Source organism: Aeribacillus sp. FSL K6-1121 (assembly GCF_038003725.1).
Lineage (GTDB): Bacteria > Bacillota > Bacilli > Bacillales > Aeribacillaceae > Aeribacillus > Aeribacillus composti.
This window is the reverse complement of the sequence record NZ_JBBOPS010000001.1, coordinates 2,877,672-2,935,342: the sequence shown is the minus strand read 5'-3', so window position 1 is coordinate 2,935,342 and position 57,671 is coordinate 2,877,672. Positions and strand designations below refer to the sequence as shown.

General features: G+C 39.3%; 52 protein-coding genes (2 of these 52 cut by a window edge). 33 read left to right on the top strand and 19 right to left on the bottom strand.

What is annotated here, in order from left to right; all coding sequences use genetic code 11:
• From NSQ61_RS14260 to rhaB, 4 genes are all read left to right on the top strand, one after another.
• A protein-coding gene (locus NSQ61_RS14260) for an ABC transporter permease (protein WP_063386514.1) crosses the window boundary here: on the top strand, positions 1-286 show its end. The gene continues 698 nt to the left of window position 1, outside the view; only the last 286 of its 984 coding nucleotides appear in the window; its start codon lies beyond the left edge, outside the window; the stop codon is at positions 284-286.
• Between the two features lie 11 nt (positions 287-297).
• Complete coding sequence (locus tag NSQ61_RS14255) at positions 298-1,266, top strand: ABC transporter permease (protein WP_340807399.1); 969 nt, start codon at positions 298-300, stop codon at positions 1,264-1,266.
• A gap of 59 nt (positions 1,267-1,325) precedes the next feature.
• Positions 1,326-2,375: an autoinducer 2 ABC transporter substrate-binding protein gene (locus NSQ61_RS14250; protein ID WP_094244946.1), complete on the top strand. Its 1,050-nt coding sequence runs from the start codon at positions 1,326-1,328 to the stop codon at positions 2,373-2,375.
• Positions 2,376-2,751: 376 nt separating this feature from the next.
• Positions 2,752-4,197 carry a rhamnulokinase gene (gene rhaB, locus NSQ61_RS14245; RefSeq protein ID WP_340807395.1) on the top strand — a complete coding sequence of 482 codons (1,446 nt, stop codon included), beginning with the start codon at positions 2,752-2,754 and terminating at the stop codon, positions 4,195-4,197.
• A gap of 627 nt (positions 4,198-4,824) precedes the next feature.
• Here rhaB and NSQ61_RS14240 read toward each other — a convergent pair.
• The 7 genes from NSQ61_RS14240 to skfA form a co-directional block, all read right to left on the bottom strand.
• Positions 4,825-5,094, bottom strand: a complete 270-nt coding sequence (locus NSQ61_RS14240) for a hypothetical protein (protein ID WP_340807393.1) — start codon at positions 5,092-5,094, stop codon at positions 4,825-4,827.
• 13 nt (positions 5,095-5,107) lie between these two features.
• Entirely contained in the window at positions 5,108-5,614 is a 507-nt protein-coding gene (locus tag NSQ61_RS14235; protein WP_063386519.1) for a HEAT repeat domain-containing protein, read from the bottom strand.
• A gap of 43 nt (positions 5,615-5,657) precedes the next feature.
• On the bottom strand, positions 5,658-7,106 hold the full coding sequence (skfF, locus tag NSQ61_RS14230; protein WP_340807391.1) for a sporulation killing factor system integral membrane protein: 1,449 nt from the start codon (positions 7,104-7,106) through the stop codon (positions 5,658-5,660).
• On the bottom strand, positions 7,099-7,821 hold the full coding sequence (locus NSQ61_RS14225) for an ABC transporter ATP-binding protein (RefSeq protein WP_066250460.1): 723 nt from the start codon (positions 7,819-7,821) through the stop codon (positions 7,099-7,101). The genes skfF and NSQ61_RS14225 overlap by 8 nt, the downstream gene beginning before the upstream one ends.
• Positions 7,822-7,836: 15 nt before the next feature.
• Positions 7,837-9,336, bottom strand: coding sequence for a CPBP family intramembrane glutamic endopeptidase (locus NSQ61_RS14220; protein WP_339193954.1), 1,500 nt, complete (start codon positions 9,334-9,336; stop codon positions 7,837-7,839).
• Positions 9,333-10,568 carry a sporulation killing factor system radical SAM maturase gene (skfB, locus tag NSQ61_RS14215; RefSeq protein WP_066250467.1) on the bottom strand — a complete coding sequence of 412 codons (1,236 nt, stop codon included), beginning with the start codon at positions 10,566-10,568 and terminating at the stop codon, positions 9,333-9,335. Before skfB ends, NSQ61_RS14220 begins: the two co-directional genes overlap by 4 nt.
• Before the next feature lie 207 nt (positions 10,569-10,775).
• Positions 10,776-10,943, bottom strand: coding sequence for a sporulation killing factor (gene skfA / locus NSQ61_RS14210; RefSeq protein ID WP_063386524.1), 168 nt, complete (start codon positions 10,941-10,943; stop codon positions 10,776-10,778).
• Between the two features lie 544 nt (positions 10,944-11,487).
• Here skfA and NSQ61_RS14205 point away from each other — a divergent pair.
• Positions 11,488-11,637, top strand: a complete 150-nt coding sequence (locus NSQ61_RS14205; RefSeq protein WP_186439321.1) for a hypothetical protein — start codon at positions 11,488-11,490, stop codon at positions 11,635-11,637.
• 929 nt (positions 11,638-12,566) lie between these two features.
• Positions 12,567-13,778 (top strand): MFS transporter, encoded by a 1,212-nt coding sequence (locus tag NSQ61_RS14200; RefSeq protein ID WP_066250471.1) that lies wholly within the window; start codon positions 12,567-12,569, stop codon positions 13,776-13,778.
• A 308-nt stretch (positions 13,779-14,086) separates the two neighbouring features.
• Here NSQ61_RS14200 and NSQ61_RS14195 read toward each other — a convergent pair whose 3' ends face one another.
• Positions 14,087-14,293 (bottom strand): hypothetical protein, encoded by a 207-nt coding sequence (locus NSQ61_RS14195; RefSeq protein WP_339198389.1) that lies wholly within the window; start codon positions 14,291-14,293, stop codon positions 14,087-14,089.
• A gap of 254 nt (positions 14,294-14,547) precedes the next feature.
• On the opposite strand from NSQ61_RS14195, the gene NSQ61_RS14190 reads away from it, so the two are divergent.
• Positions 14,548-15,045 carry a 2,4'-dihydroxyacetophenone dioxygenase family protein gene (locus NSQ61_RS14190; RefSeq protein WP_201108562.1) on the top strand — a complete coding sequence of 166 codons (498 nt, stop codon included), beginning with the start codon at positions 14,548-14,550 and terminating at the stop codon, positions 15,043-15,045.
• A gap of 177 nt (positions 15,046-15,222) precedes the next feature.
• Positions 15,223-15,651: an SRPBCC family protein gene (locus tag NSQ61_RS14185; protein WP_066250478.1), complete on the top strand. Its 429-nt coding sequence runs from the start codon at positions 15,223-15,225 to the stop codon at positions 15,649-15,651.
• A gap of 172 nt (positions 15,652-15,823) precedes the next feature.
• Here NSQ61_RS14185 and NSQ61_RS14180 read toward each other — a convergent pair whose 3' ends face one another.
• Genes NSQ61_RS14180 through NSQ61_RS14170 form a run of 3 tightly spaced genes read right to left on the bottom strand, consistent with a single transcriptional unit; the run spans position 15,824 to position 19,153 of the window.
• Positions 15,824-16,915 carry a glycosyl transferase gene (locus tag NSQ61_RS14180; protein ID WP_340807387.1) on the bottom strand — a complete coding sequence of 364 codons (1,092 nt, stop codon included), beginning with the start codon at positions 16,913-16,915 and terminating at the stop codon, positions 15,824-15,826.
• Positions 16,896-18,113 (bottom strand): glycosyltransferase family 4 protein, encoded by a 1,218-nt coding sequence (locus tag NSQ61_RS14175; protein WP_117017019.1) that lies wholly within the window; start codon positions 18,111-18,113, stop codon positions 16,896-16,898. The genes NSQ61_RS14180 and NSQ61_RS14175 overlap by 20 nt, the downstream gene beginning before the upstream one ends.
• Positions 18,110-19,153, bottom strand: a complete 1,044-nt coding sequence (locus tag NSQ61_RS14170; protein WP_063386531.1) for a sugar phosphate nucleotidyltransferase — start codon at positions 19,151-19,153, stop codon at positions 18,110-18,112. The genes NSQ61_RS14175 and NSQ61_RS14170 overlap by 4 nt, the downstream gene beginning before the upstream one ends.
• A gap of 371 nt (positions 19,154-19,524) precedes the next feature.
• On the opposite strand from NSQ61_RS14170, the gene NSQ61_RS14165 reads away from it, so the two are divergent.
• From NSQ61_RS14165 to NSQ61_RS14060, 22 genes are all read left to right on the top strand, one after another.
• Positions 19,525-20,925 (top strand): zinc ribbon domain-containing protein, encoded by a 1,401-nt coding sequence (locus tag NSQ61_RS14165; protein ID WP_340807384.1) that lies wholly within the window; start codon positions 19,525-19,527, stop codon positions 20,923-20,925.
• On the top strand, positions 20,922-22,235 hold the full coding sequence (gene nagZ / locus NSQ61_RS14160; protein WP_311066779.1) for a beta-N-acetylhexosaminidase: 1,314 nt from the start codon (positions 20,922-20,924) through the stop codon (positions 22,233-22,235). Before NSQ61_RS14165 ends, nagZ begins: the two co-directional genes overlap by 4 nt.
• Positions 22,236-22,338: 103 nt before the next feature.
• Complete coding sequence (locus NSQ61_RS14155) at positions 22,339-23,178, top strand: zinc ribbon domain-containing protein (RefSeq protein ID WP_311066780.1); 840 nt, start codon at positions 22,339-22,341, stop codon at positions 23,176-23,178.
• Between the two features lie 361 nt (positions 23,179-23,539).
• On the top strand, positions 23,540-24,016 hold the full coding sequence (locus tag NSQ61_RS14150) for a flavin reductase family protein (RefSeq protein ID WP_063386534.1): 477 nt from the start codon (positions 23,540-23,542) through the stop codon (positions 24,014-24,016).
• Between the two features lie 321 nt (positions 24,017-24,337).
• Positions 24,338-25,699: a branched-chain amino acid transport system II carrier protein gene (gene brnQ, locus NSQ61_RS14145; RefSeq protein WP_063386535.1), complete on the top strand. Its 1,362-nt coding sequence runs from the start codon at positions 24,338-24,340 to the stop codon at positions 25,697-25,699.
• Positions 25,700-26,171: 472 nt separating this feature from the next.
• Positions 26,172-26,645, top strand: coding sequence for a PCYCGC motif-containing (lipo)protein (locus tag NSQ61_RS14140; protein ID WP_130157505.1), 474 nt, complete (start codon positions 26,172-26,174; stop codon positions 26,643-26,645).
• A gap of 620 nt (positions 26,646-27,265) precedes the next feature.
• On the top strand, positions 27,266-28,342 hold the full coding sequence (sfnG, locus tag NSQ61_RS14135; RefSeq protein ID WP_066247181.1) for a dimethylsulfone monooxygenase SfnG: 1,077 nt from the start codon (positions 27,266-27,268) through the stop codon (positions 28,340-28,342).
• 269 nt (positions 28,343-28,611) lie between these two features.
• Positions 28,612-28,944 carry a hypothetical protein gene (locus NSQ61_RS14130; protein WP_235600401.1) on the top strand — a complete coding sequence of 111 codons (333 nt, stop codon included), beginning with the start codon at positions 28,612-28,614 and terminating at the stop codon, positions 28,942-28,944.
• 69 nt (positions 28,945-29,013) lie between these two features.
• Positions 29,014-30,195 carry an acyl-CoA dehydrogenase family protein gene (locus NSQ61_RS14125; RefSeq protein ID WP_133309089.1) on the top strand — a complete coding sequence of 394 codons (1,182 nt, stop codon included), beginning with the start codon at positions 29,014-29,016 and terminating at the stop codon, positions 30,193-30,195.
• A 42-nt stretch (positions 30,196-30,237) separates the two neighbouring features.
• The gene (gene ssuE, locus NSQ61_RS14120; protein ID WP_063386539.1) at positions 30,238-30,780 is read left to right on the top strand and encodes an NADPH-dependent FMN reductase; all 543 of its coding nucleotides are present in this window, start codon (positions 30,238-30,240) and stop codon (positions 30,778-30,780) included.
• Between the two features lie 442 nt (positions 30,781-31,222).
• A complete protein-coding gene (locus NSQ61_RS14115) occupies positions 31,223-32,611 on the top strand; it encodes an LLM class flavin-dependent oxidoreductase (protein WP_066247175.1) in 1,389 nt (462 codons plus the stop codon).
• A 217-nt stretch (positions 32,612-32,828) separates the two neighbouring features.
• Positions 32,829-34,205 carry an LLM class flavin-dependent oxidoreductase gene (locus tag NSQ61_RS14110; protein WP_066247172.1) on the top strand — a complete coding sequence of 459 codons (1,377 nt, stop codon included), beginning with the start codon at positions 32,829-32,831 and terminating at the stop codon, positions 34,203-34,205.
• A gap of 106 nt (positions 34,206-34,311) precedes the next feature.
• On the top strand, positions 34,312-35,544 hold the full coding sequence (locus NSQ61_RS14105; protein WP_066247169.1) for an acyl-CoA dehydrogenase family protein: 1,233 nt from the start codon (positions 34,312-34,314) through the stop codon (positions 35,542-35,544).
• 22 nt (positions 35,545-35,566) lie between these two features.
• On the top strand, positions 35,567-36,775 hold the full coding sequence (locus NSQ61_RS14100; protein WP_066247166.1) for an acyl-CoA dehydrogenase family protein: 1,209 nt from the start codon (positions 35,567-35,569) through the stop codon (positions 36,773-36,775).
• A gap of 982 nt (positions 36,776-37,757) precedes the next feature.
• Entirely contained in the window at positions 37,758-38,783 is a 1,026-nt protein-coding gene (locus tag NSQ61_RS14095; protein WP_130157495.1) for a methionine ABC transporter ATP-binding protein, read from the top strand.
• Positions 38,773-39,435 (top strand): methionine ABC transporter permease, encoded by a 663-nt coding sequence (locus NSQ61_RS14090; protein WP_066247161.1) that lies wholly within the window; start codon positions 38,773-38,775, stop codon positions 39,433-39,435. Before NSQ61_RS14095 ends, NSQ61_RS14090 begins: the two co-directional genes overlap by 11 nt.
• 31 nt (positions 39,436-39,466) lie before the next feature.
• On the top strand, positions 39,467-40,357 hold the full coding sequence (locus NSQ61_RS14085; RefSeq protein ID WP_063386546.1) for a MetQ/NlpA family ABC transporter substrate-binding protein: 891 nt from the start codon (positions 39,467-39,469) through the stop codon (positions 40,355-40,357).
• A 108-nt stretch (positions 40,358-40,465) separates the two neighbouring features.
• On the top strand, positions 40,466-41,836 hold the full coding sequence (locus tag NSQ61_RS14080; RefSeq protein WP_340807374.1) for an LLM class flavin-dependent oxidoreductase: 1,371 nt from the start codon (positions 40,466-40,468) through the stop codon (positions 41,834-41,836).
• Between the two features lie 48 nt (positions 41,837-41,884).
• On the top strand, positions 41,885-42,877 hold the full coding sequence (locus NSQ61_RS14075; protein ID WP_130157491.1) for an aldo/keto reductase: 993 nt from the start codon (positions 41,885-41,887) through the stop codon (positions 42,875-42,877).
• A gap of 359 nt (positions 42,878-43,236) precedes the next feature.
• Complete coding sequence (locus tag NSQ61_RS14070) at positions 43,237-44,496, top strand: acyl-CoA dehydrogenase family protein (protein WP_130157489.1); 1,260 nt, start codon at positions 43,237-43,239, stop codon at positions 44,494-44,496.
• A gap of 42 nt (positions 44,497-44,538) precedes the next feature.
• Positions 44,539-45,753 carry an acyl-CoA dehydrogenase family protein gene (locus NSQ61_RS14065; protein WP_063388388.1) on the top strand — a complete coding sequence of 405 codons (1,215 nt, stop codon included), beginning with the start codon at positions 44,539-44,541 and terminating at the stop codon, positions 45,751-45,753.
• A 601-nt stretch (positions 45,754-46,354) separates the two neighbouring features.
• Entirely contained in the window at positions 46,355-47,377 is a 1,023-nt protein-coding gene (locus NSQ61_RS14060) for an LLM class flavin-dependent oxidoreductase (RefSeq protein ID WP_063388387.1), read from the top strand.
• 718 nt (positions 47,378-48,095) lie between these two features.
• Here the strand turns inward: NSQ61_RS14060 and NSQ61_RS14055 are convergent.
• From NSQ61_RS14055 to NSQ61_RS14025, 7 genes are all read right to left on the bottom strand, one after another.
• Positions 48,096-48,929 carry a DODA-type extradiol aromatic ring-opening family dioxygenase gene (locus NSQ61_RS14055; RefSeq protein ID WP_094244966.1) on the bottom strand — a complete coding sequence of 278 codons (834 nt, stop codon included), beginning with the start codon at positions 48,927-48,929 and terminating at the stop codon, positions 48,096-48,098.
• Between the two features lie 22 nt (positions 48,930-48,951).
• Positions 48,952-49,185 (bottom strand): 4-oxalocrotonate tautomerase, encoded by a 234-nt coding sequence (locus NSQ61_RS14050; RefSeq protein ID WP_257790172.1) that lies wholly within the window; start codon positions 49,183-49,185, stop codon positions 48,952-48,954.
• Positions 49,186-49,971 carry a 2-keto-4-pentenoate hydratase gene (locus NSQ61_RS14045; protein ID WP_130157905.1) on the bottom strand — a complete coding sequence of 262 codons (786 nt, stop codon included), beginning with the start codon at positions 49,969-49,971 and terminating at the stop codon, positions 49,186-49,188.
• A 14-nt stretch (positions 49,972-49,985) separates the two neighbouring features.
• Positions 49,986-51,032 (bottom strand): 4-hydroxy-2-oxovalerate aldolase, encoded by a 1,047-nt coding sequence (gene dmpG, locus NSQ61_RS14040; RefSeq protein ID WP_445659452.1) that lies wholly within the window; start codon positions 51,030-51,032, stop codon positions 49,986-49,988.
• Complete coding sequence (locus NSQ61_RS14035) at positions 51,025-51,909, bottom strand: acetaldehyde dehydrogenase (acetylating) (protein ID WP_066247144.1); 885 nt, start codon at positions 51,907-51,909, stop codon at positions 51,025-51,027. Before NSQ61_RS14035 ends, dmpG begins: the two co-directional genes overlap by 8 nt.
• A 20-nt stretch (positions 51,910-51,929) precedes the next feature.
• Positions 51,930-52,715 carry a 2-keto-4-pentenoate hydratase gene (locus tag NSQ61_RS14030; RefSeq protein ID WP_340807368.1) on the bottom strand — a complete coding sequence of 262 codons (786 nt, stop codon included), beginning with the start codon at positions 52,713-52,715 and terminating at the stop codon, positions 51,930-51,932.
• An 85-nt stretch (positions 52,716-52,800) separates the two neighbouring features.
• Positions 52,801-54,261, bottom strand: a complete 1,461-nt coding sequence (locus NSQ61_RS14025) for an aldehyde dehydrogenase (RefSeq protein WP_063388380.1) — start codon at positions 54,259-54,261, stop codon at positions 52,801-52,803.
• 211 nt (positions 54,262-54,472) lie between these two features.
• Here NSQ61_RS14025 and NSQ61_RS14020 point away from each other — a divergent pair, with 211 nt between their 5' ends.
• Positions 54,473-55,252, top strand: coding sequence for an IclR family transcriptional regulator (locus NSQ61_RS14020; RefSeq protein WP_311066782.1), 780 nt, complete (start codon positions 54,473-54,475; stop codon positions 55,250-55,252).
• Positions 55,253-55,272: 20 nt separating this feature from the next.
• Positions 55,273-56,211: an amidohydrolase family protein gene (locus tag NSQ61_RS14015; protein ID WP_340807366.1), complete on the top strand. Its 939-nt coding sequence runs from the start codon at positions 55,273-55,275 to the stop codon at positions 56,209-56,211.
• A gap of 190 nt (positions 56,212-56,401) precedes the next feature.
• Here NSQ61_RS14015 and NSQ61_RS14010 read toward each other — a convergent pair whose 3' ends face one another.
• On the bottom strand, positions 56,402-57,169 hold the full coding sequence (locus NSQ61_RS14010) for an inositol monophosphatase family protein (protein ID WP_066247136.1): 768 nt from the start codon (positions 57,167-57,169) through the stop codon (positions 56,402-56,404).
• 318 nt (positions 57,170-57,487) lie between these two features.
• On the opposite strand from NSQ61_RS14010, the gene NSQ61_RS14005 reads away from it, so the two are divergent.
• Positions 57,488-57,671, top strand: partial view of a FadR/GntR family transcriptional regulator gene (locus tag NSQ61_RS14005; RefSeq protein WP_063388391.1) — the start only. Its footprint extends 533 nt past the window's final position; the window shows 184 of its 717 coding nt (coding positions 1-184); its start codon is at positions 57,488-57,490; the stop codon falls past the right edge of the window.

Sequence of the window (57,671 nt, the reverse complement as noted above, 5' to 3'; positions counted from 1 at the left end):
TACAAAAGCGGTAGATCCGAACGGAATGCTTGGCTTGGAATTAATGGTTATTGCTGCAGTGGTGCTGGGAGGAGCCAATATAATGGGAGGACGCGGAACAATATTTGGAACGATATTAGGTGTTCTTCTGCTAGGAATTATACAAAATGGATTAATATTAGCGAAAATTGATACTTTCTGGCAAAAGGTTTTTACAGGGGCAATTATTTTAATCGCTGTATCGTATGACCATATTCAATATAAACGCTCGCAAAAGCAGCTTTCAAAAATTGAAGTGGAAGCATAAGGGGGGAGAGGATGAAACAGGTTGCGCTTTCAAAAGAAAATATACTCGGACTCATTGCCATCGGTCTATTTGTTTTGATGAGCATAAGTGTTCCGGGATTTTTATCAAGCAATAACTTGACAAATATGATGTTTCAGCTGCCTGAGTTCGGTTTGTTTGCTTTAGCCATGATGGTGGTGATCGTAACAGGCGGAATCGATTTGTCGATCACGTATACGGCAGCGCTGGCAGGGGTAGCAATTGCGATATTATCAAGCAATGGATATCCGATGATCATTGCGATTTTAGGAGGCATTGCAGTTGGACTTCTTTGCGGTTTTATGAATGGATTGATTATAGCCAAGATCGGAGTATCACCGATTCTTGTAACCCTTGGGACAATGGTATTGTTTGAAGGGCTTATTCTCAGCATTACAAAAGGAAATTCAATATCCGGATTCAGCCCTGAGTACACGCTGATTGGAAATGGTTATTATCTGGGGCTCATTCCGCTTTCGATTATAATCTTTCTCTTTGTCGCTATTTTGACTTCCGTACTGCTGAATAAAACAGTATGGGGAAGATCAGTTTATATGGTTGGAAGCAATCCGGTTGCATCCTTGTTTTCAGGGGTTAATAACAGCAAGGTTTTAATGAAGGTGTATTTATATAGTGCTTTGTTAGCAGCAATTGCTTCTATCATCATGACATCAAGATATAACACAGTAAAAGTTGATCTTGGATCATCCTATTTATTGCAAAGCGTTGCAGCAGCCGTTCTTGGCGGTACTGAAATCCAAGGAGGCTATGGGAAAGTGATCGGCACGTTATATGCAGTTATGATTTTTCAAATGATATCCAGCGGCTTAAATCTAATGGGAGTGCCGAGACCGATTGTGACAGTGATTATGGGGGCTATTTTAATCGCGGTGTTAATTATTAACTTTATTAAAGTAAAGGCTGATGAAAACAAGCAAAAAAAGCTTGCAGAAACAGCATAATGACTTTTCTTTAATTGGTTAAAAGATTTATAAACTATAAATTTACAAGGAGGAACAGTATGAAAAAAATTGCAGGTTTATTTGTCGCTTTATTGCTTGTATTTGGTCTTCTTGCAGGATGTGTTTCTCAGCAGGGTGCAGGGGGGAATTCAAATTCATCTAAAGATGGAAAAGATGAGGCTGGCGGGGGCGATGGAAAAATCAAAATTGCCGTTGTTCCTAAACTAATTGGCATTCCATATTTCAATGCATCTGAAAAAGGAGCAATTCAAGCGGGAAAAGATCTTGGAGTCGAAGTGATTTATACAGGTCCAACAGAGGCAGATGCTGCCCAGCAGGTTAAGGTGATTGAAGATTTAATTAGTCAAGATGTGGATGTAATTGCTGTTGCACCGAATGATGCAGCTGCATTATCGCCTGTATTACAAAAAGCGAAGGATAAAGGAATTATCGTGATGGACTGGGATACACCAGCAGATCAATCTTTAGTTGAACTTTCTGTCCACCAAATTGATGACGAAGCTTATGGCCGTCATATCGCAAAATCATTAATTGAACAAATGGGGACTGAAGAAGGGGAAATCGCCATTCTCACAGGTGGTCTTGCGGCAGCAAACTTAAATTCATGGATCGATGCAGCGAAGAAGGAGCTTGAAGAAAATTATCCAGGAATAAAGCTAGTAACAGATAAAATTGCGACTGATGAAAAGCAGCAAGTGGCATACCAAAAAACGCTGGATTTAATTAAATCATATCCGAACCTTAAAGGGATTATGGCATTTTCAACTCCTGCTCCTCTTGGCGCAGCTCAAGCTATTCAAGAGAAAGGTCTTCAAGACAAAATCGCTGTTGTCGGAACAGCACTTCCGAAGGATTCAGCTCCATTTTTAGAGGATGGCTCATTAGATGTAGCAATCCTTTGGGAGCCTGACAAATTAGGATATTTGACAGTCGCTTTAGCTAAAGATCTTGTTGATGGCAAAAAGCCTGAAAACGGCCAAAATATAGATGGTGTAGGAGAAGTGGAAGTTTGGGAGGATGGTAAAACGGTCATTATGGGACCGCCTACAGACTTCACAAAGGATAATGCTAAAGACTATGACTTTTAATTTTCGTTAAAGAGATTACCCCTCTCACATTTTTGCAATTGGAGAGGGGTTTCGTTATTTTAGAAAGTATTGCTATTTTTGCAGATCCGGTAAGTTCTTTGCCTTGCAATAAAAAAGTGAAGGCTAAAATATCAATATTTTTATTGGCAGGAAACGTAAAGAGATTTTTCTTGCTTTGTGGAAAGGGAAAACTTTTTTAATGGTTACTGCCAATGAATTTTTTGAAGAATGGAAGAAAAGTTGTTTGCAAATGTTTACTCAGATTTTGACCTGCTGCATGAGCAGCAAGAAAATGTCTAGTTATGGAACGCTATCCTAATTTTTAAGCGAAACATTTAGCAGCTTCATAGATTGTGTGAATTTTAGGAGGGATAAAATGACACATATCGCAGTTGACATCGGTGCATCAAGCGGACGGCTTGTCATAGGGGATATAAAAAATGGAAAATTGACAATTGAAGAAATACACCGATTTGCCAATGGTTTTACGGAACGAAATGGAACGTATTATTGGGATATTGATCATTTGCTGACGGAAATTGTAAAGGGATTGGCATATGCCAAAACATTGGGAGTGAAAAGGTGTACACTTGGAATCGATACTTGGGCTACAGATTATGTGCTGGTCGATCAAGAAGGAAAAAGGGTGCAAGAGGTCATAGCATACAGAGATAAAAGAACAGAACGGACGATTGAGAAAATTACGAAGCATATTTCCAAAAAAGATATATATGAAAAAACAGGCATTCAGTTTTTATCCTTCAACACCTTATACCAGTTATATGAAGAAAAAAAAGAAAATCTTGAAAAAACGAAAATGATTATGACAGTTCCTGATTACTTAGGATACAAACTGACTGGATGTGCAGTGACGGAAGTGACAAGCGCATCTTGTACTCAGCTTTTAAACGTGAAAGAAAAAGATTTTGATCAAGATTTGCTTCAGCTGCTGTCAATTGAGCGTGAGCAGTTTCCGCCGTTTTCTTACCCCGGGGACATGCTCGGATATGTTAGAAACGAATATTTTCCTGATTACGATCTTCCCGAAACAAAAGTGATTATAGTTGGTTCTCATGATACTGCTTCCGCAGTTGCAGGAGTACCTGCTGCTGAAAAAAATTGGGCGTATTTAAGCAGCGGAACTTGGTCTTTGATTGGGATTGAATCGGATGCGCCAATCATTACGGAAAAATCATTATTTTACAATTATACAAATGAGTGGGGAGTGTTTGGGACATACCGTTTTTTAAAAAATATTATGGGCATGTGGATTATTCAAGAAGTGAGAAGACATTTAACGAAAGATTACAATTTTGCCCAAATGGTTGATGAGGCAAGAAAGGCGCCTCCGTGCATACAATTTATCAATTTTAACGATCAGCGATTTTTTAATCCGGACAATATGGTAGAAGAAATTCAGAAATATTGCAGGGAAACGCTTCAGCCTGTGCCGCAATCAACAGGAGAAATTGCGAGATGTGTATTTACAAATCTGGCTATACTATATTCCTTGTCAATGGATGAAATTGAAAGTATATCGGGCAGAACAATCGATTCATTATATATTGTCGGAGGCGGCTCGCAAAATGATTTCATAAACGAAATGACCGCTGCTGTAAGCGGAAAAACGGTTTTTGCCGGTCCCTCTGAAGCAACGGCTGTAGGAAATATTTTAATTCAGCTAATAGCGGAGAAAAAGCTTGCAAATTTACAGGAAGGACGGAATCTAGTCTTGAACTCTTTTTCTATTAAGCGTTTTGATCCAAGAGAAAGCGGAAACGATGCATTAAAAGAACAATTTAAACAAGCTGTTTTCTCCTAGATATGTACAGAGTACCGGCTCCATAAGAAAAATTGATCATAACACAATAACTCATAGTGCCTATGTTACATCAGGAATGAGCGGCGCTCCAATTTGTGTTCACCAGCAATTGGAATGCATTATCATTAAAAAGTACATCGAGTTGGGGAATAGCATTTCCAACAGCCTCAAAAAATTTCATTTAAACTTGGGAGCGCAAAATGAAACAGAATATGGAAAGGTTCCTTTTGATGGTCTTAATAGATTAGCTGCTGTTTTATCGGATCATGTACAATAAAAGAGATTTTAGAATAAAGACACTATTCCAAAAGGCAAATAAATGAACTTCAAAAGGAACCAAAAAAATTTTTCTCTCAATTTATTGCTCCAAGAAAAATGTTAACGGAATGTTGAACATAAATTTTAATAGAGAAATATTTAAAAAGGTAAACCGATTCTTTTTACAGTGAAAAAGTCAAGAAAAAGCGGTAAGACTTTACTTTAGCTGTTTAATTTTTTTCATCATTTTGTGAAAACCTTCCTCTCCCATTGTTAATAATTCTTTCTTCATTTGTTGATTGACTAGGCAAAAAGCAGGGATTCCTTGAATACCAAAAGATTGTGCGATTGCATAGTTTTGATCTAAAACTACAGGAATTGTAATCTTTTTTCCTCTACTCGTGTTTTCACAAGCTCCAACGCTTTCTCTTCAGCTGTATAAGGTACATGAACGGCAATGACATGAAAGGTTTCAAGATTAACTGTTTCTTCTAATAACTGATCCGTTAATTCACTGCAATACGGGCAGCTAATTGACCAAAAATAAAACAAAAGCCGATTGGATGATGGGAAATCATGGCCGTTTTTTGGAACGTTCAGCCACGGCAAGTCTTTTGTCATTGTTTGTATTAAATCCATGTGCTGTTCCTCCTCATTGATCCTTTAGTTGCATAGCGATAATTTTACCAATTGCTTCCTCCGCGGCAAAAGGACTGACCATTCCGGACGGCTTATCCAGTTCTTCTTTTAGACACTTCAACATAAGAGGTTCAATTTTAGACGGATCGATCAAGGAGATTGCCCATGATGCCCAAAAACGCGGTTTTCCTTCTGTATTTCGTGCAACTTCAACGAGGGCGTTCAGACTGTGATGTCCGATTCTCATTAAGGATAAAGCAGCTGACATTCTTATATCTTCGTCGTCATCTTTTAAAAGCGAAGCGAGTTCGGGAACTGCTTCCTTTGCATCTGCACCAAATTCCCCCAGCACAACGGATGAAATCATTCGGAGGGATTTCTCATCTTTTAAGGCTTTTATGAGTATTGGGACAGCGGCTTTTCCCGTTTTTTTTAGCTCTTTCACTCCTTGAAATACCGTTGCTTCATCGCTGCTTTTTAGTTTCGTTAAGGCTTGAGAGATTATTTCATTTGAACTCATGAAAATTCATCTCCTTAAGAAAAAGTATTAAATCCCTTCTGATTCAACGTTCATATTGATAGAAAGATAAGAATAAAATCGTGCTTAACACGATCATGAAAAGAGGCAGCCAATAGAAAAGAAGGTTTTTGAAAAGAAAAAACAAAACGATGTAACAAAGGGTGCTCCCCATACAAATGAAAGCAAAATTTTTATAGTATGAAATCAGGCTGAGAGAGGGGTCTTTTTTATATGTTCTAACAAATGCCGCCCAGCGGATGGAAAGCATGAGCATGTATCCTCCAAGCCCGTACAAACTAAATGAAAGGAAATCTGTAAAAGCAGTGTTGAAATGGAAATGCCACATACCCACGCAATAAAGATAAAATAGAAAGATCCAAGCGGTATTCGATCCTTCCAGCAGCAATGCTTTTTTCCATAGTTTTCCCGGCAGCAAAAAAAGATCTCCAGACTTTGCATGTCTAATTAATCCTGAATAGTAGGAACTGCTGAAAAAAGCTCCGATTGTAAAAACGACCAAAATATAAAACCAATAAATGTTTTTTGCAATGAAAACGGGAACTAAGATGAGAAGAACAAACAAATGAGTAGCATGAAAAAAAATGTATTTCTTGGCAAGCAATATTTCGAGCCAAAGGAAAGAAAAAATACCGTTTAATCCTTTCAGCCCCCACCATGTGTGCATCTCTTTCAGGCTGTTTTTAAAAAAATCGGTTTGATGATCTTGAAACTCCGCCCAAAAATCAGCTTCTTTTACCAATTTTTCTTTGCATTCCGATTTTTTCGTTGTTATTCGAATAATCATGAACGAAAGGGCGATCATGATTAGAAAGGCAAGAAACCCTTGCAGCAAAAAGCTGTTTGTAAATAAATAGCCGATAAAGCCGATATGGTAGCTAATATACTTCTGCCAAATCAATTCATTGGCTTGAAAAAAAGAACCATAGAGAGCAATTCCATATATAACGGTGAGAATGAAGGCAACAAAGGAGAAAGCAATTTTTGTTCCTTTTACAGTTCTGGCACAGGACATAGCCATTATCCATGATTCTAATAAAACAATGAGACAAAGTAATCGGATTGATTGTGCTGTTAACCGGCCAAATGGATTTCCTGCCAAAAAATAAACGGCATCAGCTGTGATTCCTGAGAGAAGACAGAGCAGCCCTTTCCAAGACAATCGCCATAATAATATGGAATAAGCGATTTTAGTGAAAGAATAAGGGGCGGTATAAAGCCATATGACGTCTTGCATGAGCCCAGGTATGCGGTTGGAAAGCAGCCCAAAAATGGTCATGACAATAAAAATTCCTGAGCAAATCCATCCTGTATAGGCAATGTCCCAACTTCTGGAATTAGCCCCCCATTCAAGTTGAAACAGAAAAAACCATATAAATAAAACAAAAATGAACAGAAAGAATTTTATCCCGTGTTTTTGGCTATCGATTTCTCTTTTCGCTTGAAGGAACAAAAATGACCAAATATTAATCATTTGACCAATCCCCTAAACTGCGTATGACTTCTTGCTTCCAGGCTGGATATTCTTCGTTGTTTTTTGGTACGGCCATTTCTTTTACAATACGGCCTTCTCGAATTAATAAAACTCTGTTAGCCGTTTCCAATACAAATTCGAGGCTGTGGGTGGATATGAGAATGGCGCTATGATGTTTTGATTTACGGACAAGCCAGTTGGCAAGCCATTGTTTGGAAGAAATATCCAAACCGATTGTTGGTTCATCCAATATATATATAGAAGCGTTTTGTATAATGGCGCCAGCCAAAATAACCCTTTGCTTTTGTCCCCTTGACAATTGCCCGCTTAATCGATCCGCCAACGATTCAATATTTACCTCTTTTAAAGCTTCATAAACTTTTTTTTGAAGGTCTTTTTTTTCAACTTTGAAGGCTCTGGCGCGAAATTGCAAATGTTCCGCTACGGTTAAGGTAGGGTACAAATATGGGTGATCCGGAATTAGCGAAGCGGATTGCTGCGCTTCAACCGTACCAGGGGTATGCCCCGCAATTTTGATCGTCCCATCATCAGGGGTGTATAATCCAGCGAGACACCTAATGGTTGTTGTTTTACCTGCCCCGTTTGGCCCTAATAAGGCTACGATTTCTCCTGAATGAACGGAAAAAGTTATATCTTCTACACCATCGCCGTTACGATATTTTTTCTTCAAATTGGTTACTTGGATGATCTTCATGCCTCTCCTCCATTGTTATACTGAGGGTTGTTTGAAGGTTTCACTGGCCTTCAATTTTTTCTGGAAAGTGTAATCCCAAAGCGGCTTCATGACAAGAATAAAATTATAAATAAAATGAATGGTTAAGGAGGACAGAAAACCGAACTGGATGAAAAAGAATCCCAGTATAATGCCAAAGATTACTAATTGGATCCATCTGATCCATCTGGGATGAAATCCTGTTCCTTGGTGCATAATGGCCCATAGAATGGAGGAAATGATGATCGCCAAAGCCCAATTGCCGCTCAACCACCATATCGTCGGAATGATCAACAAACGGTAGACTGTTTCCTCTGCAATGGAGCTTTGCAGGCCGATGCTTAATCCTTGTTTAAATGTAAAGCCTGACAAGTAAATGGTACGATTGGACAACTCGGGAGAAATTCGCAGCCAATTTTTCTCTTCCAGCCATGAAAAAATTGCTGAAAAAAAACCTAAGCAGCCGATGCCGACACTTAAGCCGACGAAAAACTGCCATACAGCATTATCAAAAAAAGCTATTTGGAGAACATTACTCAAAGAGTGCCCTGCCAATGAACATATATATACGACGAAACCTGTGGCCAATCCTGCTAAAATTGCCGATAAGATTCCAAGAGCATAAACCGTTTTTATGCTGAGGCGGGAATCATAAGTATTGACGATGCTCAGTTGAATGTCTTCTTTTATTGTTATGATGTTACAAAAGAATAGAACCGCCCCCAGCAAGATGCTTGCAGTGATGCCGGCATTTTGGCGAAGGTTGATAAGGATGATGATCGCTGCAATAACGGCCAGGCATGACGCTAATACTCCCGTCATATTTAAGGTAGATTCCATTTGCTCTTTCTTAACCGCTGTTTCGATGTCTTCTGTCAATATCTCTTGTTCTGAACCGATATAGAATATTTGCCCGTTATGGATTTCAACCGTTATTTTCATTCTTACTGGTTGAGATTCGGCAATATACCAGTACGTTTCAATATTTTCCAAGTCTTCTTCTTTTCTGCCTGCACCTGTGAATTGAGATGCAGCCCATAATCCATTATCTGAGACGGCAAGCTCTTTTTTTAATTGTTCCGGAGAGGAAAAAGCGCCTTTATGTTTCGCCATTTCTTTCTTTGACAGGTTCGCGGTGTAAAACGTAATTTCTCCATTTGAATTGATGCCAATGATGACTGATCGGTTTTCTCGAACGAATCTAATTCTCCATGATTCGACTAAACCCCAATGATATAAAATATGGCGAACTTTGTTTAACAATCCTAGGTGATGCAGCATATTGACGGTATTTCGGTCGTACCAATACATCGCATAAAAATCCCAATCTGATACATCAATGCCGGAATACCGTTTAATGAATTGCACTGCCAATTCCCGAGCTTCTTTTTTATGTAATAATAGCGATTCGTACGTTTTTGGTTTGAATTTGTAAAACAGAAAGGTTCCTGCAATAGGAAGGATGATCCATAATAAATGGATGATGGTCGTCATCATGGTTTAACCTCAGCTTCTTTTTGAATGGTAAAAGGCAAATCGGCTTCAGGTAATTCTATCTTTCCTATACATCTACATTGTTTAGCAAGTCGCTTCGCTTGCATTAGCCTTTCCGGTGAACCGATCTCCTGCATGCTGTTTTTTAAGACGTTTCCAAGGGATGTATCTTCAATTTGACAAGGTGTAACTTGTCCATCCGCACGAATATACCATGACAAAAATCCCGGCGTGCAGAAATCTGTAAGACTATCATTTTGATGGTGGTCTTCCCAATCAATAATAATGATTTGATCACTCCATCTTTTTTTTGCGTCTGCCAACTGCTGCTTTACTTTCTCCTTCATTTCGCTTGTCATGTCTTGATATTCAGATGCTCTGCCTACGGGAATAGTTTGACCCGCACGAAATACAACTGCGCCAACTTCCACCGATTTTTCGATTACTTCATAAACTTCTTTGTAGTTGAGTTGGTTAACAGTCATAGCAATGAGGACGGGAACCGATGATTGAGCAAAACGTTCGGCATTTTTCAAGCTTTCGGAAAATCCTCCTTCTCTCCCTCTTAACTTGTCATGGGTGCTGCTGTTTCCATCTATACTTATTTGGACACTGACATTTCCCAAGTGGCTGATCAGTTCAATCTCATCGTCGCGCCAATTTAGGCCATTGCTAAAAAGGTTGACGTTCGTAAATAAAGAACTGGCTGTGGCAATGATTTTCAAGAAATTTTTTGTTAGCTTTGCTTCTCCGCCTGTAATGGTGATGTCAGCTACACCGTGAGATGCGAGTTTTTGCAACACTTTTATCCATTGGGAAGATGATAGTTCATCTGGATACGGTTTTCCTGAGCTTGCATAACAGAAAGGACACTTCAAATTGCACATATTTGTTAATTGAAGGGTGCAGCTGATTGGCAAATAGTACTCTGTAGATCCGGTGATCATCAAAGGGTGATTTAGCAGGCCTTTTTTCCACGCTGATGTAAATGGATGTGAATCTAGCTCGTTATTTAATTCTTCCTCACTTACCTTTTCTTTTGAAAGAATCTCCCAAATTCTTGCCGTTTTTTGAACACTGTTATTTTTGGCAAGCATTAAGGCTAATTCTGTTCCCCTGCCGCTAAGTCTAAAATAGAACATGCTTTTTCTGTCAAGCAAAATGGCCCCATGAGGTTGGAAGTGGATCGCAAATTCTGGTGAAGTGTTAGTTGCCGTTTCTAACAATTTTGACATAAAATCCTCCCTCTATAAATGTTGATATATCAATGGTTGTAGCCGTTTTAAGGGGTGTCAAAAAATTTTTTTTCGACACGTTTTCTAACTTTGTTTCTCAAATCTGTATATATATGACATTGGATGGGTGCGCTTCACTGCCACTACTCCTTTATTTTAGGGAGCAGTTAAAAAACTGCTCCATTGCAATCCTTTTGAATATAATGGTTATAGCAGGCGCATTGCCGGATGTGGGAGCCAGCAGACTCTAGTCATCGAGATACTTTTTGAGGCCCAGCAGCTCATACATCCAGCCGCTTTCACAATCGAGGTGCCTGCTGGCTTTTTCAGTTCCTTGATAGCTGTTGGCTCCCACTGTTTTTTTTGCTTCTCCATAATCCCATCTCCTTCCAATTAAAAATGGTCATTATTGGAATAAAATATAACTGTTTAAAATTTAGCATAGCGATAATGTCGAAGTAAGAAATAAATTGTCATTTTGTTATAATTTTTTGAAAATTTAATATAAAGATTTCATAACAGCTTGTATTGGTGCAAGAGCTGTTTATTATTGATACAAGTTTCATGCTTATTAGCCTTTTGATACAGGATGTCCGTTTCAGCAACCGGTAAGCCTTATCATCCAACCAGCGATTAGCGATTTACGCTACGGTTTTTGTATAAACTCAAATCCATATGAAGACCTTGCCACTTCCTTCACCTCAGCCCTTTCAGTTACAAAGCGTTTCATTGATGAAAGGCATTTAGAGCGCCGCATCAGGAAAATGAAAAAAATATATAAAGCGCGGCGTGACTATGTAAAAAAATGTTTGACTGAACAATTTGGCGACACAGTTAAAATTTTTGGCGATTCCACCGGTTTGCATTTAGTCGCAGAATTTCAAAACATCGTGTTTTTAATCAAGTAGTAAATGAAATAATGAAGAAGCATAAAGTGAAAATTTATCCTGAAGAAGTTCATGCTATTCAAAAAGGAATCCATCAAAACAAAATTATTTTAGGATATGGAAATTTAACAAAAGAAGAAATTGCGGAAGGCATTTTTAGATTAAGGCAGGCTCTAAATTAGGAGGTGTTCATCGTGGGGCATCTAAACGTTTGATGAAGATGAAAACATGTAGGATATTCATTTTAAGTGTCGATAATAAAATTGTCCAAACATGCCCATGAAACGATAATATTGACCAAATACAAAATTTGATGAGAGCGCTGTTTATGGAGGTAAGTTTGCTGGGACTTTAAGTCATGCAGGGTTTTAATCAAACGTTTGTTTAAGGGGTTAAACTCTCTCACAACTTTGAGGGGGTTTTTTTATGTGCTAAAAATTCGTTTCAAATGAATCAATTTCAGAGGATTTTATTTCATCAAATGAATTATCATAGACAGCCCCCGAACAAAACGGGGAAAAAGTTGGTATCATGCAAAACCACATGTATTTTGCCCTTTTGAGTTTTCGCTGGATCTTCAAATTCTAAGCGAATACATTTTACTTCAAGTAGAATGAAAGACAGCGGATCTTAAAGCATGCCGGATAGTGCGTCTGCTAAGTTTAAATGCCTGTATTGATTATAATATACGTTAGTTTTTATGTCGATGGCACATCATTTTGCTTTCATTCGTACCGCCTATGCCGAGTTTCTTTTTCAACGCTCGGATTTTTTCCTCAGGCTCTCGGTCGGGATTTCTGTTTTTTCCCTTTTCAGCATTATGTTGCCTGCATTGAATTTAAATTTTTGTTTGATTTGTTTGATGTTATAAGATATTATAAATCTGTAAAAAAGCGGAAGGATGATGGTTTGGATATGACTAACTAATTCTATCTTTAAGTTGCATTTTTAAGGAAGCGAATATATTTTCTGGATAGGATTAGTATGTGTTTGAAAATGCTAAATACAAATCACCGCAGTATGCCTGTAGAATAAACCTGCTGTCCAGAAAACAGAATAGCAGGTTTTCTATGTGCTTGAAATAGACCGGAAGAAAGCGTAGGTACTCACTATGTCAATGTCTCAGTGGAGAAAAATGATTATTTTAATGATTAACATGTTTATAACTATTGGAAGCTTCGGCATTATTATCCCCATATTGCCTGCTTATTTGGAGTCCATTGGTCAAGGCGGTACGGCAGCTGGTTTAATGGTCGCAATATTTGCAGGAGCCCAGCTTGTGTTTTCTCCAATTGCAGGGAAATGGACAGATCAGTATGGCCGGAAAAAAATGATTGTTTTAGGATTAATCGGTTTAACTGTTTCTATGTTTATCTTTTACGCATTTGATTCCATTTGGTGGCTGTACGCTTCGCGTGTAGTCGGAGGGATAGGCTCCGCGCTTCTGGTACCCGCTATTTTTGCTTATATTGCCGATATTACGACAATTGAGCAGCGGGCTAAAGGCAACAGTTTCATATCAGCAGCCATGTCGCTTGGGATTGTAATAGGACCAGGGGTTGGCGGTTTCTTTGCTGATTTTGGGTTGAAAATGCCTTTTCTTGTTGCAACGATCGTCTCTTTAGCTGCTGTTATTTTTTCATTAACAGTTTTAAAAGAAAGTGTTGAACAACAACATACCCCGGAACAAAAAACGCAAATCAATGATGAGCCGATGTTAAAAAAATTGGTTTCGTCCGCTCATAAGCCGTATTTTATGCTGTTGATTATTACTCTTGTTATGAGCTTTGGTTTAATGGCTTATGAATCTGTCATCGGGTTATATATGGATGATCAGTTTGGGGCAACACCGCAAGAAATTGCTTGGATGGTTACATTAACTGGACTGATAAGTGTGATTGTGCAGTTGTTTGTGGTCGATAAGCTTGTCGGCCGCTTTGGGGAAGGAGCCGTTTTAAATTTCTTTTTAGGCGTAGTTGCAATTGGATTTTTCCTTTCATTGTTTGCCGACAGCTATTCTCTGTTTTTTGTCATCACCCTCTTGATTTTTCTTGCAACATCCATCTTGCGTCCTGTTTTGAACACTCTTATTTCAAAGATGGCTGGAAATGAACAAGGCTTTGCCATGGGGTTAAACAACGCCTATATGAGTATAGGAAATATATTGGGGCCGATGTTGGCGGGAATATTATATGATATTCAAATTTTGTATCCTTTCATTTTAGGATGTATTTTATTAGTGTTTACACTTTTTATTACTGTCTTTTGGCAAAACAAGTCATTGAAAAATACGAAACTGGCCAAATCCAAGTCGTCTAGTTAACGCTAAGAACTGTTGTTATTTATCACCTTTTTTAGACCGAAGTGACAAGATGAATAGGCTTGTAAAAATCTATTCTCGTTGGGAAAATTGATCCCAACCCGTAACTTTTTTAAACAGTGCGGGAATGGATCATTTGCTGGCGCCGAAGTTCAATTGAAGCCGTCGTACAAGGAAAATAAAGCGCGATCGCTTGGGCGTTTACGTATTTTTGGACAGCCTCTTTAATCAAAGGCTGTCCTTTTTTTGTATTTTGGCATGCCATTCGCATGAAACGTATTCGACCAGCTTGAAATAATTGGTATTAGAAATTAGTTAGATAGCTTAAACTGTTGAACGAACCCGTTGAGCTCTTCTGACAGATTTGCCAACTTCATGGAATTTACTGAAATATCCTCCATCGAGCTGTTCGTCTGTTCGGATGCGGCAGATGTTTGTTCAATTCCTGCTGCAGACTGTTCAGCTAAAGAAATCCGCACAACATTTTTGCTTTTAAGCTTATTCTCATTTGCTTTCACCTCTGTTTTGATCTTTATTTTTGCATATGCCCATAAAGCAGGGGAGAAAATGAACTAAATGAAATGATAAAGATGAATAATTTTTATTCATATTAGATTATAACCAAATATGTTAATTATTGTAAATTTTAACAGTACCTTTCCTTCTTCTAGACTAAAAAGAATTTGTCATATTTGGATGAAGAAATCATATACATTTAGTGAATTTTTTCACCTTGTTTTAAAAGAAAAATAAAAAGGTGCGGGGGGATATTGTGGATCATTATGTACAGGTGGAAAAAAGAATAGATGTGAGGCGAGACCAATTTGCGCTTTCTGAAGGTTATATCCATTCTTCTTTAGAAACTTCGCCATGGGTCCCGTTTGTAGAAAACGTCTGGATACGCCATTTGTCTTTTGATATTCGCAGCAATACTTCCGTCAATGTTCTTCGGGTTGGATCTGGCGGCACGCTTGGCAGGCATCGCCACCGCGGTCCTGTCACTGGTTATGTGATTAAAGGAAGCTGGTATTACAAAGAATACGACTGGATCGCAAAACCGGGAGATTTTATTCGCGAAAGTCCGGGCAGGACACATACACTCGTTTCCGACGAAGGGATGGAAACTGTGTTTCATTTAAACGGACCGCTTGAATTTCTCGATGATCAAGACCGTATCATTGAAACGGTAGATGTATTTTGGTTTATCGATCATTACTTAACTTATTGCGAGAAAAATAATTTGCCCATTAATAAAGATTTGTTTTTATGATCCTTTGAAACTGATGTAAAAAATGACAGCGTTTACAAAGGTACAGAACCGTTCTAGTTCGGAACGGTTTTTTTCATTTATATCTAAGAATTTCTATTTCATGAGTCAGTGCATTTGACATAATACCTTGTGGTTTCATATAATTTGAAACTAAATGATGTAAAAAGGAGCAAGACTATGGAAAAAAATCATCAAAATCCATTACAAGACATTCATCAATCAATTGTATTAGAAGCCTTAATTGAAAAAGTTTGGGAGGCGGCGGCTACGTCAGAGGGGATTGCGTCATGGTTCATGCCAAATGATTTTCAGCCAAAGCTGGGACATGAATTCCATCTGCAATCTCCTTTCGGGCCGTCTCCATGTAAAGTGGTAGAACTTGAACCGCCTTACCGCCTCTCTTTCACATGGGATACAGAAGGCTGGGTTGTTTCATTTATTTTGAAGGATTTAGGGGATAAAACTGAATTTACTCTTATTCACAGCGGATGGAAGCATCCTGACGATGTGCTGCCTAAAGTAAATGAAAAAAGCTCTGTTGTTCGTGAACGGATGAATCATGGCTGGATGAACATTTTAAAAAAATTGCAAAAGGTTGTGGAATAACAAAAAATTCATTTACGTTTTCAGATCCAGCTCGAGGAAATAACTTGGAGGAAAAGAAAACAGCAAAAAAATTAGGGAGATGATGATCTCCCCAATGCAATCGCCATATCGTCCGAAGAATAGAGGAAAAGGCGGCTGCACTTTTTTGAACAACTGAAAAAAAGATTTTTTATTAAATCTTTTCGAATACTTCCAATTTTAGCGGATGTGCTAAAGCTTCAGTCATTAAATAGGAAAGAGTTGATTCCGCGCCCCGATTTTGATTAGGGCCATCGGAGTTCAGACCGTCACAGCAGCTGCCATCGCTAGGATCGACTAAAGGAATGTGATGGTCATTCCCGCCATAAAACCAGTCTCGGCAGCGCAGTACAACTTGTAAGTAAGCAGAATCATCCAAAATATGATAAGCTTCGTTTGCAGCTAAAGCTAGTTTCATAACATCGATGGGCTGCTGATCCCAGTCGGCGCGATTGTGGCGACTGCACCAACCCCGGTTGCCGATTGGACGAATGGAGGAGCTGTTGAATCCGCCCATCTTTTCGATGAGAAAATCAAGACTCTCTTTGGCAATTCGCAATGTTTCATTGCGACGGTTGTATCGATAGGATAAAAATAATCCCCAAGGCAAAATTCCATTGGCATATGTCATTTGTTTTTCGAACCAATGCCAATCTTCCGTTCGGTGCTCTTTGTATGCTGTTAATAAACTATGTTCGCATGTTTCTGCCAATTGTTTAAGTTCATCTTCTGCTATTTCAAGAGAGGAAATGCTGTTTTTCTTTTCCATGAGCAGTTTGCTGCAACTGGCCAGCAACCATGCTTGGCTGCGGGCAAAACGAAGCTTGCGGCATGCAGAAAGGGCATTGCGCAAAATTTCTGCTGCCACATAGCGGCGGGCATTGTCATTAAGTTTTAAATAGGCCATTGTCACTGCCCAAACTGATCGACCAAGACAATCTTCAGAACGAGTTTCCGATTCAGGTGTTCGGTCATAATAAAAGTTATTATGAAACCATCCATCATCCCTTTGAGCCCAAAGCAAAAAGGCTAAATACCGATCAAGCATTCCGTAGAGTCTCTTCAATTCAGACGGTTCATCTTGAAGAAGCTCTATCCATTCAATACATAGCCAAAGGGCGCGCGCATTGTCGTCTGTTGAATATCCTTCTTTACGGCGCGGAATCCGGCCGAGGCAATGCTCGATCAACCCTGTATCGTCAGTTAAACGTTCCAAATGATCAAAATTAATATTTGGTTGGGGCAACGTGTTTCACCACGCTTTCGTTCGGCTCTTTCACACCCTTCTCATCCAAGTCCATTTCGCCGATTTTGGCAAACAGCTTCAAATATTGCATCCCGACAGTTGGCCAATGGGTTGCCTTTCCAATCTGCCGAATTCGATTTTCCCATTGGTGTAATGCATTGTCATCCATTAATAGCTCTTTTAATCGCTGTTCCCATGCTTTGATGTCGCCATACGGAAGAAGCAGTTCTTCACAGCCTTTTAATAAATCTTGCGCATGCTCGTATGGCGTGGAGAGGATCGGACGGCCTATTCCAACGGCATAAGCCAGCGTTCCGCTTGTGATTTGCTGCAAGCCCGGATAAGGAGTTACATATAGGTCACACGCTGTTAAGTAGGAGACGAGCTCCTCTTCATTAAAGTAACGGTCAATCATTCGGACATTCTCTTCTAATCCGAGCTGACGAATCATGTTTTGCAGCTCTTCACGGTATGATTCTCCTTCCCGCTTTTTCACTTCAGGATGCGTTTGTCCCGCGATAATATATAACGTTTCCGGTACTTCACGGACAACTTCTGGGAGGGCTGAAATTAGAGACTCGATTCCTTTGCCGCGATTCAGTAATCCAAATGTAAGCAATACTTTTCTGCCTTCAAATCCCAGCTGGCGGCGAAGCTGATCCCGCTCGTTATCTCGAGGTTTAGGCGATCCATGTGGAATGTAGACAATTTTATTTTCGGGCAAATTATACGCTCGGACTAAATAAGAGACAGCCTTGCGGTTCATGACGACTATAGCGTCGCTTAAATCGGCAATTTCCTGCTGGACTTGCCGATATGGCGGCTTAGGATCAGAGAAAATCGTGTGAAACGTCGTAACGAGCGGTTTATTTAATGCGCGTACAAAGTCGACTATGTACTCTCCCGCTTCACCGCCGAAAATGCCGAATTCATGCTGCAAAACTACAACAGAAATATCGCTTCGATTGACCCTTTTGGCCATCTTCACATAAGCTGAACGATCTTGCATTGGCAAAGGCCAAAATCTCGGATTATTTTCATATACATTTCTGTCATCATTTTCATTATAAAGTACAATGATTGGATCACGATTACCGCGTTTGCCAGCAGCGCTTACGTTTGTAAATACATGTTCAGTGAAGGTAGCAATACCGCAGCGGCGCGGAGGATATGTGCTGACATATGCAATTCGACTCATGCTTGCATCACCCTCTCATATTGGTTCAAGATCAAGTTGTCGTACACTTTACCTTCATTTAAGAATGTCTTGTAAGCCATAATACTGTTGTTGACACGAATATTATCGCTTATGCTTGATTGATCCCAAAGAATAGAGTTTGAAAAATGCACTTTGGAGCCAATGCGGCAATGATCACCAATCACTGCAAACGGGCCAATTACTGACTGATCGCCTACCTCGACATTATCCCCGATTAAAACAGGAGGGATAAAGCGGACGCCAGATCCGATTTTGGTGTCTTTTCCTAACCAAACGCCCGGTTGAACTTGATTTCCGCGAGTAGGCAACGGGTTCCGATTTTCAAGAACGTCCCAATGAATTTTCCGGTAACGTTCTGGTGTTCCCATATCAAACCAGTAACCGCTGCTTATTTTTCCGTATACACTTTTGCTTTTTTGAATAAGGGTGGGAAATGTTTCACGTTCGATAGAAACTTCGCGTCCTGCTGGAATGTAGCGCATTACTTCTGGTTCAAGAATGTACAAACCAGCATTGATCAAATTTGATGGTGCTTCTTCACGACGAGGCTTTTCAACAAAACGCAAAATCCGGCTGGAATCGTCCAGTTGAACGACACCGTAAGAAGAAGGGTCATCTACTTCCGTCAGTGCAATTGTGGCGATCCCGCCGCTTTGTTCATGAAATTCAAGAAGAGGAATCAAGTTTGGCAAGTGAACAATGTCGGCATTTACAACAAGAAATCTTTCCTTCAAAAATCTTTCAGCATTTTTGATAGCTCCTGCTGTTCCCATTTGATGTGTTTCATCAGAGTACTCAATGTCTACACCGAAACGTTTGCCGTCTCCGAAGTAATTTTTTATGACATCTGAACAGTGATGTGAGGCTATTACGAATTGGTTGATTCCTTGATCGCGAAGATAAGTGATGAGGTGTTCGAGCCATGGCCGGTTAGCAATGGGTGCCATCGGTTTCGGCAAATTTTCAGTTAATGGGCGTAAACGTGTTCCTAAACCACCAGCTAACAGTAATGTTTTCATTTGTCATCCCTCCATTAGTCTATGATTATGAAGTTCATAACAGATGGATGAATGAAAAATGAAAGTGGTGTATATTGTTAGCACTCAAACCTACTGGTTGCTAATAAATATTATAACAAAATTTCTTATATAAGTAAAATGTATGAATTTCAACTCAGTCGGGGGTTTTCCTATACTTAATGAAAAAAGGGGCAAATATAACACCTTTTGTTTAAAGTCTCTACTCCGATTGATAGAAGCTTAAAAAATGTTTGAAAAACCTCTAAGAAGAGTGCTGTTTGTTTTAATGTCTAATTATTCAGAAAATCTATCAAAAGCCTTATGAAATGATATAATCTCCTTGAATTTTATGAAGAAAGCAGGTGATATCGTTGAACTATTGTCAACAATGCGGACACCGATTAGAAGAAAATCAAACATTTTGTACGAATTGCGGCGCGAAAGTCGTAGAATCACAAAACGCCGTACAATCGCAAAATGTAATGAAGGCAGGGGAGGGATCAGGATCAAGAAGACCGGTGCTGGCAACGAAAAAATCTAAGATTTTTGCAAGTATTGGAGTTCTATTAATTTTAGTAATTGCAAGTTCATTTTTTATTGTAAAATCGGTCTATAAACCGACAAAACTGGCGGAAAATTTTATTCTAGCGATCAACAATCATGATGCAAAAAAAGTGGCTCATTTACTAAACTCGAAGCAATCGGATATAAAAATAGATGAAAAAGTGGCCAAACAATTAATTGACCATTATCAAATGAACCCATCGGAATTTTCTGAACTGAAAAATAGCTTGCATAAAGAAGCCGTTATTTATGAAAAAGGGGCATTTCCTGAGCATACAGATGCAGATATTTCGATCAATAAATTAGGAAAAAAATGGTTATTTTTTGACTATTATGCACTCATACCTAAAAATTTATATATTGTCGTAACGGCAAATCATGATAGCCATATTTACATAGATGGAAAAAAATATGAACCTATAAAAAAAGACGAAGAACGGACTTACGGGCCGTTTTTGCCAATCAATCATAAAGTGCAAGCAGTATACAAAGGAGAATACGCAGACGTAAAGCAAGTGGAAGAAGTTTCGCCAAGTGATGCAGAAGAAAATAAAGTGTACATAAATTTTGATTTAACTGGAGATTATGTATATTTATATTCAAATATTGAAGATGCCATTTTATTCGTCAATGGAAAGAGCACAGGTTTAAAAATTTCTGATGTAGAAGAGTTTGGACCAGTTGTAACAGACGGTTCGATGACGCTTCATGCCGAAATAAAAACTGCTGATGGTACGTTGAAAAGCAATAAAAAGACAATTAAAGAAGCCGGGGAAACGATTGATCTATTATTTGAACAAGAAATTCCAATGGAAGATTTCGAAGATGTTGGAGATTCATTAAAAGACTATCATGATGAACAATCGGAGATCGAAAATGTGATTATGAGCCATTATACTAGTATCTCAAGCGGTGACTACGAAACTGCATATGCAATGTTTTCCTCAAGCCGTCGCAGTAAAATTAGCTATGAAAAATGGTCTAAAGGGCTAAAAAACAATTTTAAAAATGAAGTTACGAATGTAAGTGTGGAAAGTATAGAAAATGATCAAGCGACAGTGAGTTTTCAATTAACTTCTTATGACAAACAGGACGACGGCTCCACATTAGTACAAGAATGGGGAGGGAAATGGTATTTAGTGAAGGAATCAGACGGCTGGAAATTAGCAACGCCTGAAATTAAAAAGCTAAATACTAGAACGGAATGAAATGGAAATCTTTGCTTCTCATTTTCGCCATATTTATTTTGAGTATTTTTGCCATTATATCAATCCCGAAATTGCCGCTCTTTCAGGAAAATCAAAAAACAAAGATTCAAGACCAGCATGAAGAACCGGAAGTAAAAGAAGCGGGTAATGTTGCAGCTTTGCAAGAAGAAAAAAACGATAAGAAAGAAGAAACGGTCGAAGAAAAAGCAGCTAGAATAGTGGATGATATGTCTTTGGGCGAGAAGGTCGGCCAGCTTTTGATGGTGGGCTTTAAAAGCACGGAAAAAGACGAGGAAATAACCGATTTAATCGTAAACAAACATATCGGTTCTGTCATTTTGTTTGACCGCAACATGGAGACTCCGGAACAAGTTGCGCAATTAAATAATTCTTTGCAAAGGCTTGCGCTGAAAAAGCGGTTTGGAGTGCCGCTTATGATCGGAGTGGACCAAGAAGGGGGAGACATTTTGCGGATGAGAGAAAAAGTGTCTCCTATCCCATCCCAACAGAAGCTAGGGCAAGCTGCAAATGAAAAAGCGGTGTACGATATTGCTCTTCTGAACGGAAGGGAATTGGCTGCCATGGGATTTCATCTAAATTTTGCACCCGTTTTGGATTTGTCAGAGACTGACAGCCGATCTTTTGGTACAAATCCGGAAGCGGTCTATACGTATGGTGCAAAAGTGGTTCAAGGATTGCATGAAGCGAAGATTACAGCAACGCTCAAGCATTTTCCCGGCAACGGAAGAAGCAGTGTTGATCCGCATATTGACACTTCTTCTGTAAAAGCGGACAAATTGGATTTGGAGAATTCCGATATTTATCCATTTAAAAAGCTCATTGAAAATACAGATCACAATCAATTCTTCATTATGATGACTCACATTAAATATCCAAGTTATGATCCTAGCAAACCAGCAAGTTTATCTTCTGTTATGATTCAAAAGCTGCTTCGGGAAAAGCTGGGGTATAAAGGAATTGTTGTCACGGATGATCTTGAAATGGGCGCAGTAAATAAATATTATTCATATGAAGATATGGCAATCGAAGCGATTAATGCCGGAGCGGATTTGCTGCTTGTTTGCCATGAATATGAGCATCAAGTGGAGGTTTATAATGGCTTAGTGAAAGCAGTGAAAGACGGAAAAATTCAAGAAAAGCGCATCAACGAAGCGGTGACAAGAGTGCTAATCCATAAATTATCCACTATTCAAAATCCGATCGTTGATCCGCAATATGCGAAAGAAACAGTTGGAAGCAAGGAGCATAAAACACTGATCGAAAATTGGATGAATACAAAGGAACAGTGATTCAATTAAATTCGTAGAAGATCTTCATTCAATGTTTGGGCAAGCCGATTGTAGGCGGCTGCCCATGATATACCAATCAATAGAGGAGGACCAATAGAGGAAAATGATTTGTCATCAATGTGGAAATGAACAAGAAAAAGGAAATTTTTGTGGGAAATGCGGGGCAAAATTGAATAATGATCCAAATCTACAAGAAACAGCAGGAGGCGGCGGGGATCAGGCTTCAATTAACAGAAATCCCCAACCGTCTTATGGCCAAGCAGCTTCCACGCAAATGAATGAACATGTAGAAAAGGTTAAAAAGCAGTCGAAAGTGTATGGAAGCTATTTCGTTCATTTTTTGAAACATCCGTCATCCATTTTCGGCAAAGAAAAAAATGAATGGGTGAATGGCTTTATCAGCATTATTTTATTTGTGTTCATTGTCACACTAACGGTTAGCGTTTTTGTCCGCAATCTATTTAAATCGGCAATTCATGGTACTCAAGGACTGATAAATGAGTTTTATGATGGACCTTCGTATATTTCGGTATTTTTTCATGTTTTTATATTTGTTTTTCTTATTGTTGCGCTCGTGTTATTGTGTATGTTCATTGTTAATAAATTGTTTGGATCAAGTGCATCTTTTCAAGAGGTAACAGCTATATATGGAGCACATCTTACCACTGCGATCATTGTTTCGCTTATCGCGTTATTGCTAGTTTTGTTAAAATCCCATGTTTATGGAAACATTGTGCTGATCATTTCACTTTTGCTTGCGATCGTTTTAATTCCATATTATTTGATAAGTGTACTGCTAACGAAATATTCAAAAGGAATAGATCCTTTATACTCATTTTTTATCTATGTTGCTATATTTTCCATCGTGTTTGCGATTTTTATCGGTATATTGGCTGATTCGGCAATGGGGAGAATTGTTGATCAATGGAGATATTTTTGGTGATGGAGTGACATTAAACATTTTGAACGAATCTAAATATTAGCTGCTTTAATTTTCATACAATATAGACTTACACAATGAGTACCGTTAAGCCTTAAAAGCATCAGATCACCTTCTGCGCTGGTATGCCCGCCGCATACCAGCGTTTCATATGTTAATAGGCTGATTTTCATTCTATTGTATAATATGACACTTTAAGTTAAGCCGTTATGAGAAAATTGGAAGCAGTATGGAACAATTGGCCGATATTCTAGGCAAACTATAAGCTGAAACTGGACATATTTTAATCGTTTGCCTAAAATGAAGCTAAAGGAAATACCAAAACAATCCAAAAAATTGTTTTCAAAGGAAGGTGATGCTCAACATGGATGCAAAGGCGAAAAAAACGGCTTTACGTGGAATTACATATGGCTTGTACATTGTCGGAACGAAAGATGAAAACGGTGCCAATGGATTTGCTGGAAATTGGTTGACGCAAACCTCTTTTGAACCGCCTTTAGTTGCAGTTGCCGCAAAAGCGGGTACACGTTCACAACAACAAATTGCCAAAAGCGGAGTATTTAGCGTCAATATTTTGGAGACGGGTCAGAAGGACATGGTTACTGCCTTTTTCCGATCCATTGAACCGGAAGGAAACAAGCTGGCTGGATACGAATTTTATACGGAAGAAACAGGATGCCCGATTTTTAAAGATGCGTTGAGCTTTTTTGAGTGTAAAGTGGTGGAAAAAATAGAAAAAGGTGACCACTATATTTACGTCGGTGAAGTGATCAATGCCGGCGTGCATCGGGAAGGCGATCCGCTAACATTGAAAGAAACCGGTTTCTATTATGGAGGCTAAACTTTTTATAAGAATAATGTTCCGGTTAAAAAGACCTGCAAATTTTATTATTTGAGACGAAAAATAAGAATATAGTTTTGTTCGGCTAAAGATTGAAGCAAGATTTTAAAGAATAAGCGATGATGACTTACGATTATTTGAAGCGGGCGTTCATTTTCGCCTGCTTCAAGCGTTTTTTTCAAGTGAATGTACGTAGTTATAAGTATATGAATTCATTGAAATTTTCATAAAAAAATAGTATAATACGACTTATTGTACGAATCATGTAAATTATTTTAATAAATTAATTTTAAAAAATTTCTCATGGTGGGATCAATAATTATGGATAAGGATAACAAGCTATCATTTTCATCACTTACTGTTATTGGTGTTATGTTGTTTGCCCTATTTTTTGGGGCGGGGAATTTAATATTTCCAGCTCAGCTTGGACAAAATGCCGGGGAGAATCTGTGGTTTGCTGTGACTGGATTTATTATTACTGGAGTCGGATTGCCGTTCCTCGGGATTATTGCGATGAGTTTTTCTGGAAGCAGTGATTTACAAGAGCTTTCTAGTAGAGTTCATCCGACTTATGCCGTCTTTCTCACATCATTGCTCTATTTAACAATTGGTCCTTTTTTTGCAGCACCGCGGACTGGAACTGTTGCGTATGAAGTCGGTATTGCGCCGTTTGTTGCAGAGGAATTTCATCAGGTTGGATTGCTTATTTATACACTGCTATTTTTTGCTGTGACTTTTTGGTTTTCTTTATATCCGGCTAAAATTGTTGATAATGTTGGAAAACTTCTAGCGCCTGGAATTGTGATTCTTCTTGCCATACTTTTATTTATGGTAGTTGTGAATCCTATTGGGGATATTGGTTCAGCGCAAGGAGTGTATAAAACTCATGCGTTCGCTCAAGGCTTTATAGATGGCTATAATACAATGGACGCCCTTGCATCACTTGTATTTGGCATTATTGTGATCAATGCCATTCGCAAATTAGGTGTAACATCAAAAAAAGATATTATGAAAGCTACAGCAAAATCAGGAACTGTTGCCATTTCACTGCTTGCACTGATTTATATAGGAATTGCTTATTTAGGAGCAACAAGTACAGAAGCTTTCGGAATTTTTGAAACAGGCGGACCAGTTCTCAGCAAAGCGGCTTCACACTATTTTGGCACATTCGGCTTAATTATGCTGGCTATTATTATCATTCTTGCATGTTTAACGACTGCCATTGGTTTAATAACGGCGAATGCTGAATATTTTCATAAGTTGGTTCCGAAAATCGGCTATAAAACGTGGGTTGTCTTCTTTAGCTTACTTACTTTTGTAATAGCAAACTTTGGATTAACGAACATTATTTCATTTTCTATCCCTGTCTTAATGTTCATCTATCCGCTTGCGATTGTTTTGATGTTATTAACGTTCTTGTCGCCGTTTTTCAATCATGCTCGTATTGTATATGCTTCAACGACTGGAGTTACATTTTTAATTAGTATTTTTGATGGTTTGAAATCATTATGTAATTCACTTGGAATTGATTATTTCGGATGGATGGTACCGATTGTTTCGTTCTATGAACAAGTATTGCCATTTTATAATCAAGGACTCGGCTGGTTTATTCCAGCGATCATTGTCATTATTATTACAGGTATTGTCGGAAGGGTTCAGGCCAAATCAACTGTTAGAGCGTAAAATGTTCTATTATAATAATAGAAAGAATAGTTTGAATTTTTGCAAGCTATAAAAAAGGAACTTTCTTAAGGAAGGTTCCTTTTTTTGATCAAACTTGACCATTGACAATTTTTTATAAAGTAAAGGAAGATTCTTTTTATTATTTAGTGATTATGGTATTTTTCTTGTAGAGGTTAAAGTCTATCCACCCTTCGCAAGTTCGGATTTAAAAATAAAGGATATTTTAGCAGCTGCTAGAAGTATCCCCTTTACAATATAATGGAATGATATCAGAAGCTTTGAAGATGTATGCCGTTCATTAGACTTTATTAATTGAGAGAAAAACTTTAAGGAAGGGAAATAGGAATATATATTGTAAGGGTAACATCGGCCGCTAGATGGTTCTATGTTCGGCAGCTGAATGCAATTTGTGATTAGTTGATGAACAGAAAAGAAGGATTTCATTACACTTTATAAAAGGAAGTGTGACGTTGTGAAAGCCAAACAATTATTGGTATTACTATTTATTACAATAATCATTTCTGCTTGCAGTTCAAATAAAGAACAATCAACCATGGAGCACGCGCCGAATGGCGACTTGTGGGAAACAACTGCTTCAAGGGATGAACTGCCGACCTTTTTAAATGAATATAGCGAAAACATTCAAATCATCTATCAAGCAGCCGGAAAATCAATGGAACTGCTGCAATGGATTCCTTGTTATTGTGGCTGCGGCGACCATGCCGGACATCGGAGCAGTCTAAATTGTTTTGTTAAGCAAGTAAATCAAAATAGTTCTGTTGTATGGGATGACCATGGAACACGCTGCAACGTCTGCTTAGAAATTGCAGCAGAAGCAATCAAAATGAAGCAAGATGGAAAAACGGTAAAAGAAATTCGCCAATATATAGATGAAAAATACAAAGAAGGCTATGCGAACCCGACAGACACACCAATGCCGTTATAAAGAAAAGGGGGGTGTCTAATAAGTCGTTTTTACGGCTTATTGACGCCCCCATTAATGTTTTAGAAACGTTGATATATCGGTGTTTATGATTTTTTGTTTTCAATAGGGATTTGACTTTCTGGACAGCTCCTTTTCTATGTTTTATGCTTTGTCGAAACTGTTTTTGTCCTCAGGACTTGATCATGATGGAAAAAGGCTTGTGATTAGACATTTAATCTTGAATATCCATCAATACTGTTTTTTTGTTATTTTTACATAATAAAATTGTCGGAGAAAGCTCCTTCGGCTTTTTTTTTTGACCGATCCTCCACGCTTTCCAAGAAAGAATTATTTATTTCCCTGCTCCATTATATATAATCATATTCCCTTTCGCTCCATGACCCATTTTCCATTCTGCCTTTCCCTCATGTCTAATTCTAAGGACTGATCTAATAAAACTAGCAAGAAAAGTCGAAATTTTTAAAAACATACTTGACAAATAGGAATAATGGAATTAATATCATACTTAAATCTTTTACTTTTATCCGGTTGCCCACTGGACCGCCAGAGGCTCATATCAGTTCCTAATATTAGGGATCTGATATGAGCCTTTTTTATTAAAATTTAAGGAGGGAAAATCAATGGGTTTACAATTTGCTTATTGGGCGCCAAACGTTAGTGGAGGGCTTGTGATCTCTAATCTGCCACAGAAAACAGGCTGGTCATTTGAGGATAACAAACGTTATGCACAAATAGCTGAAGAAAATGGTTTTGATTACGTCCTGCTGCAAACAAGATTTTTCGCCAGCTACGGAGCTGAAAAACAATTAGAAGCCGCTGCGCTTGCTTCTGCACTTGCCGCTAGTACCAAAAAATTAAACATTATTACAGCTGTGCTGCCCGGTCTATGGCATCCAGGTGTCATAGCAAAAATTATTTCAACGATTGATCATATCAGTAATGGTCGTGCTTCAATTAATATTGTCAGCGGATGGTTTAAAAATGAATTTATCGGTTATGGGGAACCGTGGTTAGACCATGATGAACGTTATCGACGGTCTGAAGAATTTATACAGGTTCTACGAGATTTGTGGACAAAGGAAACCACTACTTTTAAAGGAGATTTTTATCGTATAAATGAAGCGCCATTAAAGCCTAAACCTATTAATATCCCGAAAATTTTCCAAGGCGGAAACTCGAAAGCAGCAAGAGAAATGGCTGGACGAGTTTCAGATGTTTATTTCATGAATGGAAACTCGCTGGAAAATCTGAAAAAGCAAATTAATCATGTGAAATCATTGGCTGAATCGAACGGAAGAAACATCCAATTCGGTGTTAATGGCTTCGTGATTGTTCGTGATACAGAAGAAGAAGCAAAACAAGTTTTAAAAGATATTGTTTTACATGCAGATAAAGAAGCTGTGGAAGGCTTTGAAAGTCAAGTGAAATTCGCAGGGAAAGCCTCTCCTGAAGGTGAAGGAATGTGGGCGGAATCCACCTTCGAAGATCTTGTGCAATATAATGACGGTTTCAAAACAGGTTTGATTGGGACGGCAGAACAAGTGGCAGATCGCATCATTGAGCTGAAAAAAATAGGAGTCGATATTGTTTTGACAGGATTTTTACATTACGATGAAGACTTAAAAGCCTTTGGTGAAAAAGTCATTCCGCTCGTAAGAGAAAAAGAAGCAAAATTGGAGGGAATCCTAGCCAACTAATATAAAGAAGCATAAGACTCGAAATGAGTAAGCTTTCGGAACAACTAACAAATGAATACGAATGATGTTGGGCATTCAACATCAAGAAATGAGGAGTCTCTTTCTTTAAATAATACTTGACATATAGGAATAATATGTATTAATTTAGTTATAAACAAAATAGTTTGATGAATGCTGACTGGACAACTAGAGGCTCTCAATTCAAGATCATATTTCTTGAAATGAGAGTCTCTTTCCTTTTTTTACAAACATGGAAAGGTGGATTAGCGGTGGCAAATAGTTATGTGAACATATTGGATTATAAAGCGGAAAAACAAAAATCTTTGCGAGAAAATGAATATTTGAATTTGCCGGATTTACAATTTTTCCTTTGGTGCCAAAAGAATTATCGGATAAATAAAGGTGTTTTCAATACGATTGACAATTGGTTTTATACAAATGGAGTCGTTTCTATTATTCATCGTCGAATTTATATTTTAGCTTTTCTGGAATTTGTCAAAAGAGAAGATGCGGATTTTAAAAAACGCAAATATATCCGTTTTGGAAACGGAGGTCTTTCAAAGAAGCTTCATCAATTTATGAATGAAATAATGGAACAATAGAACGATTATGTCAGTAAACTATTAATCACAAACATTATTTAGATAAAGAAGACAAAGGGGTAACTAATGATGAGTGTTGCAGAAGGAACAGATCATTACCTTGACACAGCTTTGCAGTTAGCAAAGGAGTTTGCTAAAACTGCAATTGAAAGGGATGAACGAGGAGGAACAGCAAAAGCAGAACGTGATCTGCTTAGAAAAAGCGGATTACTTTCACTTATCATCCCGAAGTCTTTAGGCGGACTGGGGAAGGATTGGAAAGCTGTGCTGCAAATTACACGTGAGCTGGCAAAAGTAGACGGGTCATTGGCTCACTTATTCGGCTATCATTTCTTATGCTTGACATCCGTACATCTATTCGGTTCCCCTCAGCAGAAAGAGAAGTATTATAAGGAAACGGCTGAAAATAATTTGTTTTGGGGAAATACCTATAATCCTCTTGATGAAAGCTTGCTCGTAAAGCGAGAAGGGGATCAGTTAAAGCTAATTGGGAAAAAAAGCTTTTGCTCGGGTGCTAAAGATTCAGACCGGCTGCTTATATCAGCTAAAAGTCCAAATCAAGATCGCCCTGTTATTGCCGTTATTCCTACTAATCGGACAGGAATAATCATTAATGATGATTGGGATAGCTTCGGCCAACGGCAAACGGATAGCGGCACTGTTGTTTTTCAAGATGTACTGCTGAAGGAAGAAGAGATATTAACTTTCTATGAACAAGAACCTGAAAGCTTTTTCCCTACTATAAGGACGCATACTGCTCAAACCATTTTAGTTCATGTTCTTCTTGGAATTGCGGAGGGAGCATTTGAAGAAGCGAAAAACTATACGAAAAATATCACTCGTCCTTGGCTGACCTCTAAAGTAGATCAGGCGACGAGCGATCCATATACGATTCGCCAGTATGGAGATTTATATGTGCAGTTAAAAGCTGCAGCTGCATTGGCCCAAGACGCTTCAAATGCTCTGCAAGAAGCATGGGATAAAGAAAGGGCATTAACAGAACAGGAACGTGGAGAGTGTGGAATTATCATTGCGACTGCAAAGGTTGCAACAGCAAAAGCAGCTTTAGAGGTTACCAGCCGTATGTTTGAAGTAATGGGGGCAAGGGCAACTTTAGGAAAATATCGGTTTGACCGCTTTTGGCGAAATGTAAGGACTCACACGTTGCATGATCCCATTGAATATAAAATCCGTGATATCGGAGAATGGGCTCTTAACGGTAAATTACCTGAGATTACACCGTATTCTTAATGTTAAAACGATCGAATTTAATTGAAGAAAGGTGATGACATTATGTCAAATATCGTGATTATTTCCGGAAGTCCATCTAAACCATCAAGAAGCTTAGCTATCTCAGCTTATTTAGAAAAAAGGATCAAGGCTGAAGGGCTGAATGCGTCTACCATTTCAGTTCGTGACCTGCCGGCAGAAGATCTTTTATTTGCCAACTTCAACAGCCCAAAAATTCAAGAGGTTTTAGCACAGATTGAACAAGCACAGGCAGTTATTATTGTAAGTCCTGTATATAAAGCAAGCTATCCAGGGGTGTTAAAAGCCCTGTTAGATTTCATTCCTGAAAAAGGATTCGTTGATAAAGTTGTTCTCCCAGTGGTTACCGGCGGAACAGCAGCTCATCTTTTAACATTGGAATATGCTATTAAGCCGATTGCTTCTGTGTTAGGCAGCCAGGAGATTTTAAAAGGAGTGTATTTCGTAGATTCTCAAATTGGCTATCACGAAGATCAGGTTACTTTTATTGATGCGGAAATAGAATCGAGATTACAAACATCATTGAATGATCTATTAAGCCGGTTAAAAGTTGAACAATTAAAATAGTGATTTATATATTGTTTGCACCGAACAGAAAGGATGTTTCATCCTGCTCACGGAGATGGAAAATAATGGTGACAGAACTGTCACCAATAAATTGCTTAAGCTGCCGTTGATTCCAACCAAAAAATTCTTACCTTTGTATAGGGAAATATATTACTTTAGCAAAAATTTCATACGATCAAATGTATCATGTTGACTGGACAACCAGAGACATATCATCGCAAGTTTCGTACTTGCAAAGATAGTCTCTGTTTTTTTCGTTATAAACCTTTAAATAAAACGAAGAAAAAGATGTAACAACAAGTATTTGAGAAAGAGACACGTACCTTTCAAAAATGATCCCACTCCATTTCAGTTTTGATATATAGAATCACAGACATTATCGGTCCATGGAATGATAACTAAACGACAATGTCAAATATACGGTTAGTCGGGAGGAAATCATATGAAGAAAAAGCGAATTTATTTAAACGCTTTTGATATGAATTGTGTGGCGCATCAATCTCCGGGATTATGGGTGCATCCTGAAGATCAGTCATACCGATATAAAGATATTGAATATTGGGTTGAGCTGGCGCAATTACTGGAAAAAGGGCGGTTCGATGGATTATTTATTGCAGATGTAATCGGCATTTATGATGTGTATGGAAATGATAAAACAACAGCAGTACGTGAAGCAACCCAAGTTCCAGTCAATGACCCTATTTTACTTGTTTCTGCAATGGCGCATGCAACGGAGCATTTAGGCTTTGGGATCACATGCTCTACAACATTTGAGCATCCATATACATTTGCACGCAGAATGTCGACTTTAGACCATTTAACAAAGGGCCGAGTAGGCTGGAATATTGTTACTTCCTATTTGGAAAGCGGAACGAAAAACATCGATATTGGCGATCGGTTCCTCCATTCAGAACGATATAATATTGCGGAAGAATATTTGGAAGTTTGCTATAAATTATGGGAAGGCAGCTGGGAAGACGATGCTGTTATAAAAGATAGAGATAGAAAAATTTTCACAGACCCAGCGAAAGTTCATGAAATAAATCATCACGGCAAATATTTTAATGTGCCAGGCATTCATTTGTGCGAGCCGTCGCCGCAAAGAACACCTGTTTTATATCAAGCAGGCGCTTCAGCGAGAGGGCGTCAATTTGCAGCAAAACATGCTGAGTGCACATTTGTTTCGATGCCAGGAAAAGAGCCTATCGCTTCATATGTTAAAAATTTAAGAGCCCAGGCTGCTGAATTTGGCAGGGATCCGCAAAGCATAAAAGTATTCGCTTTGTTCACACCGATTGTTGGGCGGACGGAGGAGGAAGCGTGGGCGAAATATGAAGAATTATCGCAATATATCAGCTATGAAGGGGCCCTTTCTTTATTAGGCGGCTGGTCAGGTGTTGATTTTTCAAAATATGATCCTGATCAAGAAATTGAATACATTGATACTAACGCCATCAAATCAGTGCTCGAATCATTAACGAAAGCAAGTCCAAATAAAAAATGGACTGTCCGCGAGCTGGCGAATTTTGCTGGAATAGGCGGAATGGGTCCTGTAGTAGTCGGAACACCAAAGCAAATAGCTGATACGTTTGAGGAATGGATTGAAGATACGGATATCGATGGATTTAATCTCGCCTATGCAATAACGCCGGGAACTTTTAAAGATTTTGTTGATCTTGTCATTCCGGAGCTTCAACAACGTGGAGTCGTGAAAAAAGAATATGAAGAAGGAACTTTGCGGGAAAAATTGTTTGGCAAAGGCCAGTCCCGTTTACCGGAAGACCATATTGGAGCTAAATATAGAAATTTAAGCTATCAACTGCAGGATTAACCTTACTTTTTTGTATCAAAAGAAGCTTTGAACTTCATATGATCAGCCTTGAAAAAAAGAAACTGTAGGTTAGTCGTTAGTCAGTATTACTTTTGCATCATCTTTATTTGACTTGTTGCCAATTTTGCTGCGGATTCATAAGTCCTTTAAGTCGTTTATGAAATGAATTCTTTTTTTGGTTAAACAAATTTTTAGGATAAATGGAGATATAGGGAATATGACAAAGCCATTATCATTTTCTGCTTTTGTTATGAATACACCTTCTCACATTCTTCACGGGATGTGGCGTGATCAAGAAGGTCATCAGCTTAACTTTAATGACGTAAATCTTTGGGTTTCTTTAGCGAAACGGCTGGATGAGGGAGGTTTTGACGTCATCTTTTTCGCCGACGTCGTCGGGCTGTACAATGACTTTCGAGGAGGATGGGATTTCCATATTGAAAATGGCTTGCAAGTACCTAGTAATGACCCAATGGTACTGCTTTCAGCACTTGCAGTAAATACAAAACATTTGGGCTTAGCTTTTACGGCGGCTCCGGTTCAAGAACCTCCCTTTAACTTTGCACGCCGTGTATCAACATTAGATCACATCACCAAAGGACGAATTGCCTGGAACATGGTTACCAGCTACTCAGCAAATGCCTTTCGCAACTTTGGCTATGACGGCTTAGTTCCGCATGATGAACGATATGAGTGGCTGGATGAATATGTTGATGTTTTATATAAGCTTTGGGAAGGTTCATGGGATGAAGGAGCGCTTTTGCAGGACCGTGAAAGCGGAATTCATGCGGATCCGGCGAAAGTCCATAAAATTCATCATGTCGGCAAGCGCTACAAGGTGGAAGGACCGCACTTAGTGGCTCCATCACCGCAGCGCACACCGTTGCTTTTTCAAGCTGGTTCGTCCCCTACTGGCAGAGATTTTTCGGCTCGCAATGCTGAAGCGATCTTCATTGGAGCACCTGATCCTGAAAATGCCCGCAAGCTGATCGATGAAACACGAAGGTTGGCGGTTGAAAATGGCAGAAAGAGTGAGGATATCCACTTTTATCAGGGATTGTACTTTGTGGTCGGAAAGACGGAGGAAGAAGCTCGGCAAAAAGAATATGAACTTGAAAATAAGATTGATTTCGATATGATGATCGCTCATTCCGCTGGGGGGATGGGAATTGATTTAGGGAATGCTACTTTAGATACTCCATTGGAAGATATCAAAACTGAAGGGATCAGAAGCACATATGAATGGCTAAAGCAAAGCACGCCGGGAAGGACTCCTACAGTTAGAGATCTTGCTAGGCTCAGGAGCAAAACAAACCGTATTGTCGGCACTCCTGAAATGATTGCAGACCAGCTTGAGCTTTGGAGGGATGCAGGTGTTGACGGCATCAATGTCATCAATGCGACGATTCCCGGTTCCTATGAAGAATTTATTGATCAAGTCATGCCTGTGCTTCGAAAGCGCGGTTTAGCGCGCAATGGATATGGAAAGCCAGGAACATTGCGGCGCAAATTGTTTGGGACAGATCGTCTCAATGAGCGTCATCCTGCTGCAAAATACCGAGGTGCATTTGCAGAGAAAAGCCCTGTAAATTGATCTGAGGTGCTTGTAATTGCTGTTTGGCTCTTTTTTTTACAAATAAATATTACTAAAAAGATGTGAATAGTGAAATTTAAAATACGATTAAAGGAGTGCATAAAAGATGTCAATTCAAAATCAATTAAATGAAGCAAGCTCTTTGACTTTTAACGGTCCGGTAAAAGTTGATTCGCCTGAATTAGATCAATTGATTGATGTAATTGCTAAAGACGCTGAGGAACGAAGAAATGCCGGCAGTGAAGAACTGCCTTATCATGCCTTCGATTTAATTCGGCAATCTCGATTGGGTGCTTTACGTCTGCCTGTTGAACTAGGCGGTGGAGGAGCTAGTATTCGTGATCTTTTCTATGTCCTAATCCGTTTAGCTGAAGCCGATCCGGATGTGGCGCACAGCCTTCGTGCCCATTATTGGCAAGTAGAAGAAATACTTCGAAATCCGGATAAAGAACGACGTGAGCAATTGTTGGGAATCGTGGCAAAAGGAGATATTATTGGGAATGCCTTTACGGAAATTTCATCAAAAAATGTTGGTCATTTGATTTTTGAAACAACTTTGACTCAAGATGGCGAAGGGTACCGATTAAGCGGTACGAAATATTTTAGCACCGGTACCATATATTCCGACTGGGTAATCGTTATGGCATCAACCCCTGAAGGAAAACCTGTTTCCGCGTTTATTCCGACAAATCGTGATGGCGTCATCATTGAAGATGACTGGGATGGTATCGGACAAAAATTAACAGGAAGCGGTACAACACGCTTAAACAATGTATATGTCAATCGAGAAGAAGTAACATTTATTGATGAGACGAAGACGCCTTTCAATTCATTTTTACAGCTCTATCTGCAAGGAGTGATAGCGGGTATTTTGCGGAATGTGGTGACAGACGCTAAAGCTTTAGTTCAAGGAAGATCCAGAACCTTTACTTTTGCATCGGCAGATACGCCAGCGGCTGATCCGCTGCTTCAGCAAATTATTGGGCAGCTTTCAAGCAGCGCGTTTGCCGCAGAAGCACTTGTGCTGGCTGCCGCAGATACATTAGACATAGCAGTGAATGAGGCGGTTAATGGAGAAATAGACTTTGATTTAAGTCATGAGGCTTCCCTGCGAGCTGCTCAGGCGAAAGTTATTATCGATCACCTTGCATTACAAGCAGCTACACTTCTCTTTGAGGTTGGCGGCGCTTCAGCTACGAGACAATCCAAGCATTTTGACCGCCACTGGCGCAATATTCGCACACTTGCTTCCCATAATCCGATAGCCTACAAAGCAAGAGCTATTGGCGATTATGTTGTGAATGGTACGAAGCTTCCGATAAGAGAGGTTTACTTCTAAGGATTTTATTGGAGGATGCACAATGGATTTTAACGCAAGCAATCAGACGATTCGAAATGAACGAGATGCAAGGCTCGTAGAATATGCGGAGCGCATTGCAGAGAAAATTCGACAGACAGCTGATAAATATGATGAAACAGGAGAATTTCCGTTTGAGCATATCGAAATCCTGAAAAAAGAGGGTTATCATAAGCTAACAATCCCTAAAGAATATGGCGGTGAAGAACTTTCATTATATGAAATTTTGCTTGTACAAGAACGATTAGCGAAAGCCTGTGGTTCTACGGCACTGGCGATAGGATGGCACTTAATGGCATTCTTTAGCCTTAGGGATTTCCGGCCTTGGAAAGAAGAAATTTTTGCGAAAATATGCAGAGAGGCCGTTGAGGAAGGTTCATTATTAAATGTTTTTGTCACGGAGCGGACATCAGGCAATATTGTAAGAGGCGGAACCCCATCAACAATTGCGAGAAAAACGAAAGACGGATATATCATTTCAGGAAGAAAGGCATTTGCAACATTGGCGCCAATTGTGTCGCATTTTACGATTTTGGCATATGTCGAAGAAGAAGATAAAACGGCCGAATTTTTAATTAAAAAAAATGATTCGGTACAATTGATAGATACATGGAATGTTTTGGGAATGAGAGCAACAGGCAGCCATGATATCGAACTGCATGATGTGTTTGTGCCGGAAGAGGCGTTATTGTCTTACATTGACAAGGGGAAGAACAACCGCTTTAAGGGCAACAGCAGTGCCTACACGCTGCAGTTGCCAGCCATTTATTTAGGGATTGCGATTGCTGCCAGAGATTTTATTTTAAAGTATGCGGCTGAGAAATTTTCACCAAGTCTAGGAGATGTTATTCTAGAGGCGCCGCATGTTCAGGATAAAATTGGAGAAATCGAAATTTTAATCGCTGTATCAAGATACCTGTTATACGGTTTAGCTGAAAAATGGGACCGAAATTTACATGTTCGAGATAAGTTAAGCAATGAAGTCTCTATTACAAAATATACAGTATGTAATAATGCGATCAAAATAGTAGAGCTGGCTATGAGAATCGCAGGCGGTCATTCGTTATCGAAAGATTTGCCATTAGAAAGACATTTTAGGGATGTTCAGTGTGGTTTATATAATCCTCCTTTAAATGACATGGTCGTGAGTCAAATTTCGAAATCCGTGATTGAAGAATATCGAAATAGTTTGAAAGAAGTGCAATTTAAATAGGAGGATGCTGGAGACTGTGGGAGCATTTTCTGCTGCTGAGCAGAAAAGTGCATAATATTTGCTGACTGGAACACCAGAGGCCTTAATTTCATGAAAAATGAAATTAAGGCCTTTCTTGTGCGCCCGGCATGGGTGTAATCTATAGGGTGAAAGTCCCGAGCTGCGAAGGCAGAAGTAGCAGTTAGCTTAACGCAAGGGTGTCCGTGGTGACGCGGAATCTGAAGGAAGCGAGCGGCAAACTTCCGGTCTGAGGAACACGAACTTCATATGAGGCTAGGTATCACTGGGTGAGTTTGCAAGACAAAACAAAGCCCTTTCTGCCGAAGGTGATACAGAGTAAATGAAGCAGATGGATGGAAGGAAAGATTACACTCTTACCCGGGGAGGTCTGGCTGGCACGCCAAGTAACCTTGGTAACCTATCTAGTGATAGATAGCTGAACAGTCAGAAGTCAGCAGAGGTCATAGTATTAGTTGGTCTAGAACAACTAAGAAGGACCGAACAATTAAGAGAGAATAGCCCTTGGCATTCAGTGAGTCATGATGAACACAGAAAACGTAGTACCTCACTTGAGGGAGGAAGCGGTGAATCCCGTGGGAGATCTCTTGGAGGGTGGAGTGACCACTGGCATAAAGAGAACAGCTATTCACGGAAGTTATAAAGACTTGCGTCAATTATCTTAATTGAACCGCCGTATACGGAACCGTACGTACGGTGGTGTGAGAGGACGGGAGTTAATCGCTCCCTCCTACTCGATTTTCACAATATGACAAGGAAAAAAATTTTTTGCATTGCACAAATGTGTCAAAGTATTATGGTTCATCGCCATTTTTCCAAGTTAAACAAATTAAATTAAACATAAAGAGTTAAGATGGGAGAAGCACCATCCCCAAACACTCGAGTAGTTCCCGCATTAAACGTTTTGAACAAAGGGGATATTGTATATAGATCTAGATAAATTTTCGGTTGGTGGAGGAAATTGATGATTAGGCTAGAGAGAGTTAGCAAAATATACGAGTCTGGTGGGAAAAAAGTAGAAGCTGTAAAAGATGTTTCGCTTCACATTAAAAAAGGCGACATTTTTGGAATCATCGGCTTTAGCGGAGCCGGAAAAAGTACACTGCTTAGGTTAGTGAATTTACTCGAACGTCCGACAAAAGGAAATATTATAGTCGATAATTATGATTTGAATTCCATATCTTCGAAAGATCTGCGGCAATTAAGAAGAAAAATTGGAATGATTTTTCAAACATTTAATCTATTTAATTCTCGCACGGTATATGGCAATATTGCTTACCCTTTAAAATTGGAGAAAAAATCGAAGGAGGAAATCCACCAACGAGTTACAGAGCTATTACAATTTGTTGGTCTTGAAGACAAAGCTGACAAATTTCCAGAACAGTTGTCTGGAGGTCAAAAACAAAGAGTAGGGATTGCACGAGCGCTTGCAACTTCACCAGACATTCTGTTATGCGATGAGGCTACCTCGGCTTTAGATCCAGAAACAACAAATGAAATATTAAATCTATTGAAAAAAGTGAATGAAGAATTCAATATTACGATTTTATTAATAACACATGAAATGAACGTGATTCGAAAAATTTGCAATCGCGTAGCGGTTATGGAAAACGGGAGAATCATTGAAGAGGGCGAGGTTTTTAATATATTTTCAAATCCTCAAGAAAAAACGACGAAAAATTTTATCAGTTCGGTTGTAAATGAAAAATTATCTTCGAGCTTGCTTGAAAAGTTAAGGAAGGATCATGAAAGAAAGCTTTATCGAATTGTATTTTCAGGAGACACTGCGAGTCAACCTATATTATCGACATTAACAGCTAAACATAATATTCACTTTAATATCATTTACGGAAGCATCAATGAACTACAAAATCAATTGTTTGGCAATTTAATCGTGGAATTCATTGGAGCTGATTCTCAAATTGAAGAAGTATTAAAAGAGTTGACAGAGATAGTTGAAGTAAGGGAGGTCACAAACGGTGAAAGTTGATTGGACGACGTTTTGGCCTAGAATACTTCAAGCAACAGGTGAAACGATTACAATGGTCATTTTCACATTGATTTTTGCTAGTATTTTAGGAATTATCATGGGACTACTGCTATTTGTCACCCGTAAAGGCAATATTTTAGAAAATAGATTCATCTTTTCATTTTTGAATTTATTAATCAATATTATTCGACCTATACCGTTCATCATATTTTTAGTTGCCATCAGTCCGCTTACGCGATTCGTTGTGGGAACTACAATTGGAACGACAGCGGCTATTTTTCCGATGACCATTGCTGCAGCTTTTGCCATTGCCAGGGTGGTAGAAAATAATTTAGTCTCAATTGATCCAGGTATTATCGAGGCTGCAAAGGCGATGGGGGCATCACCCATTCAAATAATATTTGGGGTACTAATCCCCGAAGCATTAGGGCCTTTAATTTTAGGAATTACATTTATCACCGTAGGACTTATTGATTTTTCCGCCATGGCTGGAACGGTCGGCGGAGGGGGCCTTGGGGATCTTGCGATGACATATGGTTATCAGCGGTTTGATACATCCGTCATGATTGTTACGGTTGTCATATTAATTATTCTTGTTCAAATTGCTCAATTTATTGGCAACATGCTTTCACGTTTCTTTTTACGCAGATAGATCAATCATATATTAGGGGGATTATTATTTTATGAAAATCAAACTATTCCATTTACTAGTAACAATTTTGGTGATTGGCCTCTTGGCAGGCTGCAACAGCAATTCAGCATCTGGGGATAAAAAAGAAAAAGTCGTTACTGTTAAGGTGGGGATTACCGGATCAGATGGACAGTATTGGGACATCATTAAGAAAAAAGCGTTAGAAAAAAATATTAAGGTAGAATATGTCGAATTTTCCGATTATGTGCTGCCAAATACTGCACTTGTCAATGGCGAGGTAGATGTGAACGCCTTCCAGCATCTTGCATTTTTAAGCCAATTTATCGCGGAAAATAATGTGAATATTGTGCCGATTGGCTCAACTGTTGTTGCTCCTTTAGGATTGTATTCGGAAAAATATAAAGATGTATCCGAGATCCCAAATGGTTCAAAAATTGCGGTTCCAAATGATCCGGCTAATTTAGGCAGAGGGCTAAAGGTTCTGCAGCAAGCTGGATTAATTGAGTTAAGGGAAGATGTCGGTCTTTATCCAACAGTAAAAGATATCGTTAAAAATCCAAAAAATATTGAAATAGTAGAAGTCGTTGCCCAACAGACTCCTAGAGTGCTGCCTGATGTAGCCGCATCTATTATCAATGGCGGAATAGCTGGTCAAGCCGGCTACACTTTAGCAGATGCCATTTTTCATGATGATCCAAACAGCAAAGATACACTGCCGTATGTTAACGTTTTTGCCACTTTAGAAAAGAATAAAGACAATGAGGCATATAAGACCATTGCGGAAATTTATCAGACAGAAGAAGTAGCTAAAGCAGTAGAAGAAGATACGAAGGGTGCAAGCATTGTCACAAAGGTGCCAGTACCAGAACTGCAAAAAGAATTAGATCGCTTAGTTGAAAATATAAAACAAGGCAAAGAATAACATAAGAAAGGAATTGTTTATTTGCGAGCAAGGCTGCATTTGAATTTGATGACAATCGACTGATAGAATCGGAATTTGTACTTTTGAAAAGATGCTGGAGTGAGAAATATGGCAAAGCAGATAATATTAAATATTTTTGATATGGCAGGAGCTATGCATAATTCTCACGGATTATGGAAGCATCCTCAAAATAAACGCCATCTTTATTATAATGATCTACATTATTGGATTGAGTTAGGAAAATTGTTGGAAAAAGGGAAGTTTGACACCATTTTCTTTGCAGATGTAGCAGGAGTGTATGATGTCTATCAAAATAGTAAAGATGCTGCGATTCGAGACGGCGTTCAAGTTCCGTTAAATGATCCGGCCTTTATTGTACCAGCGGTGGCAGCTGTTACAGAGCATTTGTCATTTGTAGTAACGGTCAGCACAACGTATGAACATCCGTTTTCAAATGCACGTCGTTTTTCCACATTAGATCACTTTACAAACGGCAGAATTGGCTGGAATGTTGTCACTTCATATTTGCCAAATGCTGCGAAAAACTACGGCCATAAAGAAATTGTTAAACATGACGAGCGTTATGATATTGCCGATGAATTTATGGAGGTTTCCTATAAGCTTTGGGAAGGCAGCTGGGAGGAGCATGCGTTTGTTGGCGATGCGGAAAATGAAATTTTATTTGATCCCGAAAAGGTTCATGAAATAAACCATAAAGGGCGGTATTTCAGCGTAAAAGGCCCGCATTTAACATATCCTTCTGCACAGCGGACACCTGTTATTTTTCAGGCAGGTTCTTCTGAACGCGGCAGAGATTTCGCCGCCAAGCATGCAGAGTGTGTGTTTGTTGGCGGGTCGACGCCCGAAAAATTAAGATTTTATATTCAAGATATTAAAGAACGGGCTGAAAAATACGGACGGAATCCTGATAATATTAAAGCATTTACGTTTTTAGATGTCATTGTGGCAGAAACGACAGAAGAAGCTGAATTAAAATATGAGGAATACAATCGATTGTGGAGTGCTGAAGCGGCAAAAGCTCAATATAGCGGTTCAACAGGCTATGATTTATCTAAATATGAAGATAAAGACGCCTTTTTTGAATATAAGCATACGGAACATGGTCAGTTTCGAGCTGCTTCATTAACGAAAGATGCGCCAAGAAAATTAACTGTTCGAGAAGTGTTAAACAAGTTTGAAACGATCGGAAGGAGTAATGTATTAGTCGGCAATCCCGTTGAAATAGCTGACAGCATTCAATTCCAGATCGAACAAACTGGAATCGACGGGTATAATCTTGCACATCTTATAACGCCTGGAAGCATTGAAGAGTTCATTCATTTCGTTGTTCCGGAGCTGCAAAAACGTGGAATCTATAAAAAAGAATACGAGAAAGGAACACTGAGGGAGAAGCTGTTTGGTACAGGGAAAAAGCTGCTGCCAGATGATCATACAGGCGCAAAATATCGGAATTTTTAACAATTTTAAAGTTTGCTTCTCCTTCAGCTCATAATGTTGGAGGTAATAATGGAATTTCGTACAGTTGGAAGGACAGGCATTCATGTTTCAAATTTATGCTTTGGAACAATGTCATTCGGCGGCATTGCAGATGAAGAAACTTCCATTATGATGTATAAGCAATGTCGAGAAGCCGGGATAAACTTTTTTGATACAGCGAATGTTTATAATGATGGACGTGCTGAAGAAATTCTTGGAAAGTGTATTGCCGGTCATCGAGATGAGATTGTTTTAACCTCTAAAGCAGGCTTGCCTACAGGCAAAGATTTAAATAGCGGCGGTTTATCGAGAAGAAATCTTTTTTTATCAGTTGAACAAAGTTTAATAAGATTGGGCACTGATCGGATTGAATTTTATTTTGTTCATCTGTTTGACGAGTATACAGATATTGAAGAAGTCGTTAGAGCTTTAGATGATTTACAAAAACAAGGGAAGATTTTATTCCCCGCTGTAAGTAACTGGGCTGCCTGGCAAATTGCAAAAGCTCTAGGAATATCTGAAAGAAAACAGCTAGCACGATTTGAGTTAATTCAACCGATGTATAATCTCGTAAAACGGCAAGCGGAGGTAGAAATTTTTCCGTTAGCTCAATCAGAGCAATTAGGTGCCATAACTTACAGTCCGCTCGGCGGAGGCTTATTAACCGGAAAATATAACAGTACAAACAAGCCGGAGCAAGGAAGATTAGTAGAACAAAAGAATTATGAGAAAAGATATAGTCATCAGTATTATTTTACTGTTGCACATCAATTTACGGAGCTGGCGAAACAATTTGGATATCATCCTGCTTCTTTAGCAGTTTCATGGGTATTACATCATCCTGCTGTAACTGCTCCAATTATAGGAGCGCGTAATCCGGAACAACTGGCCCTATCGATTGCTGGGGCAGAAATCCCTTTAACTGCCAGTGAAAGAGAACAGATATCCGCATTGTCAGATGAGCCTCCATTACCAACGGATCATAGTCCAGATGAGGATTTATTTAGCAAATATAGAAAGTAATCCAGAGGAAACGGTGCTAGTGTTTTAAAAATCTAGCATAAGAATCGATTTCACACTTTGACAAATTTGAAATCAGAGAATGGTTATGCTGTCTTTTCCTTTAATGGCAATTTGTGAAAAGCTGTTGGAGCAATCTTTTCTTACGGGATGGTGGACTTAAGTATTCTAATGATGAACATCAGAGCTTGGTAAATGGACATCCATTTCCTGAATCAAAACAATCGTGGTGTAAGCTGCGGTGTAAAACAAACGGATTGATGAAACAGTTGAACGTTTGAACTTTCACATTATTTTTTGCGGTAATACGCGAAAAAGATGTGGTTGGTAAATTTAAAAAACAAAACAGGAGTGTTTGATGAATGTCAAGCCAAAAACCATTAAATCAAAGGATTAACTTCAAAAATAAAGATGAATCAAATTCTCTAACTTTTACCAGCCCAGTAAAAGTTGATTCACCAGAATTAGAATACTTAATTGCTGCAATTGCAGAAGATGCTGAAAAACGCAGAAGTACTGGGAGTAAAGATCATCCATATTATGCCTTTGATTTAATCCGAAAATCTCGATTGGGTGCATTGCGATTACCTGTTGAACTTGGCGGCAGCGGTGCAAATATTCGTGATCTTTTTCAAATTTTAATACGTTTAGCGGAAGCTGATCCAGATGTCGCACACAGCCTTCGTTCACACTTTTCCCAAGTGGAGAAATTTTTGCTGCTTACGGATGAAAAACTCCGTGAAAAGTGGCTGCAAAGAGTAGCCAATGGAGAAATCATCGGCAATGCTTCTGCTGAAATTTCATCCAATAATGCTGGAAATTTGGTTTTTGAAACAACTTTATCACCGGATGGTGAAGGCTTCCTATTGAATGGCAAAAAATACTTTAGTACCGGCACACTGTATGCAGACTGGGTAGTTGTTACGGCATCAACTCATGAAGGAAGGCCTGCATCGGTAATAATTCCGACAAATCGTGAAGGTGTCATCATTGAAGATGACTGGGACGGCATCGGACAAAAATGGACAGGAAGCGGTACTACACGTCTTCACAATGTGTATGTCAATCAAGATGAAATAACATATATTGATGGCTCCAAAACGCCTTTCAACTCTTTTCTGCAGCTCTATTTGCATGGAGTGATAGCGGGCATCTTGCGGAATGTGGTGACAGACGCTAAAGCTTTAGTTCATGGAAGATCACGGACATTCAGTTTTGCTGCTGCGGATACACCTCGACAAGATCCGCAACTGCAGCATGTCATTGGACAGCTCTCAAGCAGCGCGTTTACCGCAGAAACTATTGTCCTAGCTGCCGCAGATGCAATTGATGCTGCTCTGAATTCAGCAGTTAATGGAGTGATCGATTATTCTCTGAGCCATGAAGCTTCCCTGCGAGCTGCACAGGCCAAGGTTATTATAGATCAACTTGCCTTACAGGCCTCGACGCTTCTTTTCGAGGTTGGAGGGGCATCCGCAACGAGACAATCAAAACATCTTGACCGTCACTGGCGTAATATTCGCACTCTTGCTTCACATAATCCAACAGTTTACAAAGCTAGAGCTATTGGCGACTACGTCGTGAACAGTACAGATCTTCCAATAAGAGAGGTTTACTTTTAAGGATGTTTTAAAAATTTTATATATAAAAAGGAGTGTTTAAAAATGAGTAACTATGAAACAATTAACAAAAAGTATTCAAGAGCATTTATTGAGGAAATTAGGGAGAAAGTTAAGCCAATTATTGAAGAAGTCATTAAACCAAGCGCTGAACGAATTGACAAGAGTGGGGAGTTCCCGCGTGAAAGTTTGTTAGCCCTTGCGAAAGAAGGATGGAATTCAGTAACATTTTCTGAAAAATGGGGAGGATTAGATTTAGGATATTTAGGATTTTCCATCGTGGCTGAAGAAATCGGGAAAGTTGATGCGTCAACAGCTTTAGTATATGCTATGCATGTTGGAGCAGCACAAGTAATTGTTTTATATGGAAACGATGATCAAAAGAAACGGTGGCTGCTCCCTATCAGAGATGGTGCGATCGGAACCTTTGCTGTTAGTGAAAAAGCTACAAGAGGTCATGTATGGTTTAGCTTAAGCCAGGCTGAGCGCGATGGCAGCGATTATATCATTAATGCTGAAAAATCCTTTACGACAAGCGGAGGCCAAGCAGATTTTTATATTTTGCAAACGAGAACACCTGATTCTGACGACCCTAGTAACATTAGCTTCTTTATCGTTGACGGCCATAATGACGGTATAGTTGCAAAGCCATGGAATGCATTAGGTGTAAGAGGAAGCCACAGTGGTCCAATTACGTTTAACAATATAAAAGTAAGCGGCCGCGATCTAGTGGGATACGAAGGGTTAGGAAGAGAAATCATGGATGAAGGCGCAAACCCTATTTATATACTGGGTATTGCATCTGTTTGGCTCGGTGTTGCCCAAGGTGCACTAGAACTGGCTGTTAAACATGTTAAGAATGCAGTTAACAAAGGATTTAATAATAGTTTGGCTGACCATCAAGTCATTCGTGAAAAATTGGCAGAAGTGAAAATAAGAATTGCAGGTTTAAAAGCATGGCAGATAGATTTAGCAAGACATTATGATGAATTGCTGGCAGAAGGGCAACCTATAAGCTCATTGGCATCCGAAGTCATAGAATTTAAAGTGAAAGCATCCGAAACAGCAGATTTTGCTGCACGAATTGCGATGGATGTAGCGGGCGGTTATGGCTATATTGAAGGACCTTTTGAACGGCTTTACCGCGATGCCCGGGCAGGAATCCCAATGGCTCCATCTAATAATATCGCCCGCGACCAAGTGGCAAAAATTTTATTAGAATTGCCGTTGAATCTTTGGAATGAGAATGAAAGAAAATAAATCAAACCAGCAATGCATTTTTATTTGGAGTCTGAAATCTGTAAGAACTTTACTGCCTATTTAGGATAATGATGAATGGATGAGTCGGTAGGTCAATTGTCTGTAACGCTGTTAGAATAATTATGAATTAATGAATAAACGACCAATTACTCAAAAAATCTGTTGTTTTTTACAATGTTTTAAAGACTTATTCTGCCAAACTTTAAAAACTCTAGATATAACCATTTCGATGAACTATATGAATAAGCCTCACACTTCTTTTTTATAGTAGGTGTGAGGTTTTATTTTGTAAAAGAGGACATTCGCAATTTTAAGTGGCTGATCATTTACAAGGAGAGTTTTGCTTGTCAGGGAAGCGTATAACAAACAACATTTCAACTTTAAAACAGAAGAAGCATTGGAAAACTGAAAGCGCGAGACTTAAAAGTGTTTTTTCAACGTTTATGGGAAAAGACAGATTTTCACGTTAGACTTCAATGAACCAAAAAAAATCACAAAGCATTTTTCACCGTGAGAAGTTGTGCGGCAGGCAAATTCCTTGTAATACCATTGAACAGTTTTTTACAATCCTTATAAGGAGAGTTTAAAAGGAGTTGAAAAAATGACGAATTCTCAGAAAAAAAGACTGGAAGAGATTGAATTCTCAGTTTTGGATTTGGCTCCTGTTTTATTAGGGAAAACGCCGGCTGACACATTCAAAAACAGTTTAGACCTTGCGCAAAATGTTGAACGATTTGGATATAAACGTTATTGGCTTGCAGAGCACCATAATATGGAGGGCATCGCAAGCTCAGCTACTTCTGTATTAATAGGTTATATTGCAGGAGGTACGAAAACGATTCGTGTAGGATCTGGAGGCGTCATGCTTCCGAACCATGCTCCTCTTGTGATTGCTGAACAATTCGGGACATTAGAGTCGTTGTATCCAGGTCGAATTGATTTAGGGATAGGACGTGCTCCTGGAACAGATCAGGTGACATCCATGGCATTGCGAAGAAATTTACATGGGTCAGTATCAGAATTTCCAAACGACGTCCAAGAACTCATCAATTATTTTGCTCCGAAAGAGAAGCGGAAAGGATATGTACGCGCAGTTCCTGGTGAGGGATTAAATGTTCCTGTTTGGCTGCTTGGATCAAGTACGTATAGCGCTCAGCTTGCAGCAAAGCTTGGACTTCCTTTTGGGTTTGCAAGTCATTTTGCACCGAATCACTTATATGAAGCACTGAAAATATATCGTGACCAGTTCCAGCCGTCAGAACATTTGAAGGAGCCGTATGCGTTGGCGTGTGTGAATGTCGTGGCAGCAGATACCGATGAAGAGGCGAAGTATCTTGCAACCAGCTTGTATCAAATGTTTTTGGGCGTGATCCGAGGAACTTCTAGATTGTTGCAGCCTCCTGTTGAAAGCATGGATGGAGAGTGGAATGAATTTGAAAAAGAAGCGGTACGCCATCAGCTTTATTTTTCGTTTGTTGGATCTAAGCAAACAATAAAAGAGAAGCTTCAAAAATTTTTGGATGACACTCAGGTAGACGAAATAATGGTTGTTTCATATATATACGACCATTCGGCTCGCGTGCATTCGTACCGTATTTTATCTGAGATAAAGAATGAAATGTAGTTCTTTTATTTTAAATATGTTATTTTCGGCAACTATCATTACTGTTTAACTTTTTCAGTTCGGGAAGAGATCTGAGAGCGGCAGACTCCTTTTTCAGAAATGTTATTTATGCTGTCATAAAAGCAACGATGTTTATGAATTGCGGATTCTCGAAACAGGCTATCAGCTTTGCTGACAGCTTGCTATTTTTCTCTGATAGCAGATATTTGATGTAGTTATAACTTTTCTGAAATGGGCTGCCCGATGAGTTCCTAAAATGAAGGATTTTGGAGCAATACTACTGTGAAGGACAAAAAAATCCTGTCCTTCATAGAGGCATGAAGGCAACTAGAAGCAATTGTATGTGCTGAATGTCTGTCATAAAACTTTTGAAGAACCGAATTCAGAAAGAGAGCATAAGAAAAGTCCTTCATAGACTTCTGAAGGATATAACAAGATAGAAAAAATGACCTGTCCGATAAGTTCCTAAAATGAAGGGGCTCCAAAAAGTCAGTTAATCCTGACTTTTTGGACAGCCCCGCAACATTTTTTATATGATGCGATTTTAAGAGAATTGCTGAAACTAGGCAAAAAAAGATGCCATTTCAGGGAATATTCCAATTCTAATAGCCTTATAAAATAACAGTAAACGCTTACAAAACAGGAGGTTCAAAATATTTTTTTTCAAAACGTTGTTGTTTTTTAAACGACGGCATGTTTCTTTATTATTGATTGAATGTTAGTTCTTAACTTTTGGGGCTGCCGGCTGACTTACTTTCTCAAATGTGATCAGTGCGTTCCAGCTGCCGGAAGATTGGCCGTCTGCCCAATATTTCGGTTGGTCATCGTCTTCAAGCATGCTTAATAGCATGGCGAGATGTCTTCCTCCTGATTCTACCTTTGCCAGACGGGCGTATTGAGGAAGCATTTGATAGGCTGCATCATATTCTTTGTTTAATATATAACTAATGAATTGTTTATCTAGTGCATGTTCTGAAGCGGTCGGTTTATTGTGTCTGCCGCGGACTAAATTGTGGGAAAGTGCGCCGCTTGAAACAAATACAATTTTCTTTTCGCTTTCTTTTAATACTTTTGCAATCAGCTGTCCCCATTTATACGTTTCATCTAAAGTGGCAGCCATCGTCACGGACAAATTCACAACAGGTATGTCTTCATTCGGCACAAGGTATCTAAGAGGCACAACCGTTCCGTAATCCCAAACATAGTAAGGGTCGTCTATTCCTACAACTTGCAGTCCAGCATCTTGACCGATTTTTACTAGTTCATCACCAAGCTGTTTATCTCCGGGATATTCATATGGAACATCACGAATTAAATCAGGACATTCAAAAGCGGTTAAAATGCCCTTATGGACAGGAGTGCAATCAACATAATGGAAAAAAGTCGACGGCCAATGGCAGGAAACAAGAACGATGGCATCCGGTTTTAAATCATAAATTGTCTTTGACATCTTTTGCATCTCAATGGCCATATTCTTTTGAAAGTCGGGGACTTGGTCAAAATGGCACATGCTTGGCACATGAGGCGCTAACATAGCCAGCTCAATCGTCATCGCTACTTCTCCTCCTTTAAAATTATTTTCTTACTTCAGATGCGGGTTTGCCCGCAATTCCCCAATGGGTTTTTGGCACCTCTGTCACTAAAACGCGGATGTTTTCTTTTGGTGAATCGAGCGTTTCCGATACAGTATTTGTTACATTTTGAATTAACTCCTTTATTTTCTCTGGCGGCCTGCCCTCCATGATTTGAATAGTAACAAAAGGCATGTCATCCCTCCTATCAGGTAAGAAATTTTTTTCTTTCGCTATTTAAACAACATGGAAGCTTACTTCGCCCAATCCGTCAAATTTTCCTGTGACATAGTCGCCTTTGTTTATCAAGACGGCGCTCGTGATTCCTCCTGTTAGAATGACATCACCTGCACGCAGCTTTTGTCCTTTTCGTGATAACATATTGGCAAGCAGAGCGACGGAATGGGCAGGATGGCCAAGCACAGCGGCTCCGGCTCCTAACTCTTTTATTTCGCCGTTTATGGAAAGAGTCGATCCAACTAAATCAAGTTCTAATCCTTCCGGCTTTTTCAAAGACGTTCCGAATACAACCCGGGATGTTGACGCATTGTCAGCGATTACATCAGGAAGCGTAAAATCAAAATTTTCATATCGGCTGTCGATGATCTCAAGAGCCGGCATCACGTATTCTGTTTTCGCAAGCACCTGTGCACCATTGACACCAGGTCCTTCAATATCTTCTTTTAATACAAAAGCGATTTCCGCCTCCACTTTTGGGTGGATTAAGTCATGAAAAGGCAATGCTCCGCCGTTATTGATCACCATATAATCGAATACATAGCCGTAAATAGGCTCATTGACCTTCATTTGCTTCATCTTAGCAAAACTTGTCAAACCCATTTTTGGACCGATGATACGGTGACCTTCATTTATTTTCATATTGACAATCTCTTGTTGAATGGCGTAAGCTTCTTCGACGGACAAATCCGGTTTTAATGAGGCCGTTACCTTTTTTACTTCACGTTTTTCCTTTTCCGCTGTTACTAAGTAGTCAGCAATTTTTTTTATATCTGCGCCAGCCATTTGCTGCATCCTCCTTAAGTATGTGCCGTTTGTTTTTGTTTTGAAATTTCAGCAGCTACATCAATAATCATATCCTCTTGACCGCCAACAACCTTTCTTTTGCCAAGCTCAACTAATATGTCGCGCGAATCAATTCCGAATTTTTTGCTGGCAGCTTGTGCATGCAACAGGAAGCTTGAATATACTCCAGCATATCCGAGTATTAGTCCATCTTTTGTAATTTCTTGCGGCTTTTCCAAAATGGGGGCTACTATGTTTTCGGCTACGTCCATAATTTTGTATAAATCGATTCCGGTGTTGATTCCTAAACGGTTGAGCACCGCGATTAATACTTCCGTTTGAGTGTTGCCTGCACCGGCGCCTAAGCAGCGGATGCTTCCGTCAATCCGCGTCGCTCCTTCTTCAATGGCTGCTAATGTATTGGCCATTGCTAGGGAAAGATTGTTATGGCCATGGAATCCGATTTCAATTGACAAGCTGTTTTTTAAAGCTTGAATCCTTTCTTTTACTTCATGCGGCAGAAAAGCGCCAGCTGAATCGACAACGTATACAACATCAGCTCCATAGCTCTCCATAAGCTTTGCTTGCTCAACCAGTTTTTCTGTTGGAACCATATGGGCCATCATCAAAAAACCGACAGTTTCCAATCCTAATTCTTTTGCGAAAGCAATATGCTGTGCTGAAATATCCGCTTCTGTTACATGAGTGGCGATTCTCGCCATTTTTACCCCCAGCTGTGCAGCTTGTTTTAATTCTTTCATTGTTCCGATTCCCGGCAAAAGCAAAACAGCAATTTTGGCATTTGTGACAGTAGATACAGCGGCTTCGATCAATTCCATTTCATTTGTTAAAGAAAGTCCGTATTGCAGAGATGAGCCACCTAAACCGTCTCCGTGCGAAACTTCAATATAAGGTACTTTGGCATCATCCAACCCTTTTGCGACGGCTACGACTTGATCCACAGTATATTGATGTCGAATCGCGTGGCTGCCGTCTCTTAAAGCGACTTCAGTAATCAGTATGTTACGTTCTCCCACGATATTCACTCCTTCCTTAAACATTCACTTTAGAAGTAATATTTTTCGCCCATTCCTCCGCCACTTTCACTGCTGCGGCTGTCATGATATCCAAATTGCCTGAATAAGTCGGCAAATAGTCTCCAGCGCCTTCCACTTCAATAAAAACTGTTATTTTATTTCCGTCAAAGAGAGGCTCTTGTCTTAAGCGATAGCCCGGTACATAAGATTGGACTACTTCCACCATATCCTTGACGGATTGAGTAATCCTTTTTTGATCGACAAAATCATTTTCTACAAGGCAATATATCGTATCTCTCATCATAATCGGCGGTTCAGCAGGGTTTAAAATAATGATAGCCTTCCCTTTTTTAGCTCCGCCGATTTCCTCGATTCCGCGCGCTGTCGTTTCGGTAAACTCGTCAATATTTGCTCTAGTTCCGGGACCGGCGCTTTTGCTTGAAATCGTTGCCACAATTTCTGCATATTTGACAGGCTGAACTTTGTTGATGGCATGAACGATCGGAATCGTCGCTTGGCCTCCGCATGTAATTAAATTAATGTTGTCGGCATCCAAATGTTTATCAATATTTACAGGAGGTATGACAGACGGACCGACGGCAGCAGGTGTTAAGTCAAGAACTTTTTTCCCTGCTTGCTTCAGCAATTTTGCATGGCGTATATGAGCTTTTGCGGAGGTGGCATCAAATAGAATATCCGCTAGATCGGGATTTTCTAAAAAACCTTTAATGCCGGTATCAATCGTGTAATATCCGAAATCTTTTGCTTTTTTTAATCCGTCCGATGAGGGGTCAATTCCGATGACCGTTGTAAGCTCCAACACATCTGATCGACGGATTTTGTACATTAAATCTGTTCCGATGTTGCCGGACCCTAAAATTCCAACCTTTACTTTATTCATAAAATTCTCCTTTCAATCTATTATTCTGTAAATGATACAGTTACATGCCCGAGATGAGCGAACCGCGCCGTAAAGACGTCTCCAGCTTGTGCATCAGCGGCTCTGGATAGAGCGCCTGATAAAATGATTTCTCCGGGACGTAATGAAATATCAAAATCAGCCAGCCTGTTGGCGAGCCATGCGACACAGTTTGCCGGATTGCCTAATGCTGCTGCGCCGACACCGGTATTGACTAGTTCCCCGTTTTTTGTCAAGCTCATTCCAATTAATTCGAGATCAACATTTTCTATTTTTTCCGGTTTTCCTCCCAATAAGAAATATCCGGATGAAGCGTTGTCGGCAATGGTGTCAGCCAGCTTGATTTTCCAATCTTTAATGCGGCTGTCGACAATTTCTAATGCCGGAACAATATAGTCAGTTGCTAAGATCACGTCTAAAGCGGTTACGTTTGGACCTTTAAGCTCCTTTTTTAAAATGAAGGCAATTTCAGCTTCTACTCGCGGCTGCAAAACTTTTTTCATGGAAATGCTTCCGCCGTTTTCAAGGACCATGTAATCTAATAAATGTCCATAGTCCGGTTCATCGACTCCAAGCAGCTTTTGCATTGCTAAAGATGTTAAGCCGATTTTTTTTCCGACAATTTTTTGACCTTGATCGACCTTTCTTTTTATATTTTCCAGTTGTATAAGATAAGCTTCTTCGGCAGTCAGATTCGGATCAACGGAAGTAAGAGGATCTGTCGCCTTGTTTAAAGCTTCAGCTTCCTGCAGTTGATTGGCAAAGTTGGCAATTTTCGTTGTTAACATTTTTTCCTTCCTTTCTCATTCAGACAGAATGATTTGGTAAGCAGGCTATTTTAACATACTCCTTATGTTTCAACGGCACCTGAAATTATAGCTTTATCGTTATGTTTGAAAGCTCTGTATAAAAATCTAAGCTGTGCATGCCGCCCGTTCTGCCAATTCCGCTGTGCTTCATTCCTCCAAACGGCGTTCGTAAATCACGCAGGAACCAGGTGTTGACCCAAATGATGCCTGCTTCAATTTGATGTGCCACCCTGTGTGCACGCCGTAAATTATTTGTCCAAATAGTTGCGCTTAATCCGTAATGTGTATCATTGGCTTGGGCTATAACTTCCTCCTCCATGTCAAACGGAGAGACAGTTACAACTGGGCCGAATATTTCTTCCCGTACGCAGCGGGAATTTCGATCCAAACCAGTTATGATTGTAGGTTCGAGATAATAACCCTTATCTAATCCGTCTGGACGCTTTCCGCCTGTTAAAATTTCTGCCCCATCTTGCTTGGCTATGTCGATGTAGCTGTTGACGCGTTCGTAATGTTCCTTGCTTACGAGTGCGCCGACATCTGTGCCATTTTCAAATGGATCGCCAATCTTTAATTCTTTTGTTTTCTTTACAAATTTTTCTAAAAACTCTTCATAAGCTGGGCGCTCTACATAAATTCTTGAACCGCAAAGACAAACTTCGCCTTGGTTAATAAAGCTTGATTTGATGGTAGTTTCAATGACTTCATCTAAATCTGAATCGGCAAAAATAATGTTTGGATTCTTGCCGCCCAATTCATATGAAAGTTTTTTCAAGGAATTAGATGCTGCTTTCATAATGGCTGCTCCTGTACCCGGTTCACCGATAAAGGAAATGGCGTCAATGTCAGGATGTTCGGCAATTGCTGCCCCAGCGGAGTTTGGACCGAAGCCATGAACAAGGTTGACAACTCCGTCCGGAACACCGGCCTCTTTGCAAATTTCCATTAATGCAGTAGCGGTTAAAGGAGTCCACTCTGCAGGTTTAATAACAGCTGTGTTGCCCATTCCTAAACATGGAGCCAGCTTCCAAGTCAATAATAAAAGAGGTAAATTCCAAGGCTTGATAATTCCCACTACTCCGACTGGGCGTCTGTGTGCATAATGAATGGCCTGATCATCTTGCTGATAAGCTTCATTCGTAATCGAAATGATGTAGTCAGCGAAGAAGTGGAAGTTATAGGCAGCACGGGGAATGTCAATTTTTTTTGCAAGAGATAGCGGTTTTCCTGTATCCAATGATTCCAATCGTGCCAGCTCATCCTGTCTTTCTTGGATTAAATCGCCAATGCGCCGCAAAATTTTTGAACGCTCCGTTAATGTTATGTTTTTCCAAGGGCCGTTCAAAGCCCTTTTGGCAGCGGAAACAGCATAGTCGACTTCTTTTTTTCCTCCTTCAGCGACTGTTCCGATTACTTCCTCAGTTGCAGGATTAATATTGTCAAAGGTCCTTTTGTTATCGGATTCAACAAATTGTCCGTTAATAAAATGCAAGCAGTTAATCGTTCCGTTTGAGTTGATTGGCATGATTCACCCTCCCGAATATCATCATAAATTTCAACTGTGACTTTAATGGTAGTTTCCCTATGTTGCACTTTCAACTTCTAAATTGCTATATATGCAACAAATATAAAAATTTTTAAAAATATCGAAATATTTAATTTTTTGCTTTTCAGTTGTTCATATATTTGATATATTCTCGTATAAAGAAAATTGATGTAGAGGGGGAGGGTGTACATTGAATGGAAAAGACGAGAAAAATCAGCTTTCTTCCATCAAAAATGCGCTGAAAATATTGAAAAGCTTTACAATGGAAGAGCCAGAAAAAAAAATAAGCGATTTATCCAATTCTCTAGGATTAAATAAAAGCACAGTCAGCAGGACAATGAAGACGTTGGCAAGTGAAGGATTTGTTTATAAAGATTCAGAAACGAAGAAATACAGATTGGGATTATCCATTTTATCTTTAAGCGGCGTGCTATTCAGCAATATGGATATTTACAGAGAATCGCAGCCTGTACTAAATAAACTGGTCGAAGCAACCGGTGAAACTGCCCATATTTCTGTATTGGACAATTTAGAAGTTGTTTATTTGCAAAAAGTAGAGTGCAATCACCCCGTAAGATTTTTAACCCATATCGGGAGACGCAATCCGCCTTATTGCACGAGCTCTGGAAAAGTTTTAATTGCATTTTCGGAAAATGAAACGGTCGAAAAAATTATATCTAAAGGGTTAAAGCGTTTTGCAAAAAATACGATTACGGATCCTGAGAAGCTGAGAGATCATTTAAAAAAAGTAAGGGAGAATGGGTATGCCGTCAGCATTGAAGAATTGTCCGAGGGAGTTAATTCCATTGCCGCCCCGATTTATGATTATACCGGAAAGGTTATTGCAGCACTTTCTGTAGTCGGTCCAAAACAACGAATCAATTCTTACAAGCTTAAGGCGATGGCGAAACAAGTGATCGCAGCAAGCAAGGAAATTTCTGAAAGAATGGGGTATTTGAATTTTTCATAATTTGGTGGGAGAGTGGAGAGATGTATGATTTTCATACACATTTCATCCCTGAAGGCGTGATGGAATGGGTAAAAGAACATAAAGAAACTATTCATGCTGAATGGGTGAAAAAAGAAAAGAATAAGGAAGAGTTTTTGATTGTTAATCAAAAATGGGGATTTGAATTAAAAAAATCTTTTTTAGATTTAACCCTTTTTTTAAACGAACAATTGAAAGCGGGAGTTCATCATTCCGTCATTTCGCCGATACCGCAGCTTTTTATGTACGAGTTTCCGGAAGAAATCACTGCTGAACTATCCGGCGTGTATAATGATTCATTAGCGCGGCTTGTGCAATCGTTCCCGGAAAAATTGTCTGCGCTGGCAACGGTTCCGTTAAATAACCCGGATAAAGCTGCACAAATCTTGAACGATGCGATGGGAAAAGGGTTAAAAGGAGCCATTATCGGTCCTGGGGCAGCTAATCATATGCTGTCAGATGAATTTTTTATCCCATTTTTTGAAGAAGCCGATCGGTTGAAAGCGATTGTTTTCATTCATCCGTTATTGAGCGAAGATCCTCGCTTGAAAAGAAGAATGATGCCAAATTTAATCGGTGTTCCGTGGGAAACAACGATTTGTGCTACAGATCTTTTATTAAGCGGATTGATTGATCGATTTCCAAATGTGAAAATATTATTTGCCCATGGCGGAGGATTTTTGCCTTACCAAATCGGCAGAATTGAAAAAGGATACGAAGAATGGGAAGCGGTTTCAAAAAAATTAACATCCTCTCCGAAAGAATACTTAAAGCGTTTTTGGTATGACAATGTTTTGTGGGAGCAAGCAAGCATTGACTATTTAGTGCGAATAGTGGGAGAAGATCGAGTAGTGCCTGGCTCCGATTTTCCGTTCGACCTTTCTGTCTGGCCTCCAAATGAAAAGCATTGCAAAGGGGCAAGTTCATTAATAGATTTTTAAAAGCTTTTCGTCTTTTAAGCCAGCAGGCTGGACAATCAATCGCTAAATGATTTATCTTTTGAATCATCGTTCCGGTTTTTGTTAGCAAAACGTTATTTCACGAACGGGCCCAGCATCATGAAAACGGAAATGTCGTTGTATTATATGGCAGCAGAAAAGCATAAAAGCAGTCTAGACTTGCGGACTGCTTTTATGCCGTTGTGTGCTGAACAGGCAGTAAAGGTGCTATCTCGTCTATTATTTTTTGATCAGCAATGACAGTATAATTTCCGATCGTTTGTATAGCTCCGCCCGCTTCGCACACAAGCAGCTGTCCAGCAGCAATATCATAAAAATTAGGCTTATAGTAGACTGCGATATCAAGTTTGCCGCAAGCAATGTAGGCTAAAGTGACAGCAGCTGTTCCGATCATTCTGACTCGGTAAACGTCGTTTACAATGTTTTCAAGCAATGAAATGCGCTCTTTATTCGTTTGTTTATTGGCGTCCTTTGCAAAATCGCCAATGGAAATAAAAGCTTCCGCCAGGCTGGCATTTCGAATGTTTATAGCATTTCCATTTAAATAGGCTCCTTCTCCCTTTGCTGCCCAATACGTTTCCCCAAAAGCAGGCAATGATATAGCAGAGACGACTGGATCATTTTGATAGGTTAGGGCGATGGAAACTCCGTAAAGCGGAACGCCGAAACTGTAGTTGATGGTCCCGTCAATAGGGTCAATCACCCATTCAAATTCATCCTTTCCCCCAATGCTGCCGGCTTCCTCACTGAATATGCGGTGATCAGGATATGTCTCCTGAATGCGATCAATGATCAGCTTTTCAGCTTTCAAATCCATTTCAGTCACAAAATCTTTTGCTGACTTTAATGTTTGCTGCCCAGCTTTTCCTGCATACGGCCGAATCAATTCACCGGCCTCTTTAGCTAACTTTATCGCAAAAGGCAAATATTGCTTATACATTGCGTTCCTCCTTCGGAAAAGTGAATCAATGATTGATTGCTATTAATTAATCATAATATATTTCAAGAAATTTAGGAATAGATGGAATGTTAACACACACTTGCTTTAGAAGTGTAATGAAAAGTTTCCACATGAGAAATGAAATGCCCTGGATAAGAAAAATCATCTTACATCTTGCATTGAACGCTTTTCTCTTCATATCTTACGGTGTTTTACATGTTCGATGGTGCAGCGGCTTGACGATTTAATGACAGAATATTATAATTTTAATAAAATTGGACTGCCCAACAGTCCGGAAAAAATGAAAGGAACATGTTTATGAAATCCAATATATTTAATGAGCTCACCAATACGAGAGTTTACGAAAAAATTGTTGATCAAATTAAGCAGCTGATAGAAGAAGGAAAACTAAAACCAAATGACCGCCTGCCTCCGGAGCGTGAATTGGCGAAAATTCTCGGGTGCAGCAGGACTTCTTTGCGGGAAGCATGCAGAGTTTTAG

Coding starts and splice junctions, on each gene's coding strand:
- NSQ61_RS14075 (WP_130157491.1), top strand. CDS start 41,885: ATGGAATTTCGTACAGTTGGAAGGACAGGCATTCATGTTTCAAATTTA.
- NSQ61_RS14095 (WP_130157495.1), top strand. CDS start 37,758: ATGATTAGGCTAGAGAGAGTTAGCAAAATATACGAGTCTGGTGGGAAA.
- NSQ61_RS14045 (WP_130157905.1), bottom strand. CDS start 49,971: ATGGCTGGCGCAGATATAAAAAAAATTGCTGACTACTTAGTAACAGCG.
- skfB (WP_066250467.1), bottom strand. CDS start 10,568: ATGTCAAAATTGTTAGAAACGGCAACTAACACTTCACCAGAATTTGCG.
- NSQ61_RS14030 (WP_340807368.1), bottom strand. CDS start 52,715: ATGTTAACAACGAAAATTGCCAACTTTGCCAATCAACTGCAGGAAGCT.
- dmpG (WP_445659452.1), bottom strand. CDS start 51,032: ATGTTTAAGGAAGGAGTGAATATCGTGGGAGAACGTAACATACTGATT.
- rhaB (WP_340807395.1), top strand. CDS start 2,752: ATGACACATATCGCAGTTGACATCGGTGCATCAAGCGGACGGCTTGTC.
- NSQ61_RS14085 (WP_063386546.1), top strand. CDS start 39,467: ATGAAAATCAAACTATTCCATTTACTAGTAACAATTTTGGTGATTGGC.
- NSQ61_RS14235 (WP_063386519.1), bottom strand. CDS start 5,614: ATGAGTTCAAATGAAATAATCTCTCAAGCCTTAACGAAACTAAAAAGC.
- NSQ61_RS14125 (WP_133309089.1), top strand. CDS start 29,014: ATGAGTGTTGCAGAAGGAACAGATCATTACCTTGACACAGCTTTGCAG.
- NSQ61_RS14065 (WP_063388388.1), top strand. CDS start 44,539: ATGAGTAACTATGAAACAATTAACAAAAAGTATTCAAGAGCATTTATT.
- skfF (WP_340807391.1), bottom strand. CDS start 7,106: ATGATTAATATTTGGTCATTTTTGTTCCTTCAAGCGAAAAGAGAAATC.
- NSQ61_RS14055 (WP_094244966.1), bottom strand. CDS start 48,929: ATGACGATTGAGCTGGCTATGTTAGCGCCTCATGTGCCAAGCATGTGC.
- NSQ61_RS14240 (WP_340807393.1), bottom strand. CDS start 5,094: ATGGATTTAATACAAACAATGACAAAAGACTTGCCGTGGCTGAACGTT.
- NSQ61_RS14205 (WP_186439321.1), top strand. CDS start 11,488: ATGAAGAAGCATAAAGTGAAAATTTATCCTGAAGAAGTTCATGCTATT.
- NSQ61_RS14035 (WP_066247144.1), bottom strand. CDS start 51,909: ATGAATAAAGTAAAGGTTGGAATTTTAGGGTCCGGCAACATCGGAACA.
- NSQ61_RS14115 (WP_066247175.1), top strand. CDS start 31,223: ATGAAGAAAAAGCGAATTTATTTAAACGCTTTTGATATGAATTGTGTG.
- NSQ61_RS14200 (WP_066250471.1), top strand. CDS start 12,567: ATGTCAATGTCTCAGTGGAGAAAAATGATTATTTTAATGATTAACATG.
- NSQ61_RS14015 (WP_340807366.1), top strand. CDS start 55,273: ATGTATGATTTTCATACACATTTCATCCCTGAAGGCGTGATGGAATGG.
- NSQ61_RS14185 (WP_066250478.1), top strand. CDS start 15,223: ATGGAAAAAAATCATCAAAATCCATTACAAGACATTCATCAATCAATT.
- NSQ61_RS14070 (WP_130157489.1), top strand. CDS start 43,237: ATGTCAAGCCAAAAACCATTAAATCAAAGGATTAACTTCAAAAATAAA.
- NSQ61_RS14110 (WP_066247172.1), top strand. CDS start 32,829: ATGACAAAGCCATTATCATTTTCTGCTTTTGTTATGAATACACCTTCT.
- NSQ61_RS14175 (WP_117017019.1), bottom strand. CDS start 18,113: ATGAGTCGAATTGCATATGTCAGCACATATCCTCCGCGCCGCTGCGGT.
- NSQ61_RS14025 (WP_063388380.1), bottom strand. CDS start 54,261: ATGCCAATCAACTCAAACGGAACGATTAACTGCTTGCATTTTATTAAC.
- skfA (WP_063386524.1), bottom strand. CDS start 10,943: ATGGAGAAGCAAAAAAAACAGTGGGAGCCAACAGCTATCAAGGAACTG.
- nagZ (WP_311066779.1), top strand. CDS start 20,922: ATGAAATGGAAATCTTTGCTTCTCATTTTCGCCATATTTATTTTGAGT.
- NSQ61_RS14155 (WP_311066780.1), top strand. CDS start 22,339: ATGATTTGTCATCAATGTGGAAATGAACAAGAAAAAGGAAATTTTTGT.
- sfnG (WP_066247181.1), top strand. CDS start 27,266: ATGGGTTTACAATTTGCTTATTGGGCGCCAAACGTTAGTGGAGGGCTT.
- brnQ (WP_063386535.1), top strand. CDS start 24,338: ATGGATAAGGATAACAAGCTATCATTTTCATCACTTACTGTTATTGGT.
- NSQ61_RS14150 (WP_063386534.1), top strand. CDS start 23,540: ATGGATGCAAAGGCGAAAAAAACGGCTTTACGTGGAATTACATATGGC.
- NSQ61_RS14225 (WP_066250460.1), bottom strand. CDS start 7,821: ATGAAGATCATCCAAGTAACCAATTTGAAGAAAAAATATCGTAACGGC.
- NSQ61_RS14060 (WP_063388387.1), top strand. CDS start 46,355: ATGACGAATTCTCAGAAAAAAAGACTGGAAGAGATTGAATTCTCAGTT.
- NSQ61_RS14255 (WP_340807399.1), top strand. CDS start 298: ATGAAACAGGTTGCGCTTTCAAAAGAAAATATACTCGGACTCATTGCC.
- NSQ61_RS14105 (WP_066247169.1), top strand. CDS start 34,312: ATGTCAATTCAAAATCAATTAAATGAAGCAAGCTCTTTGACTTTTAAC.
- NSQ61_RS14010 (WP_066247136.1), bottom strand. CDS start 57,169: ATGTATAAGCAATATTTGCCTTTTGCGATAAAGTTAGCTAAAGAGGCC.
- NSQ61_RS14170 (WP_063386531.1), bottom strand. CDS start 19,153: ATGAAAACATTACTGTTAGCTGGTGGTTTAGGAACACGTTTACGCCCA.
- NSQ61_RS14080 (WP_340807374.1), top strand. CDS start 40,466: ATGGCAAAGCAGATAATATTAAATATTTTTGATATGGCAGGAGCTATG.
- NSQ61_RS14250 (WP_094244946.1), top strand. CDS start 1,326: ATGAAAAAAATTGCAGGTTTATTTGTCGCTTTATTGCTTGTATTTGGT.
- ssuE (WP_063386539.1), top strand. CDS start 30,238: ATGTCAAATATCGTGATTATTTCCGGAAGTCCATCTAAACCATCAAGA.
- NSQ61_RS14220 (WP_339193954.1), bottom strand. CDS start 9,336: ATGATGACGACCATCATCCATTTATTATGGATCATCCTTCCTATTGCA.
- NSQ61_RS14100 (WP_066247166.1), top strand. CDS start 35,567: ATGGATTTTAACGCAAGCAATCAGACGATTCGAAATGAACGAGATGCA.